53 protein-coding genes (1 of these 53 only partly in view) are annotated in these 57,671 nt (G+C 62.9%); 25 read left to right on the top strand and 28 right to left on the bottom strand.

The window, feature by feature from the left end; all coding sequences use genetic code 11:
* Both QM609_RS00635 and QM609_RS00630 read left to right on the top strand, forming a co-directional pair.
* Nucleotides 1-824 carry the 3' portion of a CaiB/BaiF CoA transferase family protein gene (locus QM609_RS00635; RefSeq protein WP_007735210.1) on the top strand. 403 nt of this gene lie to the left of the window's left edge, so 824 of the gene's 1,227 nt are visible here — the last part of the coding sequence; the start codon falls outside the window, past its left edge; the stop codon is at nucleotides 822-824.
* On the top strand, nucleotides 821-2,332 hold the full coding sequence (locus QM609_RS00630) for a carboxyl transferase domain-containing protein (RefSeq protein WP_030537717.1): 1,512 nt from the start codon (nucleotides 821-823) through the stop codon (nucleotides 2,330-2,332). The genes QM609_RS00635 and QM609_RS00630 overlap by 4 nt, the downstream gene beginning before the upstream one ends.
* 87 nt (nucleotides 2,333-2,419) lie before the next feature.
* Here QM609_RS00630 and QM609_RS00625 read toward each other — a convergent pair whose 3' ends face one another.
* The 3 genes from QM609_RS00625 to QM609_RS00615 all read right to left on the bottom strand — a co-directional run bounded on the left by QM609_RS00625 (nucleotide 2,420) and on the right by QM609_RS00615 (nucleotide 6,863).
* Entirely contained in the window at nucleotides 2,420-3,853 is a 1,434-nt protein-coding gene (locus QM609_RS00625; RefSeq protein WP_003946008.1) for a uracil-xanthine permease family protein, read from the bottom strand.
* A gap of 148 nt (nucleotides 3,854-4,001) precedes the next feature.
* Nucleotides 4,002-5,645: a PucR family transcriptional regulator gene (locus QM609_RS00620; RefSeq protein ID WP_283336859.1), complete on the bottom strand. Its 1,644-nt coding sequence runs from the start codon at nucleotides 5,643-5,645 to the stop codon at nucleotides 4,002-4,004.
* Between the two features lie 102 nt (nucleotides 5,646-5,747).
* The gene (locus QM609_RS00615) at nucleotides 5,748-6,863 is read right to left on the bottom strand and encodes an XdhC family protein (protein WP_050655953.1); all 1,116 of its coding nucleotides are present in this window, start codon (nucleotides 6,861-6,863) and stop codon (nucleotides 5,748-5,750) included.
* A 282-nt stretch (nucleotides 6,864-7,145) separates the two neighbouring features.
* Here QM609_RS00615 and QM609_RS00610 point away from each other — a divergent pair, with 282 nt between their 5' ends.
* Genes QM609_RS00610 through QM609_RS00600 form a run of 3 tightly spaced genes read left to right on the top strand, consistent with a single transcriptional unit; the run spans nucleotide 7,146 to nucleotide 9,692 of the window.
* Nucleotides 7,146-8,333, top strand: a complete 1,188-nt coding sequence (locus tag QM609_RS00610; protein WP_003946016.1) for a CaiB/BaiF CoA transferase family protein — start codon at nucleotides 7,146-7,148, stop codon at nucleotides 8,331-8,333.
* A 43-nt stretch (nucleotides 8,334-8,376) separates the two neighbouring features.
* Entirely contained in the window at nucleotides 8,377-9,036 is a 660-nt protein-coding gene (locus tag QM609_RS00605; protein ID WP_003946066.1) for a TetR/AcrR family transcriptional regulator, read from the top strand.
* Nucleotides 9,033-9,692, top strand: coding sequence for an enoyl-CoA hydratase-related protein (locus QM609_RS00600; RefSeq protein ID WP_050655949.1), 660 nt, complete (start codon nucleotides 9,033-9,035; stop codon nucleotides 9,690-9,692). The genes QM609_RS00605 and QM609_RS00600 overlap by 4 nt, the downstream gene beginning before the upstream one ends.
* Here QM609_RS00600 and QM609_RS00595 read toward each other — a convergent pair.
* Complete coding sequence (locus QM609_RS00595) at nucleotides 9,660-10,205, bottom strand: ATP-binding protein (RefSeq protein WP_283336858.1); 546 nt, start codon at nucleotides 10,203-10,205, stop codon at nucleotides 9,660-9,662. The two genes, QM609_RS00600 and QM609_RS00595, sit on opposite strands and share 33 nt — an antisense overlap.
* A gap of 115 nt (nucleotides 10,206-10,320) precedes the next feature.
* Here QM609_RS00595 and QM609_RS00590 point away from each other — a divergent pair, with 115 nt between their 5' ends.
* Nucleotides 10,321-11,052, top strand: a complete 732-nt coding sequence (locus QM609_RS00590; protein ID WP_030537720.1) for an MBL fold metallo-hydrolase — start codon at nucleotides 10,321-10,323, stop codon at nucleotides 11,050-11,052.
* Here QM609_RS00590 and QM609_RS00585 read toward each other — a convergent pair.
* Together QM609_RS00585 and QM609_RS00580 are read right to left on the bottom strand one after the other, a co-directional pair.
* Entirely contained in the window at nucleotides 11,044-12,435 is a 1,392-nt protein-coding gene (locus tag QM609_RS00585; RefSeq protein WP_050655948.1) for an amidase, read from the bottom strand. The two genes, QM609_RS00590 and QM609_RS00585, sit on opposite strands and share 9 nt — an antisense overlap.
* Nucleotides 12,436-12,585: 150 nt before the next feature.
* Nucleotides 12,586-12,897, bottom strand: coding sequence for an ArsR/SmtB family transcription factor (locus QM609_RS00580; protein WP_007735219.1), 312 nt, complete (start codon nucleotides 12,895-12,897; stop codon nucleotides 12,586-12,588).
* A 91-nt stretch (nucleotides 12,898-12,988) separates the two neighbouring features.
* On the opposite strand from QM609_RS00580, the gene QM609_RS00575 reads away from it, so the two are divergent.
* Nucleotides 12,989-14,047: an SDR family oxidoreductase gene (locus QM609_RS00575; RefSeq protein WP_007735220.1), complete on the top strand. Its 1,059-nt coding sequence runs from the start codon at nucleotides 12,989-12,991 to the stop codon at nucleotides 14,045-14,047.
* A gap of 139 nt (nucleotides 14,048-14,186) precedes the next feature.
* Nucleotides 14,187-15,485 (top strand): T3SS (YopN, CesT) and YbjN peptide-binding chaperone 1, encoded by a 1,299-nt coding sequence (locus tag QM609_RS00570; RefSeq protein WP_003946055.1) that lies wholly within the window; start codon nucleotides 14,187-14,189, stop codon nucleotides 15,483-15,485.
* 24 nt (nucleotides 15,486-15,509) lie between these two features.
* On the opposite strand, the gene QM609_RS00565 is transcribed toward QM609_RS00570, so the two are convergent.
* The 6 genes from QM609_RS00565 to QM609_RS00540 all read right to left on the bottom strand — a co-directional run bounded on the left by QM609_RS00565 (nucleotide 15,510) and on the right by QM609_RS00540 (nucleotide 22,606).
* Complete coding sequence (locus QM609_RS00565) at nucleotides 15,510-17,699, bottom strand: transglycosylase domain-containing protein (protein ID WP_050655947.1); 2,190 nt, start codon at nucleotides 17,697-17,699, stop codon at nucleotides 15,510-15,512.
* A 112-nt stretch (nucleotides 17,700-17,811) separates the two neighbouring features.
* Entirely contained in the window at nucleotides 17,812-18,021 is a 210-nt protein-coding gene (locus QM609_RS00560) for a hypothetical protein (RefSeq protein ID WP_050655946.1), read from the bottom strand.
* Between the two features lie 22 nt (nucleotides 18,022-18,043).
* Nucleotides 18,044-18,880 (bottom strand): carbohydrate ABC transporter permease, encoded by an 837-nt coding sequence (locus tag QM609_RS00555; protein WP_019746113.1) that lies wholly within the window; start codon nucleotides 18,878-18,880, stop codon nucleotides 18,044-18,046.
* Nucleotides 18,877-20,052, bottom strand: coding sequence for a carbohydrate ABC transporter permease (locus QM609_RS00550; protein WP_007735224.1), 1,176 nt, complete (start codon nucleotides 20,050-20,052; stop codon nucleotides 18,877-18,879). Before QM609_RS00550 ends, QM609_RS00555 begins: the two co-directional genes overlap by 4 nt.
* Nucleotides 20,053-20,072: 20 nt before the next feature.
* Entirely contained in the window at nucleotides 20,073-21,362 is a 1,290-nt protein-coding gene (locus QM609_RS00545) for an ABC transporter substrate-binding protein (RefSeq protein WP_007735225.1), read from the bottom strand.
* A 170-nt stretch (nucleotides 21,363-21,532) separates the two neighbouring features.
* Nucleotides 21,533-22,606, bottom strand: a complete 1,074-nt coding sequence (locus tag QM609_RS00540) for an ABC transporter ATP-binding protein (RefSeq protein WP_003946073.1) — start codon at nucleotides 22,604-22,606, stop codon at nucleotides 21,533-21,535.
* Between the two features lie 114 nt (nucleotides 22,607-22,720).
* On the opposite strand from QM609_RS00540, the gene QM609_RS00535 reads away from it, so the two are divergent.
* The 3 genes from QM609_RS00535 to QM609_RS00525 are packed head-to-tail and all read left to right on the top strand — an operon-like array spanning nucleotide 22,721 to nucleotide 24,466.
* Nucleotides 22,721-23,545: a DUF2786 domain-containing protein gene (locus tag QM609_RS00535; RefSeq protein WP_030537724.1), complete on the top strand. Its 825-nt coding sequence runs from the start codon at nucleotides 22,721-22,723 to the stop codon at nucleotides 23,543-23,545.
* Nucleotides 23,542-24,039: a TIGR04338 family metallohydrolase gene (locus QM609_RS00530; RefSeq protein ID WP_042450620.1), complete on the top strand. Its 498-nt coding sequence runs from the start codon at nucleotides 23,542-23,544 to the stop codon at nucleotides 24,037-24,039. Before QM609_RS00535 ends, QM609_RS00530 begins: the two co-directional genes overlap by 4 nt.
* A 58-nt stretch (nucleotides 24,040-24,097) precedes the next feature.
* Entirely contained in the window at nucleotides 24,098-24,466 is a 369-nt protein-coding gene (locus tag QM609_RS00525) for a helix-turn-helix domain-containing protein (RefSeq protein ID WP_042450622.1), read from the top strand.
* Here QM609_RS00525 and QM609_RS00520 read toward each other — a convergent pair whose 3' ends face one another.
* Together QM609_RS00520 and QM609_RS00515 are read right to left on the bottom strand one after the other, a co-directional pair.
* Complete coding sequence (locus tag QM609_RS00520; RefSeq protein WP_050655945.1) at nucleotides 24,467-25,054, bottom strand: ATP-dependent Clp protease proteolytic subunit; 588 nt, start codon at nucleotides 25,052-25,054, stop codon at nucleotides 24,467-24,469. It abuts the gene before it with no gap.
* Between the two features lie 4 nt (nucleotides 25,055-25,058).
* Nucleotides 25,059-25,667 carry a ClpP family protease gene (locus tag QM609_RS00515; RefSeq protein WP_007735229.1) on the bottom strand — a complete coding sequence of 203 codons (609 nt, stop codon included), beginning with the start codon at nucleotides 25,665-25,667 and terminating at the stop codon, nucleotides 25,059-25,061.
* 283 nt (nucleotides 25,668-25,950) lie between these two features.
* Here QM609_RS00515 and QM609_RS00510 point away from each other — a divergent pair, with 283 nt between their 5' ends.
* Nucleotides 25,951-26,745, top strand: a complete 795-nt coding sequence (locus tag QM609_RS00510) for an LLM class F420-dependent oxidoreductase (RefSeq protein WP_030537640.1) — start codon at nucleotides 25,951-25,953, stop codon at nucleotides 26,743-26,745.
* Here QM609_RS00510 and QM609_RS00505 read toward each other — a convergent pair.
* Genes QM609_RS00505 through QM609_RS00495 form a run of 3 tightly spaced genes read right to left on the bottom strand, consistent with a single transcriptional unit; the run spans nucleotide 26,667 to nucleotide 30,978 of the window.
* Nucleotides 26,667-27,896, bottom strand: coding sequence for a CaiB/BaiF CoA transferase family protein (locus tag QM609_RS00505; RefSeq protein ID WP_050655944.1), 1,230 nt, complete (start codon nucleotides 27,894-27,896; stop codon nucleotides 26,667-26,669). The genes QM609_RS00510 and QM609_RS00505 overlap by 79 nt on opposite strands.
* A complete protein-coding gene (locus QM609_RS00500; protein WP_050655943.1) occupies nucleotides 27,893-29,608 on the bottom strand; it encodes an acyl-CoA dehydrogenase family protein in 1,716 nt (571 codons plus the stop codon). The genes QM609_RS00505 and QM609_RS00500 overlap by 4 nt, the downstream gene beginning before the upstream one ends.
* Nucleotides 29,608-30,978, bottom strand: coding sequence for an MFS transporter (locus QM609_RS00495; RefSeq protein WP_050655942.1), 1,371 nt, complete (start codon nucleotides 30,976-30,978; stop codon nucleotides 29,608-29,610). The genes QM609_RS00500 and QM609_RS00495 overlap by 1 nt, the downstream gene beginning before the upstream one ends.
* Before the next feature lie 146 nt (nucleotides 30,979-31,124).
* Between QM609_RS00495 and QM609_RS00490 the strand changes: the two genes are divergently transcribed.
* On the top strand, nucleotides 31,125-32,003 hold the full coding sequence (locus QM609_RS00490) for a LysR family transcriptional regulator (protein WP_030537644.1): 879 nt from the start codon (nucleotides 31,125-31,127) through the stop codon (nucleotides 32,001-32,003).
* Here QM609_RS00490 and QM609_RS00485 read toward each other — a convergent pair.
* Genes QM609_RS00485 through QM609_RS00475 form a run of 3 tightly spaced genes read right to left on the bottom strand, consistent with a single transcriptional unit; the run spans nucleotide 32,000 to nucleotide 35,879 of the window.
* Complete coding sequence (locus tag QM609_RS00485; RefSeq protein WP_050655941.1) at nucleotides 32,000-33,691, bottom strand: acyl-CoA dehydrogenase family protein; 1,692 nt, start codon at nucleotides 33,689-33,691, stop codon at nucleotides 32,000-32,002. The two genes, QM609_RS00490 and QM609_RS00485, sit on opposite strands and share 4 nt — an antisense overlap.
* A 10-nt stretch (nucleotides 33,692-33,701) precedes the next feature.
* Nucleotides 33,702-35,207 carry a class I adenylate-forming enzyme family protein gene (locus tag QM609_RS00480; protein ID WP_050655940.1) on the bottom strand — a complete coding sequence of 502 codons (1,506 nt, stop codon included), beginning with the start codon at nucleotides 35,205-35,207 and terminating at the stop codon, nucleotides 33,702-33,704.
* A gap of 36 nt (nucleotides 35,208-35,243) precedes the next feature.
* On the bottom strand, nucleotides 35,244-35,879 hold the full coding sequence (locus tag QM609_RS00475) for a TetR/AcrR family transcriptional regulator C-terminal domain-containing protein (RefSeq protein ID WP_030537647.1): 636 nt from the start codon (nucleotides 35,877-35,879) through the stop codon (nucleotides 35,244-35,246).
* 176 nt (nucleotides 35,880-36,055) lie between these two features.
* Between QM609_RS00475 and QM609_RS00470 the strand changes: the two genes are divergently transcribed.
* The 11 genes from QM609_RS00470 (at nucleotide 36,056) to QM609_RS00420 (ending at nucleotide 48,242) form a co-directional block, all read left to right on the top strand.
* Nucleotides 36,056-37,036: a helix-turn-helix domain-containing protein gene (locus QM609_RS00470; protein ID WP_047270147.1), complete on the top strand. Its 981-nt coding sequence runs from the start codon at nucleotides 36,056-36,058 to the stop codon at nucleotides 37,034-37,036.
* A gap of 204 nt (nucleotides 37,037-37,240) precedes the next feature.
* A complete protein-coding gene (oxdA, locus tag QM609_RS00465; protein WP_050655939.1) occupies nucleotides 37,241-38,302 on the top strand; it encodes an aliphatic aldoxime dehydratase in 1,062 nt (353 codons plus the stop codon).
* Between the two features lie 115 nt (nucleotides 38,303-38,417).
* Entirely contained in the window at nucleotides 38,418-38,786 is a 369-nt protein-coding gene (locus QM609_RS00460) for an ArsR/SmtB family transcription factor (protein WP_007735244.1), read from the top strand.
* 44 nt (nucleotides 38,787-38,830) lie between these two features.
* Nucleotides 38,831-40,237 (top strand): substrate-binding protein, encoded by a 1,407-nt coding sequence (locus QM609_RS00455; RefSeq protein ID WP_050655937.1) that lies wholly within the window; start codon nucleotides 38,831-38,833, stop codon nucleotides 40,235-40,237.
* Nucleotides 40,238-40,351: 114 nt separating this feature from the next.
* Entirely contained in the window at nucleotides 40,352-41,917 is a 1,566-nt protein-coding gene (locus QM609_RS00450) for an amidase (protein ID WP_050655936.1), read from the top strand.
* Between the two features lie 73 nt (nucleotides 41,918-41,990).
* Nucleotides 41,991-42,614: a nitrile hydratase subunit alpha gene (nthA, locus tag QM609_RS00445; protein WP_042450854.1), complete on the top strand. Its 624-nt coding sequence runs from the start codon at nucleotides 41,991-41,993 to the stop codon at nucleotides 42,612-42,614.
* A gap of 26 nt (nucleotides 42,615-42,640) precedes the next feature.
* Entirely contained in the window at nucleotides 42,641-43,279 is a 639-nt protein-coding gene (nthB, locus tag QM609_RS00440) for a nitrile hydratase subunit beta (protein WP_042450645.1), read from the top strand.
* 98 nt (nucleotides 43,280-43,377) lie between these two features.
* Entirely contained in the window at nucleotides 43,378-44,577 is a 1,200-nt protein-coding gene (gene zigA / locus QM609_RS00435) for a zinc metallochaperone GTPase ZigA (RefSeq protein ID WP_050655935.1), read from the top strand.
* A gap of 24 nt (nucleotides 44,578-44,601) precedes the next feature.
* Nucleotides 44,602-45,522 (top strand): SMP-30/gluconolactonase/LRE family protein, encoded by a 921-nt coding sequence (locus QM609_RS00430; protein WP_050655934.1) that lies wholly within the window; start codon nucleotides 44,602-44,604, stop codon nucleotides 45,520-45,522.
* 151 nt (nucleotides 45,523-45,673) lie between these two features.
* Nucleotides 45,674-47,491: an ABC transporter substrate-binding protein/permease gene (locus QM609_RS00425; protein WP_003946057.1), complete on the top strand. Its 1,818-nt coding sequence runs from the start codon at nucleotides 45,674-45,676 to the stop codon at nucleotides 47,489-47,491.
* Nucleotides 47,492-47,495: 4 nt separating this feature from the next.
* On the top strand, nucleotides 47,496-48,242 hold the full coding sequence (locus QM609_RS00420) for an amino acid ABC transporter ATP-binding protein (protein ID WP_003946070.1): 747 nt from the start codon (nucleotides 47,496-47,498) through the stop codon (nucleotides 48,240-48,242).
* On the opposite strand, the gene QM609_RS00415 is transcribed toward QM609_RS00420, so the two are convergent.
* The 7 genes from QM609_RS00415 to QM609_RS00385 all read right to left on the bottom strand — a co-directional run bounded on the left by QM609_RS00415 (nucleotide 48,228) and on the right by QM609_RS00385 (nucleotide 53,712).
* A complete protein-coding gene (locus QM609_RS00415) occupies nucleotides 48,228-49,409 on the bottom strand; it encodes an RNA polymerase sigma factor (protein ID WP_007735260.1) in 1,182 nt (393 codons plus the stop codon). The genes QM609_RS00420 and QM609_RS00415 overlap by 15 nt on opposite strands.
* Before the next feature lie 8 nt (nucleotides 49,410-49,417).
* The gene (locus tag QM609_RS00410; protein ID WP_003945999.1) at nucleotides 49,418-49,825 is read right to left on the bottom strand and encodes a YciI family protein; all 408 of its coding nucleotides are present in this window, start codon (nucleotides 49,823-49,825) and stop codon (nucleotides 49,418-49,420) included.
* A 152-nt stretch (nucleotides 49,826-49,977) separates the two neighbouring features.
* Entirely contained in the window at nucleotides 49,978-50,592 is a 615-nt protein-coding gene (locus tag QM609_RS00405; protein ID WP_003946002.1) for a response regulator transcription factor, read from the bottom strand.
* On the bottom strand, nucleotides 50,589-51,731 hold the full coding sequence (locus tag QM609_RS00400; protein ID WP_007735262.1) for a sensor histidine kinase: 1,143 nt from the start codon (nucleotides 51,729-51,731) through the stop codon (nucleotides 50,589-50,591). The genes QM609_RS00405 and QM609_RS00400 overlap by 4 nt, the downstream gene beginning before the upstream one ends.
* 21 nt (nucleotides 51,732-51,752) lie before the next feature.
* Nucleotides 51,753-52,544: an ABC transporter permease gene (locus QM609_RS00395; RefSeq protein WP_003946064.1), complete on the bottom strand. Its 792-nt coding sequence runs from the start codon at nucleotides 52,542-52,544 to the stop codon at nucleotides 51,753-51,755.
* Complete coding sequence (locus QM609_RS00390) at nucleotides 52,541-53,479, bottom strand: ABC transporter ATP-binding protein (RefSeq protein WP_003945975.1); 939 nt, start codon at nucleotides 53,477-53,479, stop codon at nucleotides 52,541-52,543. The genes QM609_RS00395 and QM609_RS00390 overlap by 4 nt, the downstream gene beginning before the upstream one ends.
* Entirely contained in the window at nucleotides 53,476-53,712 is a 237-nt protein-coding gene (locus QM609_RS00385) for a hypothetical protein (RefSeq protein WP_223304396.1), read from the bottom strand. Before QM609_RS00385 ends, QM609_RS00390 begins: the two co-directional genes overlap by 4 nt.
* Before the next feature lie 234 nt (nucleotides 53,713-53,946).
* Between QM609_RS00385 and QM609_RS00380 the strand changes: the two genes are divergently transcribed.
* Nucleotides 53,947-56,028, top strand: a complete 2,082-nt coding sequence (locus QM609_RS00380) for a PhoX family protein (protein WP_050655933.1) — start codon at nucleotides 53,947-53,949, stop codon at nucleotides 56,026-56,028.
* Between the two features lie 78 nt (nucleotides 56,029-56,106).
* On the opposite strand, the gene QM609_RS00375 is transcribed toward QM609_RS00380, so the two are convergent.
* Nucleotides 56,107-57,671 (bottom strand): isopeptide-forming domain-containing fimbrial protein (locus tag QM609_RS00375; protein WP_283336852.1); only part of this gene is annotated, 1,565 nt, incomplete at its 5' end.

Below are 57,671 nucleotides of genomic sequence, written 5' to 3'. Positions count from 1 at the left end.
AACTCAATCCTCGACTGATCGTTCTGTCCATCAGCGGTTTCGGCCACGACGGCCCGGAAGGCGGTCGCGCCGGCTACGACCAGATCGCCCAGGGGGAAGCCGGACTCATGTCGCTGACCGGCTCGAGTCCGGACGACGTTCAACGAGTCGGAGTTCCGATCGCCGATCTTCTCGCCGGAATGTACGGGGCGTTCGGTGTCGTCGCGGCTTTGAAGGAACGCGAACAGACGGGGAAAGGCCGCGTTGTCCGAACGTCGCTCTTGGCCAGCGTGGTCGGTGTTCACGCGTTTCAAGGAACGAAGTGGACCGTCGCCGGTGAGGTAGGCACAGCGCAGGGCAACCACCATCCCTCCATCGCACCGTACGGGCTCTTTCGTACCGGCGATGGCGCAGTGCAGATCTCGGTCGGCAGCGAAAGCCTGTGGAGAAGATTCTGCGAAGGATTCGACCTCGACCCTGACGCCCCGGGTATGGCAACAAACGCCGAACGCGTCGAAAATCATTTCCAGGTCGTCGAATTGATCGAACGTACCTTCAAGCCGTACTCGCGTGACGAGCTTCTGACCGAACTCGACCGCATCGGAGTACCGGCAGGACGGGTTCGGACGATCTCCGAAGTGTACGAATGGGAGCAGACCCGATCACAGGGATTGCTCGTCGACGTCGACCACAGCACGCTCGGAAACATCACACTGCCCGGTCCACCGCTACGATTTTTCGATCCGGACGGAACCGAGGTGACGGAGACCCGCCACACTGCACCTCCGGTTCTCGGTGAAGACACTGACGAAATCATGTCATGGCTACAAGGATTCACCCGATGAACCGCCTGACGGCTCGCGACTTGCTCGACCTGGTAATCGATGCCGGCACCTGGGAGTCGTGGGATACCCCTCCGATTCCCGTCGCGACCGACTCCGACTACGCCGAAGCACTTCTGCGGGCCCAGGAGAAGACCGGGCTCGACGAGTCCGTCCTGACCGGAAGCGCCTCCGTCCGAGGCCGCCGTGTGGCAATCATCGTCTGCGAGTTCGGTTTTCTCGGTGGTTCGATCGGCGTGGCGGCGGGAGAACGCCTCGTCGTCGCCATCCGTCGAGCCACTCAAGAGCAGCTGCCCCTTCTTGCGCTTCCCACGTCCGGGGGAACGCGTATGCAGGAGGGGACGACGGCGTTTTTGCAGATGGTCAAGATCACCGCGGCGCTCATCAAGCACAAAGAAGCGCACCTGCCCTACATCGTCTATCTCCGAAACCCCACCACCGGAGGCGTATTCGCGTCCTGGGGATCACTCGGTCACGTGACGATCGCGGAACCGGGGGCCCTCGTCGGATTCCTCGGCCCTCGAGTGTTCGAGGCCTTGTACAACTCACCTTTCCCCGCCGGTGTCCAGACAGCGGAGAACCTTCACGAGCACGGACTCATCGATGCAGTGAGGCCGCCAGACCAGCTCGCCGAAATCGTCGAACGCGCATTGCGCATCATCACCGGGGCGCATCGTGGGTACTTATTGCCCAGTGACCCGTGCTCGTACGATTGCCCACCCGATACGTCGGCGTGGGAATCCGTCGTCGCATCCCGGCGCGAAGACCGACCGGGGATACGGGAAGTGTTGCTCAATTCCGCCTCGGACATGCTCCCGCTCAACGGAACCGGCCAAGGCGAGAACGATCCCGGCATCATGCTCGCGCTCGTTCGCTTCGGCGACATGCCCTGCGTCCTTCTCGGACAGGACCGGCGCGGACAGACTGCTCACTCCCCACTCGGCCCCGGCGCTCTGCGGGAGGCTCGGCGAGGTATGCGGCTGGCCGCAGAACTCGACCTGCCGCTGGTGACGATCATCGACACAGCGGGCGCGGCACTGTCGAAGGAGGCCGAAGAAGGTGGACTGGCGGGCGAGATCGCTCGGTGCATAGCCGACATGATTTCACTCGAGGTCCCCACCATTTCCCTCCTGCTCGGGCAGGGCACGGGCGGCGGCGCCCTGGCACTGATTCCGGCCGATCGAGTGCTGGCGGCCCGCCACGGTTGGCTCTCGCCCTTACCTCCCGAAGGTGCGAGCGCGATCATGTTCCACGACGTCACGCACGCGCCGGACATGGCAGCCAGTCAAGGGATCAGGTCCTTCGATCTGCTCGCGGGCGGCATCGTCGATCGGGTCATCCCCGAATTTCCCGATGCCGCGGACGAATCCGCCGCCTTCTGCACTCGCGTCGGAGCGGTACTGCACTACGAGCTGAGCGTGCTCAGTACTACCGATGCGACTGAACGGCTCAACACCCGCACCGAACGCATCGACCGTATCGGCCTGGTCGAAGCCAGTACCTCCGTCTGATCGATCAGTACCCAGAACACCGGAAAGGCCGGACATCCTCCGCGGAGGATGTCCGGCCTTCGTCGATCGAGCACACTCAGCCAAGCGTCACGTGAGTTGCTTGGCGGGTTCCTCCCGATCGCCGCCGGGAGTCTTCGAATCCGGCTTGTTCGGTTCCGGATTCTTCGCATTCAGTTCCGGGTTCTTCGAACCGATGAACTGGCACAGGTGGTACATCCCGATCACGACGATGGTGCCGAGCGCGATGCCGCTGAGCGAGAACGTGTCACTGAACTTCAGAGCCGTGTCGCCGATACCGATGATGAGGCCGGCCGCGATCGGCATGAGGTTGAGCGGATTGCCGAAGTCGACGCCGTTCTCCTTCCAGATCTTGGCGCCGAGCAGACCGATCATGCCGTAGAGCACCACGGTGATTCCGCCGAGAACACCGCCGGGCGTCGCCGAGATGACGGCACCGAACTTGGGGGAGAAGCCGAGCATCATGGCGACGATGCCGGCAACCGCGTAGGCGGCGGTGGAGTACACACGGGTCGCTGCCATGACACCGATGTTCTCGGCGTACGTCGTGGTGGGCGAACCGCCGACGCTGCTGGCGATAGCGGTGGCGAAACCGTCACCGGCGAGCGCACGTCCCATGTACGGGTCGAGGTCGTCCCCGGTCATCTCGGCCACGGCCTTGACGTGGCCCGCGTTCTCCGCGATCAACGCGATGACACCCGGAAGGACCAGGATGATGAACGTGAGGCTGAACGACGGAGCGTGGATGCCGACGATTCCGTTGGCCTCGTCCGAGAACGGAGGAAGCCCGAACCACGACGCCGACTGCACCGAATCCCAGTTGACGCGGAAGTGCTCGGTGATCTGACCGGTGCCTGCGTCGTAGGAGGTGATCGTCCCCGAGACCCGGTCGAGGATCCAGGAGAGGACGTAGCCGAAGATCAGCGCCAGGAAGATGGCGATGCGCGCCATGAAGCCGCGTAACGCGATACTCATGACGATCAGGGCCACCATGACGATCAGGGCCACCCACTGGTCCTGCGGCCAGTACAGCCCCGCGACGACGGGTGCCAGGTTGAATCCGATCAACATCACCACCGCGCCGGTCACCACCGGGGGAAGAACCTTGAATACGACCCGGCCACCGAGGAAGTGGATCGCGATACCGATGGCCGCCAGGACGAGTCCGGACACCAGGATCGCGCCGGTCACCTCGGCGGACGTTCCGCCCTGGGCGCGAATGGCGGCGATACCACCGACAAAGGCCGCCGACGTTCCGAGGTAGCTGGGAATGCGTCCCTTGACCACCAGCAGGAAGAAGAGCGTACAGAAACCCGACATCATCACGGCAAGTTGAGGATTGAGCCCCATGATGATCGGGAAGACGAACGTCGCGCCGAACATCGACACCACGTGCTGGCTGCCCAGCCCGATGGTTCTTCCCCAGCTGAGCCGCTCGCCGGGAGCGACCACTTCACCCGGTTTGATGTTCTTTCCATCTCCGTGCAACGTCCAAATCGGCATGATGGGACCTTTCGTGCAGAGGAAGGTGTCCGAACGCTGAGTGTGCTCCAGCTCACAAAACACCGTGACTGGAGTGAAACGCTATTACAGCGCAGGGGTATCGACGTGATGACAATCTGCCAGAACCCACGGACTCGGATTGGCAATATTAGTGATTGATGCCGCGCATCGCGGTTATCTTCAGTGCTAGAGACAGATCCAGCCGTAGCTCGGGTTGCGCCGTGAAGGGTCCCAGCATTTTCTCCAGCTTAACGACCCTGTAACGCAGTGTGTTGTAATGGAAGTGGAGCTTGCGCGCTGTCTCGGCGATGTTGATGTTGGTCGCGAGCAAGACTTCCAATGTCTTGCGCATGTCCTGCGCTTCGGCAGTTTCCTCCGTCAGTTCCCGCAGTGTCTCCCGCGCGAACGTCTCCAGCTCGTTTTCGTCCTCGACCAGACTGAGCAGTCTGTACACACCGAGATCGTCGAACTGAGTCACCGTCCACGGACCGGAGATCCGTCGCCCGACGGTCAGTGCGGTGCGCGCCTGACTGTAGAGCGCGGGGACTGCGTCGATCGCCGCTGTCGGCCGGGACACCCCGACACTGAACGGCCTTCTCCCGCCGCCACCTTCACCGCGAACGACCGTGACGAGGTCCCGCACCAATGCCATCGTGTCGGTGCCGACGCCCATGACGATCACCGTCTCGCCCGTCAGCGCGGTCACCGCCGCACCGGGATCGCGGTGGGCGATCGCCCCGGAGAACGCCATCGCCTGGCGATCGACAACAGGCAGCCGAGCGGGCGCCGCAGAGGCCGGTTCGTCGATCGGGTCAGGCTCGATCGAGACGATCACCAGCGGGCGGTCGAAGTCCCAACCGAATGTCTTGGCATGGGAGACAACGTGATCGTGGTCCCCGGCCCGACCGAGGAGCAGGTCGTGAACGAAGTTGGCGCGATGGCGTTCCTCCACCGACGCCACGGCTTGTTCGCGGGTGATGACCAACGCACACACCGACGCGGCCCGCTCGACCAGGTACTGGTCGTAACTCGTCATCACGCGCTCACCGGTGAACAACGCGAGACGCCCGTGGTCGATGTGATTGGCGGAAATCGCGGACACCGCGATGAATTGACCGTCGAACTCGTGCAGACCCAATCCGCCCGCGACGGTGTCGGTCCGCAGACGACCGGTGGAATCGACGGCGGGACAGGCAGACAGATGCTTGCGCTCCGCGGCGTCCCCGGCGCGGCAGATCTCGCGTCCGTCCGAGGTGGTGATCAGGGCGGCGCCCTTCATCTCCCGTGCGATGACTTCGGTCAATTGCGGGAGGCCGCCGCCGCCCATCACGACGTCGACCAGCAGCCGTCGCAAGCGCTCGGCCCCGAACATGGCGTCGATCTGGGCCGACTCCGTCTGCTCACGGTCTCTCGCCGCAGGGTGATCACACGCACCGTGAAAAACCAGGAGCGGGAAGCCGGCGCTTTCGGCCGCGTCGACCAGCTCCGGCGCGAGAGTGTCCCCGTCTGCGCCGAATTGGACGGCAAGTGCCGCAACACCTCGCGTCGACAACCGTCCGACAAATGCTTTGAAGGTTTCGGTGACCCTGGCGAGGGTTTCCGGCGTGGTGATCAGCAACTGTCCGTGCCGCAGCCACGGTCCGATGTCCGGAACCGCCATGAATCCCACCCGGGCTACCGTCGGGTCTTCGCAGCCGCCGGCGACCTTTCGAACACCAGGAAGGAGCTGGGTTCGAAGAACTTCGGAGAGAACAGCATTCACCTCGGATGCCGGTACGGCCGGGTTTGCCACTTGGCAGGCACCTCGATTTCATTCGGATCACGGAAGATGGTTCACGAAAGAAACGATCCTATCCCCACCGAACACAAGATGTCCGAATTCAGCGCAGTCGACTCAGGCCGTTCGATGCAGGGCGGTCGGATTCTCCTGAGGTGGCGGGTGGATCGGCCCCTGCAGATCCCGCAGTTCCAAACCGGAGGCATTGCGAAGGGTCTTGGTCATCTCGGCGAGGATCGACACTGCAGTCTCCTCCGGTGTCCTCGCGCCGAGATCCAACCCGATCGGTGAGTGCAGACGCCCCAACTCGGCGTCGGTGACGCCTCGCTCCTTCAACAGCGCCACCCGACGCTCATGCGTCGCACGACTTCCCATCGCGCCGACGTACGCAGCCGGCGAACGCAGCGCGATCTCGAGCAGGGGGATGTCGAACTTCTCGTCGTGCGTGAGCACGGCCAGGACGGTTTTGTTGTCGATCGGTGCGGTTTCGAGGAACTTGTGTGGCCACATGACGACCAGATCGTGGGCGTCGGGGAAGCGCGCCCGTGTCGCGAAGACCGGCCGTGCGTCCACGACGGTCACTCGGTAACCCGCAAAGGCGCCCAACGTACACATCGATGCCGCGAAGTCGATGGCCCCGAACACGTACATCCTCGGTAGTGGCGCGAAGATCTCGACCAGCAGGTCGTGCTGCGAATCGATGAGGGTTCCCGCCGGCGCGACAAAAGCGACGGACTCACCGGTGTCCATCGTGCGCAACAGGATGGAGACCTCGTCCTCCGTGGCATCCAGATCCCCGCTGCGTCGGCCGTGCTCGACGACGAGATGCCGCGCCGGCGCTCCCGGACGCACTTCGGTGACCACGACGACGGGCGTATCGGCCTCGATTCGTTCACAGACCTGACCGAACTCGGCGAAATCGGCTCCGACGGCCTGGACCAACACTTCGATGGTTCCGCCGCAGGTCAGACCTACTCCGATGGCGTCGTCGTCGGAGACGCTGAAGACCTCGATGCGGCTGGTGCCGTCGGCGAGAACCTCCTGGGCGATCTCGTACAGTGCACTCTCGATACACCCGCCCGAGACGCTGCCGACCACCTCGCCGGAGCGTGAGACGGCCATCGAAGCACCGGGCATGCGCGGTGAGGATCGCCAGGTACGGACAACCGTCGCCAGTGCAAAATCCTCGCCGCGGGCGTGCCACTGCGCCAGCTGAGTGGAAATGTCGCGCATCGCCTCGCCTCCCGCTTGCATCGCCGTCCGTAGAGAGTTCACGGTATCGGCCCACCGCAATCCTGCCTGTCACACAATGCGCCTAAATCCGGGCCCTGCAGTTGTGCAATGTCGCCGTCGCATCACCGTGCGCTCTCGACCAGTGTTGTCACCGAGCCCAGCCGAAAGCAGGCCTGACCTTCATTCTTCCCCTCTCCGACGATCACTGCAGCGGCAATTCACGCAGATGGTGCGACGGATCGAGTGGGCGACGTTGCACACCACAGAACCGAGGTTTCTCCCATGGACCAATTGCTCAGCGGTATCAAAGTTCTCGACCTCACCCGTGCTCTCGCGGGGCCTCTGTGCACGTCGCTGCTCTCGGACTTCGGCGCCGACGTGGTCAAGGTCGAAACCCGTGGCTCCGGCGACAGTTCGCGTCAGTGGCCGCCGTTCGACGGCGATCGAAGCCTCTACTTCGCTTCCGTGAACCGCGGCAAACGGTCGATCGCCATCGACATGCGCAGTGACCGCGGGCGGAAACTGCTTCGCAGCCTGGCCCTCGACGCAGATGTGCTGGTCGAGAACTTCCGTCCGGGAGTACTGGCCGACATGGGGCTCGATCCCGACTCGCTCGAGCAGGAGAATCCAGGGCTCGTCGTGATGAGCATCAGTGGTTTCGGCCCGGTGGGCCCGGACCAGTTCGCGCCCGGACTCGATCAGGTGGCCCAGGGTATGTCCGGGCTGATGTCGGTCACCGGTGCCGGGGAACAGACCCCGATGCGGGTCGGTATCCCCATCATCGACACGGTCTCGGGCATCTACGCAGCGCTGGGCATCACGGCGGCGCTTGCCTCTCGCGGTCGCGATGGTCGTGGGCACCGCGTGCAGACCTCGTTGCTGGAATCCGCGATCTCGATCATGACCTTCCAGGCGCAGGACTACCTGAGCACCGGGCGGGTTTCGACGCCGAACGGCAATACGCACCCGACGATCACGCCGTACGGCGCTTTCGACACTGCCGACTTCCCGATCAACATTGCCACCGGCTCGGACAAGCACTGGATCGCACTGTGCTCGGTACTCGGCGACCCCGAGCTCGCCTTCCGTACCGAATATGCCACGGGTAAAGAACGTTTGGCGCACCGAGACCAACTGACCAAAGAACTCGAGGACCTACTGACCACGAAGGGCGCGGCGCAATGGATCTCCGAGATCCGCGGTGCCGGAATCCCCTGCGGCCCCATCCATTCGATCGATCAGGTGTTCTCCGACCCGCAGGTCGAGGCATTGCAGATGGTCGAGCAGACCCAGAGCGCCGACGGAACGTCGATTCCCGTTGTCCGCGGACCGTTCTGGGTGGACGGCAAGACCCTTCCCGTCAGGAATGCGCCACCCATGACTCTCGGCGGTGACGCCGACGACGTACTCACCGACTTCGGCCTGCGCCCGGAGGAGATCGAGGATCTTCGCGCAAATTCGGTGATCTGACCGCACACTAGTAACAGAGCAGACGCTCTGTTACTGTGCGTTCATGCCTCGGCCACGCGTCCACGACCTCGACACCCTGCTCGACGCTGCCGAAAAACTTGCCGCCACCGCCGGGCCGAGCGCTGTCACGGTCCGGGCAGTCTCCGACGCCACCGGTGTATCCAACGGGGCGATCTATCACGCATTCGGCTCTCGCAGTGGACTGGTCGGTAGCGCGTGGCTGCGTGCTGCACGACGATTTCTCGCGCTTCAACAATCTAGAGTGGACGACGCTCTCGCGGACCCGTCGCCGACTTCGGCGGTTTCCGCCGTCGTCGCAGCCGCCGAAGTTCCGGCTGTCTTCGCGCTCGACTACCCACAATCCGCGTTGCTGCTGTTGACGATCCAGCGCGACGAACTGCTCGGCACCGACGTCCCTGCCGACATCGCCGAGCAACTCACACAACTCGACCGGTCTCTGGTCGAGTTGTTCATCCGGTTGTCGACCGCGCTCTGGGGCCGCAAGGACGGCAGAGCCGTCGAGGCAATCGAGGCCTGTGTTGTCGGCTTGCCTACCGGATTACTCATTCATCCCGCCAAACGCGCCGACGGTTGGCGAGTCCCCGACGCCGCAGCACGCGCGCGGTTGGATGCCGCCGTTCGAGCGGTTCTGCATCTCGACCCACCACTGCCCAAGCCACGCAACAGGAAAGGCCAATCATGACCGCAACTCTGCGCTTCGAAGACAAGATCGCCGTTCTCGATCTCGGCGAGGACGAGAATCGTTTCTCGCCGGATTGGCTCGGTTCCGTCGACAAGCTACTCGACCAGGCTTTGAGCGAAGGCGCACATGCCCTGGTCACCACGGCGACGGGCAAGTTCTACTCCAACGGACTCGACCTCGACTGGCTGGGCGCGAACGGCGACAAGGCGAAGTGGTATGTGCAGCAGGTGCAGTCGCTGTTCGCCCGGATGCTGACGTTCCCCATGCCCACCGTCGCTGCGATCAACGGCCACGCCTTCGGAGCCGGCGCCATGCTCGGCATCGCGCATGATTACCGCGTCATGCGCGATGATCGCGGCTACTACTGCTTCCCGGAGGTGGACATCAACATCCCCTTCACCGAAGGAATGGCAGCTCTCATCCAGGCCAAACTCAGCCCGGCGTCGGCAATCGTCGCCATGACCACGGGGCGGCGATACGGCGGAAGTGACGCATTCGCAGCCGGTTTGGTGGACTTCACCGCATCCGTCGATGCTTTGACCGCCAAGGCCATCGAAATGGTTGCACCGATCGGCCCGAAGAATGCGGGCACACTGGGGGCAATCAAGTCGACGATGTTCGCTTCAGTGGTCACCGCTCTGAACACCGACGGCTAGAAGCGACGGACTGTGTTCTCGCAGAGCCGCTTCCAGATCGTCGGCAACACTTTCGGGATCGCGGCCTTCGGTGCTCAGAACCACGTCGACTCCACTGAGCGTCGGCATCGAACCGGCCAGCAGTTGTGACGCCTCCACCAACTCGTCCAACCCGGCCCAGCCGGCCGGTTCACGTTCGATGATTCTGGTACGCAACGTATCCGGATCGGCCTCGAGGCGCGCCAGCAGGTGCCCCTCGGCGCCGGTCGCGGCCAGCAGGGCGCGCCCGTAGTCGTCGTCTTCGACGGTCGCCGTGAGAAACAGGAGTCCGTACCCCGCGTCCCGGTACGACGCGGACAGCATCCCGACGTGTGAGATTGCCCGTTCGGCCCCCAGCGGCGGATAGCACCGCTCGAGTTCGTCCACCTCGATCATCGCGTTGCTCACCCCGGCCTCGCCGAGTCGATCGTGAAGCGCGGTCAGCACGGAACTCTTCCCCGCGCCCGGCGGGCCTGTCAGCAGCAGTACGAACACGTCCTCCACTATTGCAGAGCCGTAAGCACGTCCAGAACCTTGTGCATGCGCGGGGCGGCGAGAAGGCTGGAGAAGACAGCTCGACATGTACAACAGCCCTGATCGGAGCACCGCGATGACCACCACGATCACCGAAATCGCGCCGGACATCTACCGACTGTCGACCTTCGTGGACGAAGCGAACCTCACGATGAACCAGTTTCTCGTCGACGGCGAGGAACCCTTACTCTTCCACACCGGGCAGCGAGCGTTGTTCACCTCGGCTTCCGACGCACTCTCCACGCTGATCGACATCGACCGTCTGAAATGGATCACGTTCGGTCACGTCGAGGCCGACGAATGCGGGTCCATGAACTCCTGGCTTGCGGCGGCCCCCGAAGCGCAAGTTGCACACGGTGCGATGGGGTGCTTCGTCCAGGTCAACGATCTGGCCGATCGGGCGCCACTTCCCTTGCAGGACGGCGACGTACTCGAAACCGGCAGCCGCCGAGTCCGGCACATCGACACCCCACACGTCCCACACGGTTGGGACGCGGGCCTGATGTTCGAGGAGACGACGTCGACGCTGTTCTGCGGAGATCTGTTCACCGCGTTCGGGCACCACCCCGCGACCACCGAGCACGAAATCGTCGGCCCCGCTTTGGAAGCCGAGGACTTGGGCCACGCCACCTGCCTCACCCCGGATCTCGAACCCACGATCCGTGCCCTGGCCGACCTCGAGCCGCGGATTCTGGCGACCATGCATGCACCGACGTACTACGGCGATTGCGTCACCACTCTTCACGACCTTGCCGACTCGTACGCAACACGTTTCGCAGCCGAAACCGAAAAATGGAAGTCAGACTAGAGCTTGCGCCTTCGACGTGATTCGCGCCGCCACGGACAGCGCAACGTGCTCGCGGAACGGTCTCGCCACCACCTGCACCCCGATCGGTAAACCGTGGCGGGAGAGTCCTACCGGAACCACGACCGACGGAAGACCGAGCACACTGATCGCCCGGCAACTCGCGAGCGCATCCATCCATGTGAGTTTGCGACCGTCCACCTCGAAGCTCTCCACACCGAGTGGCGGAGCGAGCACCGACGCAACCGGCAGGATCAGTGCGTCTCCCATCTCGCCGAGGAATTCGCTGATCAACACCGCGCGATCCGCCCACAGCGCTTCCACCTCGGCGGAACTGCGATCACGGCCTGCCGCAAGCATGGCGGTGATGTCCGCGTCGAAAGCGTGCGCTGAACCTGCTGCGAGAGAGTAGATGTCCGCGTGGGTCTCGACCGATCGCAACGCACCGAAAAGCGCGTTGGCCCGCGGCAGAGCCAGACCGTCGCACTCGCTCGCGTCCAGGCTGATCGCCACCGTCCGAACCGCTGACCGGATTTCTTCGTCGACGGGAATCGTTCCCTCGCCGGTGGCCCAGCGGATGTCGAGGTCGTCGACGTCGACCGAATCAGGCTCGGTCCACGAGAAATGCGGCTTCGACAGGACGCGCAACGCAAGCGCCGCATCACCGAGGTTGCGGGCCAGTGGGCCGATGGTCTGGATCGTGCCGTGCATCGTCGCAGGGTTGGCGAGTACCCGTCCATCCGAAAGCACGCCTGGATACTGACCTTCCGGATCGACACGTCCGAGCGTCGGGCGAACCGAAGTGAGGCCGGTGCAGTGGGCGGGCCAACGCACCGAGCCACCAAAATCCGTACCGAGTCCGAGCACGCTCATCCCGGCAGCAACCGACGCGGACTCGCCGCCACTCGACCCGCCGGGGGACCGGACGACGCCGTCCGGTCGCACCGGACTGGCCGTGGTTCCGAACAGTTCGTTTCGAGTCAGGCCGCACGCGCCGAATTCCGGGGTGTTGGTCTTGCCGATCAGAATCGCACCGGCAGCCTTGAATGCCGCGACGGCCGGGGCGTCGACGGCCGGGACGTTGTCCGCCAGAGTGCGAGAACCGGCAGTGGTGCGCACGCCGGCAGTGGCGATCAGGTCCTTGACCGTGAACGGAACCCCGGCAAGGGGGCCGAGTGTCTCACCGAGAAGGCGTCGCTCGTCCAGGGCATCCGCGGCCGTGCGAGCCTCCTCGGCGCACACGGTGACCAGTGCGTTGAGTTCGACATTGCATTCGTCGACCCGTGCGAGATGTTCTTCGACGACGGTCCGCGCCGACACCTGACCCGACCGCACGGCCTCGGCGATGGATCGGGCATCACGGCCCACCCAGCTCTCACGACTCATCGCACGCCTCTCCTTGCCAGTACCCTCTGCCGAGCGTAAGGACAACGAGCAACCCGAGAAACGACCACAATGCACATACCGACGGCGCCGGCGATGTGAGGTTTTGCCACAACGTTGGCGGCCCCGGAGGGATCGGTCAGGTGCTGGTACCTACAAACCCTGCCTGATGAATGCAGCAAGCTTCTCGATCTGTTGCTCGTTTCGTTTGTAATGCCGCCACTGACCGATTCGTGTGGTGGTCACCAGATCCGCGGCCTGGAGTGCGGCCATGTACTGAGACGCCGTCGATTGCGACACCTTCGCCCTCGCTTGAATGTGCTTGAGGCACACTCCGACCTCCTCGGCAGGCTCGAGCTGAGGGGGAAAGCTCCCGGGGTCTTTCAACCACTGCAGGATTTGCACACGCATCGGGTTGGCCAGCGCCTTGAACGCCGTTTCCCACTCGGTTGTTGCGTCTTCCATGTTCGTGAGCATACCGCTAGATCGCGAAATGCCGATATGTGTGGTTCACTCCCTATATCGCAACATCGCGATATACCAATGGGAGGCTGAAATGGTGCAGCACGACAAAGTGGCACTCGTGGTCGGAGCCCGAGGCGTGATCGGTGGGAACTTGATCGATCACCTCGAGTCGACCGGAGAATGGAAGATCATCGGACTCTCGCGGCGAGGCGGTACGGACACCGACCGGGTCGAACACATCGCAGTCGACCTGCTCGATCCTTACCGGACTGCAGCGGCACTGAGCGGACTGGGCGACGTCACTCACGTCTTCTACGCCGCCTATCAAGACCGCCCGACATGGGCCGAGCTGGTTCCGCCCAACTTGGCGATGCTGGTCAACACTCTCGACGCCATCGAGCCCGTTGCGGGCGGACTCGAGCACGTCAGCCTGATGCAGGGCTACAAGGTTTACGGGGCACACCTCGGACCGTTCAAAACTCCGGCCCGCGAGAGCGATCCACCGCACATGCCACCCGAGTTCAACGTCGACCAACAGCAGTTCCTCGAACGCAGGCAGCTCGGCAAGTCGTGGACATGGTCGGCGATCAGACCCTCGGTCGTCTCCGGATTCGCACTGGGTAACCCGATGAACCTCGCGATGGTCATCGCCGTCTACGCGACCATCTCGAAGAAACTGGGTGTCCCACTCCGATTCCCCGGCAAACCCGGCGCGTACACCAGCTTGATCGAGATGACCGACGCCGGACTCCTGGCCGAAGCGACGGTCTGGGCCGCGACCAACCCCGAGTGCGCAAATCAGGCGTTCAACATCAACAACGGCGACCTGTTCCGCTGGCAGGAGATGTGGCCGAAGATCGCAGCCTTCTTCGACATGGACGTCGCACCTCCGCTCCCGATGTCCCTCGATGTCGCAATGGCGGACAAGGAGTCGGTGTGGGATGAACTCGTCGAGGAACACCACCTTGCTCGGACCCCGTATTCCGATGTCTCGTCCTGGGGGTTCGGTGACTTCGTATTCGGATGGGACTACGACTTTTTCGCTGACGGATCGAAAGCTCGTCGGTTCGGATTTCACCGCCACGTCGACACCGAAGCGATGTTCCTCGACATCTTCGCCAATCTGCAGGCTCGGAAGATAATCCCCTGACTGAAACACGGTCACCCGGATCCTACGAACACTGTCACTGTCGGACCCCACGACTAACGTCGTAGGCGGGGTTTGAAAAGCAGGGGTTTCGGCGAGTCGTCGGTAGGGCCCCATGCGCCCCCGGACCAGAGGAGCGACGATGTCGGACAATACTTTCGATCTGGAAATCCTGAGTGCCTGGACTACTTTCGAGACTCATCTCGCTCGCTACATCTCCGTGATGGAGGACGACGACACCCTCGTGGTGGAGTCGCATTACGACAGCATGGACGAACTGGCCGACGCGCCCGCGTGCATCCAGTTCTTCGCATGGAACCAGACCTCCGTGCGCTGTGAAGTTCCTTCCAACAGGTTTCTGCATCCACTGCGGATGCTCGAACCGGAAGACCATTCAGCGCTGCTCGACATGGGGTTCAACGCTCCCGATCTGTGCGAGCACGAACCCGAGGGCAATGGGTCCATGTCCTTCTACATCGACGTCGACCGCGCTCGTCCCGAGGAACTGGTGACAAAGGTGTTGCGCGTCTTCCGTGAAATGTGGAGCATTGCGCACCCGTCGTTCCTGCGTGCCAGCACCAGTGGGCGCGAGTCGACGCCGGCGTTCGCCACGACGCCGTCTCACGCTCCCTCGGGTTCGGGCGACATGCTGCGGATCCTGGTCGACGGGGCCGTCGAGCGCCTTCTCGGTCATCCGCCCAAGCGTGACGACGACGGCGACATCCCGCTGGTCCGCGGTGAGCAGGTCACCTATGTTCGTGTCCTCGAGGACGACGAGTACGTAGAGGTGTTCTCGCGGGTCGTGCATTCGGTGGAGAACCTCGAGAACGCTGCTGTAATTCTTGCTCAGCTCAATCGGCAATGGCCGACCATCAAGCTCATTCTCGTCGAGCAGAGTGTGCTGGGCGTGGTCCGCGTGGACGGCGCACCCTTCGTCGCCGAGCACCTGCTGCGGGCTCTGCGCTCGTTCGCCGAACTGGCCGAAGCATCCGACGAACTCGCCGAAGAACTGGGCGGGCAACCCATCCGCGCAACCGGAGACACCGCCTTCAACGACGGCATGGCCTCCGAGCACGAAGATCCCGGTGCCGAATACGAGTCACACGAGTGCCACGAATTTCCGCCGGCTCTCATGGCGCTCCTCGAACTCGACGCAGACGGAACGGGCGAGCTCAGCGCCGAAGAGGTTGCCGTGATCTGTGAGCACGACCGCGACACCATTCTCGACTACCTGCGGATCAGCCAGGAGCAGGAGACTGCCTGGCACGAGGCGTTGACCGAGTCCATCCGCCGCAAGGACGACGACACCGACCTGTGTGCGGGTGAGAAGCGCGCGTGGACGCACGCGATCCGCAACCTCAGGCGCGGACTGCGCGTCGTCGTACTGCCCGCCAAGGATGCAGCGCCCACCCAACTCGGTCTCTTCGACGATCAGGCCTGAGAACCGGAAATCGAGCGCTGCTTGTCAGCCCGGTAGTGGGATGACGATGCCCGGCAGGATCTCGATCTGACGCGGCAACTGGGGGAGCGGCGGTACTTCGATCGGCGGTAGGCCGGGCACCTCGATGGGCGCCGGGGGAGCGACCGCGCCCGTCGTGGGCGTGCCCGTCCCGTCCCCCGAGGTCACGCCGGAGTTCGCGGGAACGCCGGCCTGCCCGCCGATGGGGTCCGGCCACGGGAAGCTCTCCCAGTCGGATCCCTTCAGCGCGCCGTCCATCGTGCTCTTCCAGATGTCCGCAGGCACTCCGGAGCCGTAGATCAAACCACCGTAGGAGTTGGTGATGGCCTGCGCGTCGGAAGTTCCGATCCACACCGCGGTGGACAGCGACGGCGTGTAACCGACCATCCACGCATCCTTGTTCTGGCCCGTGTCACCCAACTGCGCGGTACCGGTCTTGGCTGCAGACGGGCGTCCACCGGCAAGCGCGTGACCGTTCGAGTACGACGCGATCGGGAGCATTGCCTGCGTGACGTTGTCGGCAACGGCAGCATCGAGACGACGCTCACCGGGAGAGACCGGGCGATCGAGCAGGACTTCACCTTCGGCCGTCACGACCTTCTGGATGAAGTGCGGCTGCTGGTACACACCGGAATTGGCGAGCGTCGCGTAAGCGGACGCCATGTCGATAACGCGAGACTGATACTGGCCGAGCACGATTCCGTTCTCCGGCGGACCACCCTCCTGTGTGAGCGTCGGGTAGTCGAGTCCGGGAATGTGCTCGGGGATGCCGGCCAGGTGGGCGGCGTCGGCGATCTTCTGGGGACCGTTCTCCATCGAGAGCATCAACCGGTAGAAGCTGGTGTTCAGCGAACGCTTGAGTGCCTCGGCGATGGTGCATCGACCACAGGATTCGCCGCCGACGTTTCCGATGGTCACGCCGTTGATCGTGAGCGGTGAACTGTCGAACCGTGCGGACAGCGGAATGTCTTCCATCAATGCTGCGACCAGACCGAAGACCTTGAACGCTGAACCGGTCTGCAGCGGCGCCTGGGCGTAGTCGAAGCCGGCTCCGTCGTCACCGCCGTAATAGGCGTCGACGCCACCGGTCTTGGGGTCGATGGACACTACTGCGGTCCGCAGGTCTTCCGGCTCGCCCTCGAGATTCCGCCTGACGGCGTTCAGCGCAGCTTCCTGCGCAACCGGGTCGATGGTCGTCGTGATCTGCAGACCAGCGGTGTTCAGCGTCTGATCGCTGATACCGGCCTCGGCCAGTTCCTTGAGTACCTGGGTCTTGATGTGGCCTTCGGGTCCTGGCGCCTGGTTCAGATCGGTCGGCCGATTCGCGGGGGCGACGACCGGGAACTGCATCGCGTCGCGATCCGTCTTGGTCAGGCTGCCCAGTTCCACCATGCCGTTGAGAACGTAGTCCCAGCGCGCTTGCAGCGCGGACAGATTGGTCTCGGGGTCCAGGAACGACGGGCTCTGGATGACGGACGCGAGAACTGCGCCTTCCTCGACACTCAGCTCACTGACCGGCTTGTCGAAGTACGCGTTCGACGCGGCGGCGATGCCGTACGCACCGCGACCGAAGTAGATGGTGTTGAGATACGCGGCAAGAATGTCGTCCTTGGACCATTCGCGCGCCATCTTGGCGGAGATGACGAGCTCACGCAGCTTCCTGTCGATACTGCGCTTGTCACCGACCAAGACGTTCTTCACGTATTGCTGAGTGATCGTCGAACCACCGCCGGCGCTTTCCTTGCCCATCACGTTGTCGCGGGCAGCGCGAGCAAATCCGGAGATCGAGAATCCGGGGTTGGTGTAGAAGTTACGATCCTCCGCCGAGAGCACCGAATCGCGGACGTGAATCGGGATGGCCGACAACGCGACCTCGGTGCGGTTTCCCTCCGCCGGCACTACCTTGCCGAGCACGGTCGTGCCGTCGGCCATGTAGATGGTGGACACCTGATTGGTCTGCATGTCAGAGGGGCGCGGGACGTCGGTCCGGCTGTACGCGACAGCAAAAACCGACGCGGGCACGATGACCATCAGGAGCACGAGAACGTAGATGGTCCGCCGGACGTACCGCCACTTCGAGCGCTGCTTTTTCGCGGGCTTGGCCGACTTGTTCGACCGGGGCGAATTAGCCGACTTGCCCGATCGAGCCGACGACTGATCGCCACCCGTCGCACTCGATCTGTTCGATGGACTCACTCAACACTCCCGGTCGTGGATCCGGACTTACCGGCACCATTCCACCAGGGTGATATCTCGATCAGATAACTCCCGGCAACTGCGATACCGAAATGTCACCCTACCGGGCTGGCTACTCGCGACGTTCTGCTCGGACCGCGTTCCGATATCCGCGGAACGCCAGCCCGAGAGCGACGACGCAACCGAGCAGCACCAATGACGGCGTCACGCCGGGGTCGCCCTTGGCGATCGCGACCACAGCGCCGATCAACGCCATGAGGGCGAAGACCGAGATGAAGCCGGCGATCAGCTCCATGCGCTGGGCGCGCGAAGCCCGCCTCATCGAAACCGCGCGCAGGCGCGCATCACGACTTGACGCCGCCTGCGGTCAGACCGGCGATGATGCGTCGCTGGAAGATGAGAACCATGATGACCAGCGGGATCATCACAAGGGTTCCGCCGGCCATGATCGAGGTGTACGGCGTGACGAATGGGTCGGTTCCGGAGAATTTGGCCATCGCCACCGTGACGGGCGCGGTTTTGTCACTCGAGAGTTGCAGCGAAAGCAGGTACTCGTTGACCGTTGCGATGAAAGCCAAAATCGCGGTGGTGAACAGGGCCGGCGCGGCGAGCGGCAGCATGATCAGGCGGAAAGCCTGGCCACGGGTGGCGCCGTCGATACGCGCCGCTTCTTCGAGCTCCCACGGAAGTTCGGAGAAGAACGACGTCAGCGTGTAGACCGTCAGCGGCAGCACGAACGAGATGTTCGGGATGATCAGCGCTTTGTAGCTGCCGATCCAGCCGATGTCGGTGAACAACTGGAACAGCGGGGTCACGAGGGCGACGACCGGAAACATGGACGCGCCGAGGATGATTCCGGTGACGAAGTATTTGCCACGGAAATCGAAACGCGAGAGCGCGTACGCCGTGAACACGCCGATGACCAAGGCGATCAGCGTGGTCGCGCCCGCGATGATGAGGCTGTTCATCAGTGCACGGGTGAAGTTCACCTTGGCATCGGGATCGAGCGCCGCGGTGAAGTTGGAGAGCGTGAGATTGGTGGGCCACAGCGACGTCGAGAACGTGTCCGCCGGGTCGCGCAGCGCCGTCACGATCATCCAGTAGCAGGGCGCGAGTCCCCACACGATGATCAGTACGACGCCGATGTAGGTGCCGATCTTGCCGCGTAGTGCCTTGTTCATACCGGCTCCCCCTTCCGCTGCTTTTCCTGCGTGCTGACCGCATTGGCTCCGAGGAATCGGACCAGGATGAAGGCCACAGCGAAGATGATGAGGAACGTGATGGTGGACAGTGCCGACGCCGAATTGGCGCCGACGCGCATCTGATCGACCACCAGAACCGAGATGGTCGAGGTGGCCGGGTTGGATCCCATCATGATCGCGGGCAGGTCGTACATCCGCAGCGCGTCCATCGTGCGGAAGAGCACCGCCACCATGAGTGCGGGCTTGACCAGCGGAAGCGTGATCATGCGGAACCGCTGCCACGCCGTCGCACCGTCGACCTTGGCGGCCTCGTAGACGTCGGCGGGAATCATCTGAAGACCCGCGAGGATCAGCAACGCCATGAACGGCGCGGTCTTCCAGACGTCGGCGACGACGATCGCGAATCGCGCCGGCCAGGGGTCCGCCGTCCACAGGATGTTGGTGCCGAGGATCTTGTTGGCAATGCCGTCGTTGGCGAAGATGAAGAACCAGAGCTTCGCGGTGACGGCGGTGGGGATGGCCCAGGGAATCAGCACGGAAGCGCGGAGCAAACCGCGTCCGCGGAACGTCTTGGCCATGATCAACGCCATCGACAGACCGATCACCGTCTCGAGCAGGACGGTGACGACGGTGAAGCCGAACGTATTTCCGATCGACTGCCAGAACTGCGATCCGAGTGTGCCGGGCGGGCAGGGAATCGAGCCGTTGGCGGTGTTGCAGGACTGGGTGATCCAGTTCTTGTAGTTGTCGAACCACGTGAACTGACCGGTGACGAACATGCCGGTCTCGGGATCGAGCTTCTTGCCGTCGCTGTGCATCGACATCCAGATCGCTCGTCCGAGCGGATACAGAATGATGACGGCGAGAACGATCAGCGACGGTGCGACGAACGCCCACACCGGAACTCGTCGACGCTTCTTCGGCTTGTCCGCCGACGCAGGCGGGGGCGAGGTCGGCGGGGGTGGAGTAGCTGCAAGGTCAGGCAGAACCTTGGTCAGGGATGTCCCTGCTGCCTCGGATGCCGACGGCTCTTCTAGCGGTTCCGGTGCACGGTGTCTCCCACCAACGCCCGAACGGTCGGGACCGGTTGAACCGGCCCCGACCGTGGGGTTGGTAGGCACAGCCGCGGAAGGATCCTGCGGTTCTGCCATTGCTTATTGCTCCTGGTAGATCAGTTACCGGCGGTTTCGATGCCGGCCTTGGTGTCCGCCAAAGCCTGCTCGACGGTCTTCTCGCCGCGAATAGCAGCGTAGGTGTTGTCGGAGATCGACTTCGACACCTGCGTGTAGTACGGCGTGACGGGGCGCGGCTGAGCGGTGGCGAGTGCTTCCTTCAGGGTCGCGAAGTACGGGAACTGAGCGAGCACTGCCGGATCGTCGTAGACAGCCGAGAGGACGGGTGCGCCGCCGACCTCGGTGAAGTACGTCTGCGACTTCTTGGTCTGCATGAACTCGAGGAAGTCACGAGCCGTGGCGGGTGCGTCCGAGTACGCGCTGATGCCGACGTTGTAGCCGCCGACGGTCGAAGCGCCCGGTCCGTCGACACCCGGAAGAACGGTGTAGCCGTACTTGCCGGCAACCGAGGTCTTCTCACCGTCGACCGAGAAGCCGGACCACGTGCGCATGAAGAGTGCCTTGCCGTCGCCGAACGCGGTCTGCGACTCGCCCTCGGAGTAGGTCAGCGCTTCCTGCGGGATCGTGTTGTCGGCGAAGTTGTCGACGATCGACTGAACGCCTGCCTTCGTCTTGTCGTCGATGGCAGGGGTGAGCCCGTCCGGGCCGACCCACGGGCCGTCGAAGGCGTTGGTGATCTCGGTGGTGTTGACCGTCAGGCCCTCGTAGTTCTTGAACTGACCGATGTAGCAGGAGATGCCGGCTTCGACAGCCTTCGGGCAGTTTTCCTTGAGCTCGGCCCACGTGGTGGGAGCCTTCTCGACGAGGTCCTTGCGGTAGTACAGGAATGCGGCGTTGGTGTTCTTCGGCGCTGCGTAGAGCTTGCCGTTGTAGGTGCCCGAAGCGACGGTCGACGGCAGGAGGCCGGACTCGTCGATCGCGAGGTCACCCTCGAGCGGCAGCAGCCAACCGTTTGCGGCGAACTGAGCGGTGTTGACGACGTCGACGCCGATGAGGTCGTACTCGTCGCTCTTGGCCTGCATGCGCTGGGTGATGTCGTCGACCTGCGCGTTGGCTTCCTTCGCCAGCGGCTTGAGCGTGACCTTCTCGTCCGGATGCTCCGCATTCCAGTCGGAGATGATGTTTTCGAGCGCCTCGTTCAGGGCATCCTGCCCCTCGACGATCGTGATGGGTCCGCGGCCTTCGCTCGAGGACGATCCCCCGGATGCGGCCGTGGTGCTGGTTCCGCTGTCCTTGTCCGAATCGGACGAACAGCCTGCCAGTACCAGCATGGACGCTGCCGTGGCTGCAATTGCAGCGCGGCGCATCGCCTTCGAGTTCAGAACCATGGATTCGCTCCCCGTATGTGTATGACAAATAGACGGTCACCGAGAGCCTGCTCACGGCATGCGCCATGAGTGCCGGCTCCCGGCATCGGCCCCTACTGTGGCACGAGACACCCCTACTTGTGGGTATTACGCCGAACCTGAATCGGTCATGTGTCGTTTGACAGGTCCACCTAACCCAGGCGACGCCCGTCGGTGGTGGCAAAAATGTGCACCTTCTCAGGGTCGACGCGCAGGTTGACGCGCTCGCCCTTCTGCGGCGGATTGCGCCAGTCACCACGCGAAACGATCTGCTGCAACCGTCCGCCGATCGTGGTCCGGCCGTAGACGTAGGCGTCCGAGCCCAGTTCCTCGACGACGTCGACCTCCATCGGCAGGCCTTCGGCGGCGATCTCGAGGTGCTCGGGGCGAATACCCAGAACAACCTCGGTTTCGACGACACCGTTCATCGTCTCGCGCGGAACCGGAACGATCCCGTCACCGAATGCGACGCCGCCGTCGACGACGGGGAGGGTGAACAGGTTCATCGCGGGCGAACCCATGAAGCCGGCGACGAAGACGTTCTTCGGCTTGTTGTACAGCTCGCGCGGCGAGGCGCACTGCTGCAGGATTCCCTTTTCGAGGACGGCGACGCGGTCACCCATCGTCATGGCCTCGACCTGGTCGTGGGTCACGTAAACCATCGTCGTCGCGAGGCGTCGTTGCAGCTGAGCGATCTGCGTACGTGTCTGCACACGGAGTTTCGCGTCGAGGTTCGAGAGCGGCTCGTCCATCAGGAAGACCTGCGGCTGGCGGACGATGGCGCGGCCCATCGCCACTCGCTGACGCTGTCCACCGGACAGCGCTTTGGGCTTGCGATCGAGGTACGGCTCGAGATCGAGCATCTTCGCGACCTCTTCGACGCGGGCGCGGATCTCCGTCTTGTTGGTTCCGGCGAGCTTGAGCGCAAAACCCATGTTCTCGGCCACCGACATGTGCGGGTACAGCGCGTAGTTCTGGAAGACCATCGCGATGTCGCGCTCTTTCGGCTCCTGACCGGTGACGTCGCGGTCGCCGATGAGGATCCGTCCGCTGTGGACATCTTCGAGCCCGGCGAGCATGCGCAGGGTGGTCGACTTTCCGCAGCCGGAGGGTCCGACGAGGACGAGGAACTCGCCGTCCTCGATCTCGAGGTCGAGCTTGTCCACTGCCGGAGTGTTCGATCCGGGGAACAGGCAGGTGGTGCTCTCGAAAGTCACTGAAGCCATGACGGGGTTGATCCCTTCTACCGGCAGGAACGTGCCGGACGATCCAAGTCGAGGGTGAGCGTGTGCGCTAGCAGCATAAACGTCCGTGTCGGCGCGCGAGCGTAGTCTTTCACGGTGAGTTCGGAGAAGATGCTGACCCGCATCGGTGCGCTGCTTCGCCAAGCGGAGTCCACCGACAATCCACACGAAGGTGAAGCCTTCATGGCTGCCGCTCAGCGGTTGGCCACCAGTTCCGCGATCGACCTGGCGGTCGCGCGTGCGCACACCGCGTCTTCGGAAAAGCGTGCGACGCCCACTCAACGGCTCATCACCATCGGCGAACCGGGCAAGCGCGGACTGCGAACGTACGCCCAGTTGTTCATCGCCATCGCCGCTGCCAACGACGTGCAATGCGACATCGCGCAGACGTCGGCCGTAATCTACGCCTACGGCTTCGCCGGCGACATCGACGTGTGCGAGGCCCTGTATTCGAGCCTGCTCTTCCAGATGGTGCGTGACTCCGACGCGTACGTGCGTTCCGGGGCGTACCGCGGCGAAACGTCCGTGCGGACCGTCGTCGAAACTCGTGGACGACGACGCGTCAGCACGCAGGTCCGCAAGCCGGTCGCCGGAGTGACGGCGCGCCTGAACTTCCAGATGGCGTACGCGTCCCGCATCGGCGCTCGGTTGGCCGAGACGAAGCAGGAGACGGAGAAGACTGCGATCGCAGAATCTGCCACGTCGTCTTCCGAAACCGCACTCGTGCTGCGTAACAAGGAAATCGAGCTGAAGGACTACTACTCGTCCAACTCCAAAGCGCGTGGGACGTGGCGGGGCGGCGGCCGCGCAAGCGCCGGGCATTCCTCACATGCTCGACGAGCGGGTGATCGGGCGGCGCGCTCCGCACGTCTGGGGAACCTTCCGGAGATCGGCGGGGTGCGCGGGCAGCTGGACTCGTGAGGGATACGCAGCGGAGCGCCGTCTACGAGGCAGAGACGTTGGTGCGCACCATGTTCGATCGCGCCGACCAGCGTGGACTTCGGAGCGTCGAAGTCATGGGTTCCACCATCACCTTGCCGGTCGAGCGCAAATTCGGTTCCGTGGAGTCGGTCCAGGCGTACTGCGATCAGCTACTCGGGCTGAATTGGGTACGGGAGACCTGGACTCGCGCAACCATTCCGGTGTCCGTACGCTCCCGCGGCGGCAATGCCGCCGCTCACTACTCGAACGACGTCATCGCCGTCCCGGACGACCGTGACGGCCGGTGGGCGCTACGCGAATTCGTTGTCTTGCACGAACTTGCGCACCACCTCGGCGACCCCGCCTCCGACGAGGCTTCCCACGGGCCCGAGTTCGTCGACCGCTACACGAGCCTTGTCGGCGAGATCATCGGGCCCGAGGCGGCCTTCGTTCTTCGAGCGATGTTCCTTGCCGGTGGTGTTCGAACGGACTAGATGTCAGCCCTCGGCGAACCCGGTAGTGTCCGTACCGGTCGGCTGGAATACTCGGCCTATGGATGCGCCGCGCAGACTGGTCCTGGTCAAGGGTGAGTCGGAACTCCCCGATCCGGCTGTTGCCGTGCGCAAACCCCCACTGATTCGTGAAGCCTACGGACGAGTGCTGCGGGAGGTTCGACGCGATCAGGACCGAACTCTCGACGACGTAGCCGCAAAGGTCGGGATGTCGAAGCAATACCTCTCCGAGATCGAACGGGGCAAGAAGGAACCGTCGTCGGAAATTCTGCGCGCAATCTGCGAAGCGCTCGGGATGCCGCTCGAGCATCTACTGTTCCGAGCGGGCAACAGGATCGTTGCACTCAACTCCCTCACCTTCGGGCACTCTCCCTCACCGATCTCGGGTCCCGTCCTGATGGCGGCCTAGTCAGTTCCCTTCGATGAGGGTGTCGGCCAGCCCGTAGGAAATTGCGTCGTCGGCAGTGAAGATCCTGTCGCGATCGGTGTCCTTACGCAATCGCTCGACGCTCTGACCGGTGTGCTTACTCAGAATCGCCTCGGTCTGCTCCCGGATTCTCAGGATCTCGGCTGCTTGAAGTGCGAGGTCCGAGATGGTGCCGCTACCTTGCGTCGACGGTTGATGCAGCAGCACCCGCGAATGGGCGAGAACATGCCGATGGCCCGAAGTGCCGGCGGCGAGAAGCACCGCAGCAGCCGAAGCCGCTTGACCCATGCAGTACGTCGAAATCGTCGGCTTCAAGAACTGCATGGTGTCGTAGATCGCGAGCATCGCCGTGGTGGAACCGCCGGGAGAGTTTATGTACAAACCGATTTCGCGATCCGGGTTGTCGGCTTGCAGATGCAGCATCTGAGCCATCACGACGTTGGCGACGCCGTCGTCGATCTCTGTGCCGAGAAAGACGATGCGTTCGTTGAGCAGCCTGCTGAAGATGTCGAAAGATCGCTCACCCGTTGGTGTTCGCTCGATGACACTGGGAATCGTGTACTGGGACATGACGTCACAATCCGATCTTGGGGAAGGTGGCTTGCGGTGCTATCTCGGCGAAGGACGTCACGACGCGGTCGACGATTCCGTACTCGCGCGCCTGCTCGGCGGTGAACCAGCGATCCCGATCGCTGTCGGTCTCGATCTCTTCGACGGTCCGGCCCGTTTCGGCGGCGAGGATTTCCTGCGATTGACGCTTCATCAGCTCGAGGCTCTCGGCCTGGATCGCAATGTCCACCGCAGTGCCACCGATACCCGCCGAAGGTTGGTGCATCATGATGCGGCTGTGCGCCAGGCTGATTCGCTTGCCGTGGGTGCCGGAGCAGAGGAGCACCTGGCCCATGCTGGCGGCGAAGCCCATCGCGACCGTCACGACGTCGTTGGGGATGAGCTTCATAGTGTCGTAGATGGCCAGACCGGCAAACACCGATCCGCCAGGTGAATTGATGTAGAGCACGACGTCGCGCTTGGGGTCGGTGGTGGCGAGGAGCACCAGTTCCGAACACACACGTTCGGCCATGGCGTCGTTGACCTCGCCGGTGAGCAGAATGGTTCGCTGTCGGAAGAGCCTGTCTGTCAACAGGTCACGGTAGCCGGTATCGGTGGGCGCTTCAGTAGTCATGAATCCATTCCTACCGGCGCGGCAGTGCCGCGGCCCCGCCTGTCTGCTGTGGGCAGACCACCCCTGTTTTTACCCGCCCCCCTGTTGACTGCCGCCTTTTTTGCCTGCCCCCTTTCTGAGCGAACGGCACGTTCAGTCGATCTAAGGCTCCGAAAGTACCGTTCGCTCGAAAAGGGGTGGGCACAAGATCGGGCAAACCCGTCACCGACGGCGGCGGTAGCGGTACCGCGCACACCCGGCCATGATGGGAGAAGACAACCATTCCTCTCGTCAGGAGCGTGGCATGACTCGTCCGGTACGCATCGGTGTTCAACTCCAACCCCAGCACGCACCCGATTACGGGTTGATACGCGACGCCGTCTTGCGGTCCGAGGACGCCGGGGTGGACATCGTCTTCAACTGGGACCACTTCTACCCGTTGACCGGCGATCCCGACGGCGCCCACTTCGAATGCTGGACCATGCTCGGCGCCTGGGCCGAGCAAACCGAACGCGTCGAGATCGGCGCCCTGGTCACCGGTGGTGGCTACCGCAATCCGGATCTACTCGCCGACATGGCGCGAACCGTCGACCACATCAGCGGCGGGCGCCTGATCCTCGGTATCGGTGCCGGCTGGTTCGAGAAGGACTACGACCAGTTCGGATACGACTTCGGCACTCCCGGTTCACGGCTGAAACTGCTGGGCGAATACCTCCCCCGCATCACGGGCCGCCTGGCGAAGGGCAACCCGCCGCCGACGCGCAACATCCCGGTCCTCATCGGCGGTGGCGGCGAGAAGAAGACCCTGCGCTTGGTCGCCGAGTACGCCGACGTCTGGCACAGCTTCGGCGACCGTGAGACACACCTGCGCAAGTCAGACATCCTCTCCGACCACTGCGCCGACGTGGGCCGGAACCCGCTGGAAGTAGAGCACTCGGTTCCGTGGCCTGGGCTCGAAAATGCAGCCGACCTGGTCGCCGACGGTGTCTCACTCTTCACCGTCGGCGTCAGCGGACCGGACTACGACCTCACGACGCTTGCCGAGGCCATCGGTTGGCGCGACGACAACACGCCGCCTGCGTTGAGCGGGCTGGCCTGAGCGGTACCAAGGACTTCGTCGTTGTCGGCGCCGAGAACGGGCGGCGCCGACGTCAGACGTGGCCTCTGGCCGGAGAAGTTGACCGGAAAGGCCACTTGCTTCAACGGTCCGAGCGTCGGATGGTCGACGGTTCCGACCATGCCGAGCGCGGCGGTGTGGGGATCGGAGTAGATCTCGTCGAGATGCCGGATCGGTGAGACCGGTAGGGCGCGTTGGGCGAGAAGAGCGCACCAGTGTTCGACGGTCTCCGATGCGAAGGCGCTGGTGAGTTCTCGTTCCAGACTCTCGCGGTTCTCCACTCTGTCGCGGTTGTGGGCAAAACGCGAATCGGTGACCAGTTCACTCCTTCCGATGGCCTCGGCCAGCGACGCCCACATCGCGTCGTTGCCGACAGCGACGACGAAGTACCCGTCGCTGGCAGGAAATGCTTGATACGGAGCAAGATTCGGATGACCGGAGCCCAACGCAGTCGGGCGCTCACCGGTGGCGAAGTAACTGGTCGCCCAGTTCACGTGCATCGCGAGTTGGCACTCGTACAGCGACGTGGTCACGTACTGTCCGCGCCCGGTCCGGCCTCGCTCGACCAATGCAGCCAGGACACCGACCAGTCCGAAAAGCGCTGCGCCCAAGTCTCCCAACGCAAACCCGGATTTCATCGGAGCACCACCCGGTTCACCGGTGAGCGACATGAGCCCACCCGCGGCCTGCGCGATCATGTCGTACCCCGGTTCGTCGCGCAGCGGTCCTTCTTCACCGAAGGCAGAGATGTGCAGGGTGATCAGATGCGGGTATCGCTCGGACAGTGCCTGGTAGTCGAAGATCTTCTGTAATCCGCTGCCCGGCTTGAAGTTCTCCACGACCACATCGGTCTCTTCGAGCATGCGGTGGATGATCTCCTGTCCTTCGGTGGACTTGAGGTCGATCGTGACCGACTTCTTGCCGCGGTTGATCGCGAGGTAGTAGGCGGCATCTACGCCGACGAAGGGAGGCCCCCACGAACGCGTGGGGTCGCCGCCTTCAGGGTGTTCGATCTTGGTGACGTCGGCTCCGAGATCGGCAAGCGACATGGTTGCGTACGGCCCGGCAAGGATCTTCGACAGATCGAGCACGCGGACACCAGCCAAGGGTGTGGGGCCTGTTGGAGAATTCACTGGTGAACCCCTGCTACGGAGAGGAACTCGGCTACGACGTCACGTGCATCATCCAGCTCGACGTCACCGCCGTCGGTGATCACGTCGAGATTGCCGAGTGCAGCCGACGGCACCTTCCCCACAAGACCGGCCAGGTAGGAATTCGCCACCAGCAGTGACCGGTACCCATTACCGTGTCGGATGCCGTGGTCTGCAAGGTCGAAGAGCAGGGTCGCCATGACGGTACGAGCCAACTCGTCGGAGTACCTTGCACTCGCAGCCTGCGCGGCATCGTCAGATCCGGAGATCAGACGATCTCCTTCATCGACCAGTTCCTCCCAGCGCCGCAACAGAACTCCGGACCCAGCTTCGCAGTCCGGTCCGACCGTGGACAGGATGTCCGTCATCGCTCCCGCGACGGTGCGGTGCGAGCCGAATTTGCGCAGGCACCGAAGTACGTCCAGCGCAATGACATTGCTCGACCCTTCCCAGATCGATCCGAGGTGAGCGTCCCGGACGAGCCGCGCGTTGACCCATTCCTCGATGTAGCCGTTTCCTCCGCGGACCTCCATTGCCTCGCCGGTGACCACCCGCGCGCGTTTGCAGACAAAGTGTTTGGCGATCGGCGTCAGTACCCTGATCAGCGCGCGCGCCTGTTCGTCCCCTCCGTCTGCAGCCTGAAGACACTGTGCGCTGTAGGCGACGAGAGCCAGCGAAGCCTCGGCATCGAGCGCAAGGGGGAGAAGTGTCGCACGCATCAGCGGCTGGTCGAAGATCCTCTTACCGAACACGACTCGGCTCTTCGAATGTTCGACGGCTTCACGGACTGCTCGGCGCATGAGAGCGCTCGAACGCATCGCATTGGAGAGGCGAGACGTGTTGACCATCTCCGCCATCTGGCGGAACCCTCGATCGAGTTCACCGACCTGGAGTGCGTGCGCGCGGTTCAGCGTCACCTCGCCGCTCGGCATTGAACGCGTACCCAGCTTGTCCTTGAGACGATCGATCGTGAGGTTGTTGCGCTCGCCGGATCCCAAGGTCTTGGGCACCATGAACATTCCGACTCCACGCGTCGAACCATCCTGTCCGCCCGGGAATCTTGCGAGGGTGATGATCACATCGGCATCCGGGTTGGAGGCGAACCACTTCTTGCCCGTCAGAACCCATCCGTCACCGTCGCGCTCGGCGCGTGTTTCGGTGCAGGCGATGTCGGTGCCTGCCTGAATCTCGGTCATGAACATCGCACCCGTCTTCGCCTGCTCGGGGTCCGTCGACGTCAACGCGTCGATCCAGGGCGAGAACACGGCCGGATCACCGAACATACGCAGGGTCCGCGCAGCAGCATCTGTCATCGACACCGGGCAGGCCAGCCCGAACTCTGCCTGCACGAAGATGTACGACGCGAGGTACTTCGCGAGTGGCGGATGCACGGAGTCCCATCCGTGCAACCCTTTTCGGTGCGACATGGCGGACAGGCCGTACTCGTTGTACGCCGCCCGGCACAGTTCCAGGTAGGCCGGGTGATAGGAAATCCGGTCGACGCGGTCACCGGCCTTGTCGAATTGCTGCAGCACCGGCGGGTTCTTGTCTGCGATGTCGGCAAGCTCGGACAAACGGCCGGCTGCATCTCGGCCCAGTCGGTCGAGCAATCCGTTCAACGTCTCTCGGTCCGCCCCGGCGGTCCATCTGTCCACTACCGCTGTCAGAGCGGGGTCGGTGTGTGCAAAGTTCATCAGTGGTCAACGCCTTTCAGGGTGAAAGCATCGGTCATGTTCGAGGAGCTCGTCGACTCCAGCCCTTGCCCGTGCAGCGCACTCCTGCGCAACAATGCAGTCATACAGACAAGGGAGAGAACGACATACACGAGCCCTAGAGCTACGACCGGCCAGATCGAGTTGGTTCGCGTCAGCAGATACTGGCTGACCATCGGGGCCGTTCCGGCAAAAATGGCGGTCGACAATTGGTACGACAGAGAGATGCCGGTATACCGAACATTGGTGGGGAAAACCTGCGCCAGGATGCCGGCCAACGCGGCGTAATACATTGCGTGAGGCGCCGTCGCGAGGACCATCCCCAGAATCGCCAAGGGCACGGAGCCCGTCTGAACCAGCACGAACATCAGTGGTAGGAGCACGATCTCCGGAAGCAGCATCCAACGGACCGCTTTCGACGGATCGATCCGCGTGGCCAGCACAGCGCCGAAAGGCTGTACGAGCGCCTGGGCTACCAGTGCCACGGTGATCACGAGGAGGAAGTCACTACGCTCGAAGCCGAGATCCGTTGTCGCCCAGGAGAGCGCAAAGGTTGTCTTGACGTACGTGATGGCAACACCGGCAACCACAGCGCCGACGCCGAGGGCAAGTTCGACGGGATGCGACCGCAACACTTCGACCAGCGGCATCCGTGTAGGCTCCTGTGCCGCAACAGCCTTCTTCATCTCGGGCGTCTCGGAGATGTGCAGACGGATGTAGAGAGCGACGATCACCAAAGCTGCGGATCCGAGGAACGGCAGACGCCAACCCCACGACTCGAACACGGAATCCGACATCAACGTCAGGCCGAGGAAGGCCAGCGTCGCGAGCAGGTTGCCGACCGGTGAACCCTGCTGCGCAAACGCGCCGTAGAGCACCTTTTTCTTCGGGGGAGCGAACTCGGTGGCGATCAATACGGCGCCACCCCATTCGCCGCCCATGGCGATGCCCTGGAGAACACGCAGTGCCACAAGCAGTATCGGCGCCCAGATCCCGATCTGGGAGTACGTAGGGAGGAGGCCGACACCGACAGTTCCCAAGCCCATGAGCGCGAGGGTGATGATCACGGCGTTCTTGCGACCGAACTTGTCTCCGAAATGACCGAACACCACTCCGCCGACCGGACGAGCCACGAATCCCACGGCAAAAGTCGCGAAGGCTGCGAGTGTCCCCACCGCCGGCGACGCATCCGGGAAGAACAGCGGGCCGAGCACCAAGGCGGATGCGGTTCCGTAGATGTAGAAGTCGAACCATTCGATGGTCGTTCCGACAAACGCCGTGATTCCGGCCTTGCGTGCCTGTTTGGTGTTGTATTCAGGCGGATTGGTGTCTTGACCTGGGTGTTGATCCACGGTTCTCCCTGATTCTCGCGTCGGGCATCACCAAGGGATGCAATGTGAGGCGTGAATCACTATCGTCCGAAATCCATGTAGAGTCCAAGACTTAGTTCGACTTATTTATGTGGGAGAACCACATAATAAAACCCGGGAGGAGCGACGTGGAACTGCGTCAACTGCGCGCGTTTCTCGCAGTCGCCGACGAACTTCATTTCGGCCGGGCCGCCGAGCGACTCCACATCGGGCAGTCCCCGCTCAGCCAGACCATTCGGGCGCTCGAGCGTGAACTGGGCACCGACCTGTTCGTCCGGACCACCAGATCAGTGCAACTGACAGCCGCCGGCGAAGCCTTGGTCACGCCCGCACGGATCATCGAAGCGCAGATCGCCGTGGTACGAGAAATCGCATCGGCCGCGTCGACTGGCGAGACGGGCCGTGTCACAGTGGGTTTCGGTGGAACAGGCGGCTACACCGTCCTGTCGGCCCTCACACGGTCCTTGGCCGACTCCCATCCGGGAATCGAACTGGAACTACGGCCGCAGATGTACTCGGGTGAGGTGCTCGACGCTCTCCGACGCGGAGCACTGGACATGGGCATAGTCGGCCTGCCCATTCCGCGCGGATTCGAGACTCACACTGTGCGGGAGGAAACCTTGATGGTCGCGGTTCCGGCCAGGCATCACCTCGGTACGCATGACTCGGTGTCACCGGAAGACCTGGCAACCGAGCGATTCGTGATGTATCCCGCCGAGCACGGCTCGGTGGTGCGCGATGCAACGTTGTCCGTTTGCGCCACAGCAGGTTTCACGCCCACCATCGCACACGAAGCCCCCGATCCGTACAGCCTGTTGGCCATGGTCGGAGCGGGGGTCGGGATCGCCGTCGTCGTGGAGTCGACGGCGCATCTGTCCATGGACGGGGTCGTGTACCTGCCGATCGCCGGGGCCACGCCCACGCTGAAAATCGCGATGGCATGGCGACCCAACAATCCGACGCCGGCAGTACACACCGTCACCAGGGTACTGAGGGAGCAGCCTTAGGCTCTCGCGAGAACTCCGGCGAAATCTGTTCCCACAGGCAGAGTTCCGTACTCGTGACCACGGTCGGCGCCGAGGCGAGCGGCAATGAACGCATCGGACGAGGCGGCCGGGGAGTGGCGCACCATGAGCGAAGCCTGCAGCGCCAACGCCATAGCCTCGACGACGGTCCGAGCGCGGAGCTGGGCGTCGGCGGGTGCCATCGTGGCGAGCTCACCGAGTTGGCGTCGTACCCGATCGAGGTGCTGATCGAGGACCGGGTTGTTGCCGCGGGCGAGGTTGATCTCGTGGTCGAAGGCGGCAACGGAGTCGGGTTCACGGGTCATCGCGCGCAGGACGTCGAGCGCGATGACGTTGCCCGACCCCTCCCACACGGCCATGACGGGCTGCTCACGGTAGCGACGGGCAAGCGGGAAGTCCTCGGTGTAACCGTTGCCGCCCAGGCACTCGAGGGCTTCGTAGGAGTGGTGCGGGCCGCGCTTGCAGATCCAGTACTTCGCAACAGCCGTCGCGAGTCGGCGGAACGCCTTTTCCTGCTCATTCGCGTCCTCGTCCTGCGCACGAGCCAATCGCAGTGCGGTGATGGTCGCGGCTTCGGATTCGAGAGCCAGATCGGCAAGCACCGAGGTCATCGCCGGCTGATCTGCCAGGACGGCACCGAAAGCGCTGCGGTGCCGTGCGTGCCACACCGCTTCGGCGACCGACTGACGCATACCTGCCGTGCTGCCGAGGATGCAGTCGAGTCGCGTCTGGGACACCATTTCGATGATGGTCCGCACGCCACGTCCCGGTTCGCCGATCATGGTGCCGACGGTGCCGTCGAGCTCGATCTCGGACGACGCGTTGGACTTGTTGCCCAGCTTGTTCTTCAGACGCTGGATGCGGAAGACGTTGCGTGTGCCGTCGGGCAGGATGCGGGGGAGAAGGAAGCAGGAAAGTCCCTCGCCGGCAGCACCTTCGGCCTGAGCGAGAACCAGGAAGGCGTCGGACATCGGCGCGGAGCAGAACCACTTGTGTCCGGTGAGGAGGTAGTCCGCACCCGGGCCGCCACGTCCGGCCGGCTTGGCGATGGTCGTGTTGGCTCGCACGTCGGAGCCACCCTGCTTTTCCGTCATCGACATTCCGAAGATCGCGGATGCCTTTCCGGGAGCATCCAACTCGGGGGTGTAACTCCGAGAAAGGGCACGCGGGGTCCAGATGGCGGCTACATCGGGTTGCAGCTCGAGCGAGGGGATCACAGCGTGCGTCATGGAGATCGGGCACGCGTGGCCCGGTTCGACCTGGGAGAACAGCATGAATGCCGCGGCCCGAGCCACGTTGGCACCCGGCTTGGGGTCAGCCCAGGCAGAGGTGTGAGCACCGTGCGCAACGGCGGCAGAGATGATCCGGTGATACGACGGATGGTATTCGACCTCGTCGATGCGGTTTCCCCAGCGATCGAAGGTCTTCAATTCGGGGATCACCGTGTTGGCCAGCTCGGCGTCGTGCTGGAACCCGGCACTGCCGACCAGTTCACCGATATCGGTGAGTTCACTGGTGGCCCAATCGGCGTCGTGACGCGCGACGCCTTCGGCCAGGACCGTATCGAGCAGGAACTCGTTGACGTCCGTGCGCGGTACCGACTGGTTGAGCACTGCATGGGTGCGATGCGGAGCCGGGTGGGTGACGGTCTTCTCGGAAATATCAGTCATGACAGGCCTTTCAGCTCGCTGCGCGGATGAGGTGCTTCTGGATCTTGCCGGTCGGTGTACGCGGAAGAATCGTCGCGAACACCACTTCACGCGGAATCTTGTAGCGCGCCAACTTGTCCGAGAGGTAGTCCTTGATGTCGTCGGCGCTGATGACATCCGGTTCACGCCAGACGACGTGCGCGACGACGGTCTCGCCCCATTCTTCGTTGGGTTTTCCGACAACGGCGACGTCGACGACGTCCGGGTGGCCGGAGATCACGTCCTCGACCTCCTTGGAGTAGACGTTCTCACCGCCCGTGATGATCATGTCCTTCGCGCGGTCGACGATGAAGAGGTAACCGTCCGCATCCTTGCGCGCCAGATCGCCGGTGCGATACCAACCGCCGTCGGCAAATGCAGCCTTCGTGGCAGCGGGGTCGTCGAGGTACCCCTGCATGACGGTGTCGGCGCGCAGCCAGATCTCACCGATCTGATCGGGCTCCGCGTCGGTGCCGTCATCGGCAACCAGGCGCAGGTCGACGCCGGCCAGCGCGACGCGGCCGATCGAGCCCGCCTTGCTCAACTGCTCTTCGGGGTACAGCACGGTGCCCACTGGCCCGGTCTCGGTCATGCCGTAGACCTGCCGGAATTCGGTGGTGCCGTACGACTCCACCAGTCGCCGAGCGACATCCGCGCCGATCGGTCCCCCGCCGTACAACCACGCACGAACGCTTCCGAGGTTGTAGTCGGCAAAGTTCGGCACGAGGTTGAGTGCAGTGGTGTAGATGACCGGCGGGCCGAAGCAGAGGGTAATGCGTTGTTCCTGAACTGTTTCCAGGAATTTGACGGGATGGTACTCGCGCAGCAGCACGACGGTTCCGCCCATGTAGAGCGTGGACATGAACCAGTTGTTGAGCGGGGAAGCGTGCCAGATCGGGACGGCCATGAGCAGTCGCTCGTCCCGAGTCGTCGACACGGCGAGGGCCGCGGTGACGGCAACACCGACGACGTTGCGGTGGCTGTGGACGCAGCCCTTGGGCGAGCCGGTAGTCCCCGAGGTGTAGAGGATTTCGGCCGGATCGTTCTCGTCGATGTCGATACCGTCAACGCCGTCCTGGCGGGTGATGGCGTCGTCGAAGAAGTCGAAACCGTCTGCGACAGAGTCCGTGCTGATCAGCTTGGCCGTTGTCTCCAGTCGACCGACAACCGGCGCCAACTCACCGTCGAAGACGCACACCGACACCTTCGCGTGTCCCAGCACGCAGGCAACTTCCGGAGTCTGCATCTTGTGGTTGATGGGGACCACGACGGCGCCCAAGCGCCAGGCACCGAGCATCGCGTACACGAATCCCGGAGTGTTGTAACACATCAGCGCGACGCGGTCGCCCGGCTGCACGCCCAGCGACTGCAAATAGCCTGCGGCGCGTCGACTTCCGTCCTGAACCTGGGAGTACGTGTGATCGTGACCGTCGAATATCAGGAAGGGTTTGTCCGGGGTCTTGGTGACGTTGCTGTCGAATACGCGAACGATATTCATCGAAGTCCTTGTCGGAGAATCACGCTCGAAGAGAGTTCATTCCATCGAGCTGTTGAGTACGGCGTCGGGTATCTGGAGGGTGGCGAAGATGACGGCAACCGCCTCCTCGAGGGAGTAGCCGAAGCTCTCGCCGGTGGCAGTCTTCTGGATGACGAGGCCGAAGATCGCAGACCAGAAGGCCTTGGACTCGACGTCGATGCCCGCGCGCAGCTGCCAGCCGGTGCGGATCAAGGTACGGAGGAGGGCGGTTTCGCCCGAGGAGTGCAGAGTGCGAAGCGTTTCGGAGATCAGGTCGCGGAGTTCACCACGACGACCCGTCATCATCATCGCTTCCACGAAGAGTTCGACGCTGGGAGCGCCCGAGCCCAGGAGGGATCCGACCAGCTTCTCGGTGTAATCGCCGACCGTGTCGGCGTCGGCGGCATCGACCTCGGCACGCTTGCCTGCGCGCAGAACGGCCGCGCACGCCACCTCGACGAAGAGCTTTTCTTTGGAGCCGTAGTAGTAGGTCACCTGGTTGGGATGGGCGCCGGCGGCCGTGCAGATCTGCGCGATGGAGACGCTGTCGCCGTGCTCGAGGAACAGCTCGGTTGCGGCGTTGAACAGCGCCATGCGCGTCTGCTTGCCCGACTCACGCGTCGCGCGCGCTGCGGGAACTGCCTCGGTGGCCATCACGAACTCCTACTTGTTTGTACGACAAACAATAACTCGGCGTTGTTTGTATGGCAAACAATTTCTTCCCGACGCGATGACATGTCGACTTCTATCGACATGTCTGATGTGCGGGATTACTCTCTGAACATCGAGCACCCGAGAACTTCGGCTTTTCTGCGAGGAGGCGCCCTGCAATGCTCGCGCGATCCGGCTTCTCCCTGCCCACACGCACGACTCTCACGGGCGACTGGGCAGATTTGTTGCGCGAGCATTTTGTCGCGCTCGACGTATCCGATATCGGAGACGGCGATCGATTCAGCGGGGCCGTCCACTCGGCCCAACTCGCACACGTTCGGGTATCCGCAGTTCAATCGATGGAACAACGAATAGTCCGTAGCAACAGCCTCATCAAAAGCGACGGCGCGGACTATCTGCAGATCGGGATGATCCGCCGCGGTAGCGCGGTAGTGCGCCAAGACGACCGCGAATGCGTCCTGCGACGTGGCGACTACGTCCTGTACGACACCACGCGCCCCTTCGATTGGCAGATCGAGGGACACGCACACGACGGCATCTGGGGACTCGAGGTGTTCACCTGGCCACGGTCGTACCTGTCGCTCAGCGACGCGGAGGTCACGAGCCTGACCGCCATCGCCTTCGACGGACACGCGGGCCTGAGTGGCCTGCTCGGTCGCTTTCTTCACGATCTTGCCTCCGTCCGCATGACGTCCGACGCAAGCGGAGACGAAGAGGAAGTCGTCAACGAGATCGGCAACCTGGTCAAGTCCGTTCTTCACACAACTGCGCGACCGATCACCTCGCGGCGAACCAGCCTCTACGAATCCGCCCTGTCGGTCATAGACGCCCGCATCGCAGACCCGGCCCTGTCTCCGGTGGACATCGCGGGATCGGTCAAAGTCTCCATTCGGCAGTTGCACCGAGCCTTCGCCGAACACGGCACGACGGTGTCACGGTCGATTCGCAGCCGTCGACTCGACGGTTGCCGTCGTGAGATCGTGCAACGACACGGAGTAGAGCGGTCGCTGACCCAGATTTCTCACCGCTGGGGATTCACCGACCTGGCCGCCTTCAGTCGAGCCTTCAAGGCGGAATTCGGGATCAGCCCGCGGCGGTACCGGTCGCAAGCAGCGGCCCCCACAAGTACTACCCGCTGATCTGTAACATCTTCGGACACTTACCCATTGAACATGGTGTTCAAAATTTTCTGTCGCCGAAGCGTATCCACAATTCTTGGCACGGTAGGCCAAGCATCGGGCGCTGACGGCCAAGTTTGCTCGGCTGAGCGGGCGTAGATTTTCGGCACGGCGTTGCCAAGTGCCAGGCACCCGATTCGACCACCTACATCACAGGGAGCACTCATGGAATCTGCAATCGGCGAACACCTTCAATGCCCGCGCACTCTGACCAGGCGGGTCCCGGATACCTATACGCCACCGTTTCCCATGTGGGTCGGGCGCGCAGACGACACATTGCACCAGGTCGTGATGGGCTATCTCGGCGTGCAGTTCCGCGGCGAGGATCAGCGCCCGGCAGCACTGCGGGCGATGCGGGATATCGTCGCCGGCTTCGACTTGCCGGACGGACCGGCACACCACGATCTCACCCATCACATCGACAACCAGGGCTACGAGAACCTGATCGTGGTCGGTTACTGGAAAGATGTTTCTTCCCAACATCGTTGGAGCACATCACCTCCAGTGTCCTCCTGGTGGGAGTCCGAAGACCGCCTGTCGGACGGATTGGGGTTCTTCCGCGAGATCGTGGCACCGAGAGCCGAACAATTCGAAACGCTCTACGCGTTCCAAGACGACCTCCCCGGGGTGGGAGCTGTCATGGACGGTGTCAGCGGCGAAATCAACGAGCACGGCTACTGGGGTTCGATGCGCGAGCGGTTTCCGATCTCCCAAACCGACTGGATGCAGGCCTCGGGCGAACTGCGGGTCGTCGCCGGTGACCCCGCCGTAGGTGGACGCGTAGTAGTGCGGGGACACGACAACATCGCACTGATCAGGTCCGGGCAGGACTGGGCCGACGCGGAAGCAGACGAGCGCAGCCTCTACCTGGACGAAATCCTGCCCACTCTTCAATCGGGCATGGACTTCCTCCGCGACAACGGCTCGGCCGTCGGGTGCTACAGCAACCGATTCGTACGCAATATCGACATCGACGGAAACTTCCTCGACTTGAGCTACAACATCGGCCACTGGGCCTCCCTCGACCAACTCGAACGGTGGTCGGAATCCCACCCGACCCATCTACGGATCTTCACGACGTTCTTCCGGGTGGCCGAGGGCCTGTCGAAATTGCGTCTCTACCATGAGGTCTCGGTATTCGATGCCGCCGATCAGCTCTACGAGTACATCAATTGCCATCCCGGGACCGGAATGCTGCGCGACGCGGTGATCACCGCCGAGCACTGACCGAAGTCGCCGGCAATCTTCGGCCACATTCTTTCCCTCGGAGGCAACTCGAGATATGTTGACGGGTGTCGACATATCTCAGTAGAGACCATCGAGGAAGCGCGGACAGCAGACAGTGACTACTCAACGAAACGAAGAGTTGGCGTTTGCTGTGCTGGCCGACCAAGTGCGTCGACAGATTCTCGACACGCTGGCTACCCACGGCGAGTGCAACGCGGGCTTCATCAGCGATCAAATTTCGACGGTCGGTCGCACCACGGTATCCACACATCTCAAGGCGCTGCGGTTGTCCGGCGTGATCGTCGAACGGCGTCAAGGACGTCATCGCCTGTTCTCGATAGATCCATCGGGGCCCGCCAACGATGCACTCCAGTTCCTGCGCGACGTCCTCGGGCGAGCGCTGGAAGCAGGTTCGAACGCCTCCGAGTTGCCGGCCACTGCGACTGAGGATTCAGACGTCGCATCGGTGCGTCGCCGAGCGTGAGGCCCTGTTGAGCCCCAGCACCTATTTCAGGCAGGAAGTAGAACGTGCCAGGTCTCTCCGTAACGGCACAGATCGTGACGACCGACCCACCAGGGTCAGCCTTCGAGCGCCTCGAAACGGGGCAACTGCTCGAACTCGAATGTGAGCAACTGACGGTCGGGGCCGCTGCCGCCATCTCCCTTCCCGTCGGCGACGGCGCACGCGCAGATCCAGTCGGAATGCCGATCACGCTGTTGGGATACGTCGCCGGCGTGAAGCGGGGCCGATCGGTCGTGATCGTGCACCACCAACCGTGGCGCGGCCGCCTGACGATCCGGTTCTTTCCCGACGGCGCCGGGACCCGGATCGTTCTCGAGTCCAGCCTCGATCAGGACGGCATTTCCTGGCTTGCCAACAAGCGCGGATTCGCTCCACCCGAACCTCCGCGTTCCGACCGACATCGGATCGGGCTGCTGGTCAGCAAATCCGGCCCGGCAGCTGTATTCGCCCAGGCGACAGAAACACTCGCAGCACTGGCCGTGGAAGAAATCAACGCCGACGGCGGCATCGGCGGCGTTCTCGTCGACTTGGTGATCGGCGATGACGCTTCCGACTCGGCGGCCGGAGCGGCGACCGCACTGCGATTGGTGAAAAGCGGATGTCGCGCCGTTTTCGCGTGCGTGACATCGTCGACCTTCAATGCCGCTGCATCTGCATTGCAGAACACCGGTGTGCTGTTGGTGCACACAGTTCTCAACGAGGGAGGTCGATCGCGTCCGGGAGTCCTTCGATTGGGTGAGCGCCCACTCGACCAGACGCGAGCGGGTATACCCGCAATGATGTCCGAGACCGGTTCTCGCACTTGGTTCCTGGTCGGCCAGCAGTATTCGTGGTCGTTCGGTGCGCATTGGGCGGCCCGGCGTGTGATCGCCGAATCCACAGGTTCGGTGGCCGGCGAAGTCTACGTACCGTTGGGGACAACCGACTTCTCACGCATCATCGAGTCGATAGCCAACTCCGGGGCCGAACTGATTCTTTCCACCCTGGTGGGCCATGACGAGGTCTTCTTCGAACGACAATGCGCCCAGCACGGACTGCGGGCCACCACGCGGACGTTTGCATTGGTCCTCGACGAGGCCACTCAGCAGCTCATCGGCAATTCCGATGCCGACGGAGTCTGGGCGGCATTCGGCTACTTTCAATCCGCAGCCGGCGATCACGACCTCGAAAAGCGATACAGCGCGAGCTCGAACGAACTCCTGCCTCCGCTCAGTTCCCTGTCGGAGACAACATACGAAGCGATCGTCGCTTACGCACGCGCAGTCGAACGAACGTCGGCAGGCGATCCGGAAACAGTACTTCGGCAGCTTGTCACGACATCGAAAAGCTCTACGAACAACGGCGTTCCACTGCATCGACCGATTCTGCTCGCTGAATCACGCCGTGGGCGCCTGTACCCCCGCTCTCTCTGAGCGCGCGTAACCCGAACTTAACGAGTCAATATGTCGATACCTATTGACGCAATTATGGATCCGGCCCTAGTCTGAAAGACAAGTGAAGCCGATCACATCAGGAGCACACTTCTCATGGCGACAATCCGACCTGACGACAATGCAATAGACACCGCCGCAAGGCATTACGGCATCACTCTCGACCAATCAGCCCGGCTCGAGTGGCCGGCACTGATCGACGGAGCACTGGGCTCCTACGACGTCGTCGACCAGTTGTACGCCGACGAGGCAACCCCGCCGACCACGTCACGTGAGCACACGGTGCTAACAGCGAGCGAAAATCCTTTGAGCGCTTGGTATGTGACCACAAGCATCCCGCCGACGTCGGACGGCGTCCTGACCGGCCGACGCGTGGCGATCAAGGACAACGTGACCGTGGCCGGAGTTCCGATGATGAACGGGTCTCGGACAGTAGAGGGGTTCACTCCGTCTCGCGACGCGACTGTGGTCACTCGACTACTGGCGGCCGGTGCAACCGTCGCGGGCAAAGCTGTGTGTGAGGACCTGTGTTTCTCCGGTTCGAGCTTCACACCGGCAAGCGGACCGGTCCGTAATCCGTGGGACCCACAGCGTGAAGCAGGTGGATCATCCGGTGGCAGTGCGGCTCTCGTCGCAAACGGTGACGTCGATTTTGCCATCGGCGGGGATCAGGGCGGGTCGATCCGGATCCCGGCGGCATTCTGCGGCGTCGTCGGACACAAGCCGACGTTCGGGCTCGTCCCGTATACCGGGGCATTTCCCATCGAGCGAACAATCGACCATCTCGGCCCGATCACACGCACGGTCCACGATGCCGCACTGATGCTCTCGGTCATCGCCGGTCGCGACGGTAACGACCCACGCCAAGCCGACAGCGTCGAAGCAGGTGACTATCTGTCCACCCTCGACTCCGATGTGGATGGTCTGCGAATCGGGATCGTTCGAGAAGGTTTCGGGCACGCGGTCTCACAGCCCGAGGTCGACGACGCAGTCCGCGCAGCGGCACACAGTCTGGCCGAAATCGGTTGCACGGTAGAGGAAGTAAACATCCCGTGGCACCTACATGCTTTCCACATCTGGAACGTGATCGCCACGGACGGTGGTGCCTACCAGATGTTGGACGGCAACGGATACGGCATGAACGCCGAAGGTTTGTACGATCCGGAACTGATGGCACACTTTGCTTCTCGACGCCTTCAGCACGCCGACGCTCTGTCCGAAACCGTCAAACTGGTGGCTCTGACCGGCCACCACGGCATCACCACCCTCGGCGGCGCGAGCTACGGCAAAGCCCGGAACCTCGTACCGCTCGCCCGCGCCGCCTACGACACTGCCTTGAGACAATTCGACGTCCTGGTGATGCCCACACTGCCCTACGTCGCATCCGAACTACCGGCGAAGGACGTGGATCGTGCAACCTTCATCACGAAGGCTCTCGGGATGATCGCCAACACAGCACCGTTCGACGTGACCGGACATCCGTCCCTGTCCGTTCCCGCCGGCCTGGTGAACGGGCTTCCGGTCGGAATGATGATCACCGGCAAGACCTTCGACGATGCGACGGTCCTCCGGGTCGGGCGCGCATTCGAAAAGCTTCGCGGCGCGTTTCCGACGCCTGCCGACCACATCTCCGACTCTGCACCACAACTCAGCCTCACCTAGTTCTGTATCCGCACTTGCACAACAAATTCCACCGATTCACACATGATCAGCCCGCATAGAAAAGGTGAACCAGATGTCAGTAACGATCGACCACACAACGGAGAACGCCGCACCGGCCCAGGCGCCGGTCTCCGACCGGGCGTGGGCACTGTTCCGCGCACTCGACGGTAAGGGATTGGTACCCGACGGTTACGTCGAAGGATGGAAGAAAACCTTCGAGGAGGACTTCAGTCCAAGGCGCGGAGCGGAATTGGTCGCGCGGGCGTGGACCGACCCCGAGTTCCGGCAGTTGCTTCTCACCGACGGTACCGCCGCGGTTGCCCAGTACGGATACCTGGGCCCCCAGGGCGAGTACATCGTGGCAGTCGAAGACACCCCGACCCTCAAGAACGTGATCGTGTGCTCGCTGTGTTCATGCACCGCGTGGCCCATTCTCGGCCTGCCCCCTACCTGGTACAAGAGTTTCGAATACCGTGCGCGAGTGGTGCGTGAGCCACGGAAGGTTCTCTCCGAGATGGGAACCGAGATCGCGTCGGACGTCGAGATCCGCGTCTACGACACCACCGCCGAAACTCGCTACATGGTTCTCCCGCAACGTCCCGCAGGCACCGAAGGCTGGAGCCAGGAACAGCTTCAAGAGATCGTCACCAAGGACTGCCTGATCGGCGTCGCAGTCCCGCAGGTCCCCACCGTCTGATCACCCCGACAAGAAAGAAGCACACCATGGATGGAGTACACGATCTTGCCGGAGTTCAAGGCTTCGGCAAAGTCCCGCATACCGTCAACGCCGACATCGGCCCCACCTTCCACGCCGAGTGGGAACACCTGCCGTACAGCCTGATGTTCGCCGGTGTCGCCGAACTCGGGGCATTCAGCGTCGACGAAGTTCGATACGTCGTCGAGCGGATGGAACCACGCCACTACATGATGACCCCGTACTACGAGAGGTACGTCATCGGCGTCGCGACACTGATGGTCGAAAAGGGAATCCTGACGCAGGAAGAACTCGAAAGCCTTGCAGGGGGACCGTTCCCACTGTCGCGGCCCAGCGAATCCGAAGGGCGTCCGGCACCCGTCGAGACGACCACCTTCGAAATCGGTCAGCGAGTACGCGTGCGCGACGAGTACGTTCCGGGGCATATTCGAATGCCTGCGTACTGCCGCGGACGAGTGGGAACCATCTCTCATCGGACTAGCGAGAAGTGGCCGTTTCCCGACGCAATCGGCCACGGGCGCAACGACGCCGGCGAAGAACCGACGTACCACGTGAAGTTCGCCGCCGAGGAATTGTTCGGTAGCGACACCGACGGCGGCAGCGTCGTAGTCGACCTTTTCGAGGGTTACCTCGAGCCTGCGGCCTGATCGTCCAACATTCCGGGCGGCGGTCACGCGATCACAGCGTTTCGCGTGACCGCCGCCTGATCACAGCAATTCTCTCATTCGGAAGGACACTGGAAATCATGGTCGACACACGACTTCCGGTCACGGTGCTGTCAGGTTTCCTGGGCGCCGGGAAGACGACACTACTCAACGAGATCCTGCGAAATCGAGAGGGTCGGCGGGTCGCGGTGATCGTCAACGACATGAGCGAAATCAACATCGACAGTGCAGAAGTCGAGCGTGAGATCTCGCTCAGTCGCTCCGAGGAGAAACTGGTCGAGATGACCAACGGCTGCATCTGCTGCACTCTGCGAGAGGATCTTCTCTCCGAGATCAGTGCCTTGGCCGCCGATGGCCGATTCGACTACCTACTCATCGAATCTTCGGGCATCTCCGAACCGCTTCCCGTCGCAGAGACGTTCACATTCATCGATACCGACGGCCACGCCCTCGCCGACGTCGCCCGACTCGACACCATGGTCACCGTCGTCGACGGCCACAGTTTTCTGCGCGACTACACAGCTGGGGGCCGCGTCGAAGCCGATGCCCCGGAAGACGAACGAGACATCGCGGATCTGCTTGTCGATCAGATCGAATTTGCCGACGTCATCCTGGTGAGCAAGGCAGATCTCGTCTCGCACCAGCACCTGGTCGAATTGACCGCAGTCCTGCGCTCTTTGAACGCATCCGCTGCGATAGTTCCGATGACGCTCGGTCGCATCCCACTCGACACGATTCTCGACACCGGTTTGTTCTCACTCGAAAAGGCTGCACAGGCCCCCGGATGGTTACAAGAACTCCAAGGTGAACACATCCCCGAAACCGAAGAGTACGGAATCAGTTCGGTGGTGTACCGCGAGCGCGCACCCTTCCACCCCCAACGGCTGCATGATTTCCTCAGCAGCGAGTGGACCAACGGAAAGTTACTTCGGGCCAAGGGCTACTACTGGAATGCCGGCCGGTTCACCGAGATCGGGAGTATTTCTCAGGCCGGTCATCTCATTCGCCACGGATACGTCGGCCGTTGGTGGAAGTTTCTACCCCGTGACGAGTGGCCGGCCGACGATTACCGTCGTGACGGAATCCTCGACAAGTGGGAAGAACCCGTCGGAGACTGCCGACAAGAACTCGTCTTCATCGGCCAAGCCATCGACCCGTCTCGACTGCACCGAGAACTCGACGCGTGTCTACTCACCACAGCCGAGATCGAACTCGGGCCAGACGTGTGGACCACCTGGAGCGACCCCCTGGGCGTCGGCTATACCGACCAGACCGTTTGATATTGGTCCGGTTTGCCGTAAGTTGTGCGCAATGGGGTATCACGCAACCGAACTCGGGCGTTGTTGATCGTCGCGGCGATCGCAGCCGGGACCGTGGCGGCAGCTACGCCGGCGGGGGCCACCTGGACAGTCGCGCCGATGTGCGGCGAGTGGCGGGTCGAAACCGTAGCGCAAGGGTTGGAACAGCTCGAAAACCTCGAGCCCGATGACAACGGCGGGTTCTACCTCTCCGGCGAGTCGAAGATCTATCACGTCGACGCCGCAGGACAGGTACGAACTGTCCTCGACGACATGGCTGCCCCTGGCGGTTTGCAACTCGACGGTTCGAGGCTGTCCTTCCTCACCAGACAGGACGGCAAGCTGTGGCACCTGGACACCTCGACGGATCAGCTGTCCGCACCCGTCGACTTCGCGGGCAACGGCCTGCTCCGGCTTCCCGACGGCGATCTGCTGACCACGTGGGTCGGAACAGAAGGAGGTCCGCCAAAGGGCGTCTCGCGCTATCTGCACGACTCCGGAGCCGTCGTTCCCAATTGGTCGACAGTGCCGCGTTCGGAGGGACTCGCGCTCAGTCCGGATCATCGAGCCGTGTACACCGATGACCTGTTCACCGGTCAGATCATTCGAGTGCCCTTGGATACCCCTGACGCGTGGACAGTTGTAGCGACGGTCCCGAGCCTGATACCCGGACTCGACGATCTGACCATGTCGCAGGATGGAATGCTCTACGCCGCTGCTCACGTCGAAGGCTCGATCTATCGCGTACACCCTGAAACCGGCACTTCCTGCGTCGTCGCTTCGGGTCTGTCGAATGGGTGGAACGGGCCGAGTTCAGTGCGTATAGGACAGGACGGCGACGGCTGGGCGCTCTACGTCACCGGCTTCGACGGAACGCTGCGTCGCCTGGTACCTCCGTCGGGCGTCGAACTCGCACCCGTCCGCTGACGCCGATCTCTTCGGCACGAGATTCCCCGACCTGGCGATACTTAAAATCACGCTGATTTGAAGGCATGCCCGCAGCGCAACGGCCCCTTGTCCGAAAACTGTCAACAGTTCTACACGGAGAAATGGCTACCCTTAGGTTTACGCTGCACGCATGTTTTCTTCCGTCGCAGCGAAGATCCGCCTGGTGGTGGCACTGCTCCTCACTGCCCTTCTGGCGCTGACTCTGTCATCGTGCTCGAGTGGCTCGGATTCGTCGGCAGCCCCCACAGACCTGTGTGCACCTCCAGGAGTGGGAGCTGCAACCGCGGCGCCCACCAATCTGGACGCGGCAGCGGGTGCGGGCGCCGAAGACCGCTACACCACGGCCACCGTCACCCCGGTCGATCAGATCGACACCTCGAAGCTGAATCTGATCAAACCCGGGGTCATCACGGTCGGCACGCTCGGTGACGCGCCCCCGAGCATCTGCGTCAACTCCGAGAATCAGTACACCGGATACGACAACGAGCTGCTGAAGGCCGTCGCGGACAAGCTGGGCCTGAAGGTCGAGTTCGTCGGCACCGAGTTCGCCGGGCTTCTCGCCCAGGTTGCCGGTCGACGCTTCGACGTCGGCTCGTCGTCCATCACCACCACGGACGACCGTCGCAACACCGTCGGCTTCACCAACGGTTACGACTTCGGATACTTCTCCCTCGTCGTGCCTAACGGCAGCCCGATCACCGGCTTCGGAGACCTGGACGCATCAAAGCGCATCGGCGTCGTACAGGGAACCGTGCAGGACGACTACGTCGTGAACACGCTCAAGCTCGATCCCGTGAAGTTTCCCGACTACGCCACGGCGTACGCGAACCTCAAGTCCGGACAGATCGACGCCTGGGTAGCTCCGTCTCAGCAGGCCGAAGGTGCAATCGCTCCCGGTGATCCGACCTCGATCATCCAGAACACCTTCTCGGTCAACAACTTCGTCGGCTGGGCGGTGAACAAGGAAAACCAGCCCCTGATCGACGCCCTCAACTCCGGCCTCGACGCAGTCATCGACGACGGAACCTGGTCTCAGCTGTACGCCGACTGGGTACCGCGCCAACTCCCTGAAGGCTGGAAGCCCGGATCCAAGGCCGCGGCCACTCCGGAACTGCCCGACTTCGCAGCCATTGCCGCGGAAAACGCAGCAAACGGTGACGGTGGCGATACCGCGTCGTACCAACCGAAGTCGACGCTCGAACAGCTCAAGGACACGTTCTTCGACTGGGATCTGTACAAGAAGGCATTCCCCGATCTCCTCAAGACCGGTCTTCCCAACACCCTGATCCTTGCGCTCGCGTCCGGCATCATCGGCACGATCCTCGGCATGCTGCTCGCTGTCGCCGGTATCTCGCGCACCCGTTGGCTGCGCTGGCCGGCCCGCGTCTACACCGATATCTTCCGTGGCCTGCCCGCAGTCGTCATCATCTTGATCATCGGGCTCGGCGTCGGACCGATCGTCAAGGGAATCACCGGTAGCAATCCGTACTGGCTCGGTGTCGCGGCGCTGTCACTGCTCGCGTCGGCATACATCGGTGAGATCTTCAGATCCGGAATCCAGAGCGTCGAGTCCGGGCAGCTCGAGGCTTCACGTGCCCTCGGTTTCAGCTACCGAAAGTCCATGTCGCTGGTCGTCATCCCGCAGGGTGTACGACGCGTTCTGCCGGCGTTGATGAACCAGTTCATCTCGCTGATCAAGGACTCGTCGCTGATCTACTTCCTCGGTCTGCTCGTCACCCAGCGGGAACTCTTTGCCGTCGGACGTGATCTCAACGCCCAGACCGGCAGCCTGTCCCCGCTCGTTGCGGCAGGCTTGTTCTACCTTGCTCTGACCATCCCGCTGACGCACCTCGTCAACTACATCGACAACCGACTCCGGACCGGACGCGCCGACACTTCAGGCACGTTGGATCCGCTCGAGCAGGCCATCGTCGTGGAAAGGGGCTGAGGACATGACCACCAGCTCTGAACTGAAGTCCGTATCGCTCACCGGCAAGGACCTGCATCTGTCCTTCGGTACCAACAAGGTGCTTCGCGGCGTCAACCTGCACGTCGACGCCGGAAACACCGTCACCGTCATCGGGCCCTCCGGTTCGGGCAAGTCGACGCTCCTGCGCGTGCTGAACCGTCTGCACGAGCCCGAGCAGGGTGACGTGCTGCTCGACGGGAAGTCCGTCCTGAAGGACAACCCCGACGAGCTTCGCCAGCGAATAGGCATGGTGTTCCAGCACTTCAACCTGTTCCCGCACAAGACCGTCGCGGAGAACATCGCACTCGGGCCGAACAAGCTCAAGGGTTTGTCGAAGGAGCAAGCTCGGGCGCTCGCGCTCGAGCAGCTGGATCTGGTGGGGCTCAGGGAGAAGGCCGACTCGCGGCCCGGCAACCTTTCGGGAGGTCAGCAGCAGCGCGTCGCCATTGCCCGCGCCCTGGCGATGAAGCCCGAGGTCATGTTCTTCGACGAGGCGACGTCAGCTCTCGACCCCGAACTGGTCAAGGGTGTTCTGGCATTGATGGCCGATCTCGCGAAGTCCGGCATGACCATGGTCGTCGTGACGCACGAAATGGGTTTCGCGCGTTCCGTTTCCGACAAGGTGCTGTTCATGGATCGCGGCGCCGTCGTCGAAACCGGTACTCCGGAACAGCTTTTCGACGATCCCGAGACAGATCGACTGCAGGCGTTCCTGTCACAGGTTCTCTAACCCAGGACGCTTCAGAGATCGACGGGCGTTGATCCTCGACGCCTGAAGCATCAGATGGTCACGTTCGGCGAGGTTGGATGCCTTGTGCGCTGCATCGGCATACAACCTCGCCGCCGTCTCCAGGTCTCCGTCGCGTTCACGCAGATAGGCCTCGACTGCGGCATGGCGTGGAAGTGAATCGTCCAGCGCTGCAAGAGCTGCCAATCCGGCGCGTGGTCCGTCTGCCTCGCCGACGGCCACCGCTCGGTTGAGCCGGACGATCGGGCTGTCGGTCAAGGCTGCGAGTTCGTCGTACCACTCCACGATCTGCACCCAGTCGGTCTCGTCTGCTGTGAGAGCGTCGGCATGGAGTGCAGCAATGGCGGCCTGGGCCTGGAACTCACCGAGCCGGTCGCGGGCGAGAGCTGACTGGAGGATTGCGACTCCTTCGGCAATCGAATCGGTGTCCCACCGGCTGCGATCCTGCTCGGCTAGCGGAACCAGACGGCCGTCCGCGGCAGTTCGCGCGGCTCGACGAGCGTGATGGAGCAGCATCAGTGCGAGCAACCCTGCGACTTCGGGGTGATCGATCGCGGCCGCCAACTGCCGGGTGAGCCGGATGGCCTCGGCAGCCAGGTCGACGTCGCCGGAGTACCCCTCGTTGAAGACCAGATAGAGGACACGCAGGACGGTGGCGACATCGCCGGGTTGCTCGAACCGGACGCCGGAGACCGTGCGCTTGGCTCGGCTGATGCGCTGAGCCATAGTCGCCTCGGGCACCAGGTAGGCCTGCGCAATCTGGCGGGTGGTCAGCCCGCCGACAGCGCGCAGCGTGAGTGCGACGGCGGACGACGGCGTCAACGACGGGTGCGCGCACAAAAAGTAGAGCTGGAGTGTGTCGTCCACGCCCGGCACCGACCCGCTGACCGGCCGCTCGCCTGGCTGCTCGTCCGCCAGAAACTCCCGCTTGCGACGAGCCGCATCCGAACGGATCCCGTCGAGGAACCGCCGCCAGGCCACCGTGACCAGCCAGCCCTTCGGGTCCCGCGGCGGGTTGTCCGGCCAGACCCTGACCGCCTCGAGCAGAGCGTCCTGCACGGCGTCCTCGGCCGACGCGAAATTTGCTCCGCGGCGGACGAGGATGCCGAGCACACTCGGAGTCAGACTCCGAAGCAGGGCGTCGTCCATGACAGGTTTCAGTCCGTGATGGTCGGCGGCTCGGTCAGGAACGGGCGCAGTTCGAGCCATTCGTGAATCGGCTTCCCGCCTGCGCCGGGCGCGGCCGAGAGCTCGCCGGCCAATTGGACGGCACGGTCGTAGTTGTCGACGTCGATCACCATCCAGCCGGCAATGAGGTCCTTGGTTTCCGCGAACGGACCGTCGGTGACCGGCGGGCGACCCTCACCGTCGTACCGGACAAAGGTGCCCTCAGGAGCGAGAGCCTGACCGTCGACGAACTCGCCCGCCTTCTCGAGCCGATCCGCGAAGTCCTGCATGTACTTCACGTGGGCAGTGATCTCGTCCGGCGTCCACTGGTCCATCGGCACGTCGTTGACTGCAGCCGGAGCGCCGCGGTAGTGCTTGAGCAGCAAGTACTTGGCCATCGTGAATCTCCTCTGTGTCGGTGCCACCCATTCTGGTCGCACTTCACTACAGGGACGAAGCAAGTCGGGGATTCTCGACATCGCGGGGCCTTCGGCCCTGTGCGCCTTTTTGGTAGTGCCCGCAACCAGAAAGGCGCACGGGGCCGAGGGCCCTAAATCCACCCCTGCCGGCGGGCGATCACCGCTGCTTCGTGCCGGTTGGCTGCACCGAGTTTGGTGACAGCTGACGACAGATAGTTCCGGGTGGTTCCTGCCGAGAGGTGTGCCCGGGAAGCGATCTGCTCGATGGATGCTCCGTCGGCCGCGTACTCGAGTACGTCCGCTTCGCGCGGAGTAAGCGGTGAGTCGCCGGCGCCGATTGCCTCGGCAGCCAACGACGGATCGACGTACCGCCCGCCCGCGTGGACGCTGCGGACCACCTCGGCGAGCGTCGCCGCAGGCGTCGTCTTCGGCAGAAATCCTCGGACGCCTGCTGACAGTGCCTTCTTCAGATACCCGGGACGCCCGTGGCTCGTCACGATGATCGAGACGCACCCCGAGACCGTCTGCGCAATCTGTTGCGCCGTCTCGATGCCGTCGATACCTGCCATTTGAAGGTCGAGCACGGCTACGTCAGGTTGATGTTTTGCAGCAGCGACCACGGCATCCTCGCCGGATTCGGCTTCCGCGACGACAACTATGTCGTCCTCGAGCGACAACATCATGGCCAGAGCCGAGCGGATCAGGTTCTCGTCGTCGGCCAGCAGTACCTTGATCGGCTCGGTCACCGAGACTCCTTCGTTCGGGACGGAAAGTGGGCGGTGAGGGTGAAGCGATCTTCGTCCTGCACGGTTTCGACAATTCCTCCGACGGCGCCGACGCGCTCGCGCAATCCGTTCAGGCCGGTTCCGTTGTTCGGCTCTGCGATCCGTGCGCCGTCGTTGGCGATCACGACGCCGTCCGCGAACACTTCGATGCTGCAATTCTCGGCACTGGAGTGCCGGAGAATGTTGGTGACGCCTTCACGGACGACCCAGGCGGCAGCTTCGGCCAGTTCCACCGGCAGCTGATCTGCCGATCCACGTATCGCAGTGGAGATTCCGGCGGCCTCGAGCAGAGACTGCGCACCGGCCAGCTCGGACGCCAAGGCGATGGACCGGTATCCCCGAACCAACTCGCGCGCTTCGTCGAGTGAATCTTGCGCAAGTTCGCGTACTTCGTCCATCTGCGCGGCGGCACGATCGTCGCCGCGTCGTGAAAGAGTAGCTGCAAGTTCACTTTTCACCGCAATTGCAGACAGTGCCCGCCCGACGACGTCATGGAGATCGCGTGAAAATCGCAACCGTTCCTCGGCGACGGACAGAGCGGCAGCGGCTCCGCGTGCCTCATCCAATTCGGTGACCATCCGCAGCAGCCACACCGACATGTAGACGGTCAGCCCCATGAAGGCGGCGACGATTCCGACGGACACGCCGCTTTCCGGACCCGCAAGCAGTCCCAGTACAACCCCGGCGGCCACCGAGCCCACGATCAGCCAGCGCAACGACGTCAACCCCGCAAGGGGCACGACAAGGATTGCCGCCAGCCAGAAGTACGGGCCGTTCTCGCCATTGCTTCCCAAGGCAATTCCCGCCGAGCAGAACGCCGACAACGTCATCACGGCAAGAGGAATCTGGACGGGCTTGGCCACGACTCCGCCCAGATCAGGCATCCGAGACACGGCGATGACGCACGCAACGGCACTGATTCCGAGGAAGACACCCGACAGGTACCGATCCGCAACTATCTCGGTGACCGCACCGAAGCCACCGAAAACCACTGCGACCATGATGAACGATTGCCGCGTGTAGAGGCGAACCTTGTCGACGTTCGACGCGGTTCGCCACGTCCGTCTCGGATTCCAGCGTCCGAAGTTCTGCGCGATCATGCCCACTACCTTCTCAGAGTTCTACGAACGCGGTTCCCAGCGGAAGTGGACGTTCGCGATCAGAACCGAACCGACGATCCACGCCAGCATGACCAACAGCGGTTGCGCAGCCGAACCGAAGGTGTCGACAAATCCCGCTGCCGCACCGGGCGCATCGCCCAGATCAGCCAGTTCGCCAGTGGTCCGCCCCAGCCATCCGAGATTGAGAAGGTCCACTACTGCGGCCAGCGGAGTGAAATCGAGAATGCGAGCAACGTTGTCCGGCACGACATTCCTGATCGAGGACATACCTGCCGTCGCCAGAATCAGAATCGGCATGCAGGTGATCTGCGCCGCCTCTGCATTTCGCGTGACAGCCGAAGTGATCAACGCCAGCGCCGTGAAGAGCGCGGCGCCGCCGATCACCGCGACCAGCACCAGGACCGGATTGACCGGAGCACTACCGCCCAGAACCATCACGGCGATTCCGATCACCACCGTCAACAGGCCGGTGAGAACCCACGACGGCACTGCCGGGCCCGCGAGGATCTCGGCGTCGCTGCATTCCCCTGTCCGTAGTCGCTTGAGAACCAACTCGTCACGACGCGTCGCGTACACCGACAGGAGGTTGTAGAAGACCACGAACACGAGCAGGAAGAGTGCAAACACCTCGAGGCCTGCCGACACCGACTTGTCGGACAACCCGCCATCGCGCGACAGGTACAGCATCCCCACGGGAAAGATCAACGGGAGGACGATTGCGTTGAAGAGCAACAGTCGATTTCGTCCCAGGAGCGTGAACTCCGAACGAGACAGGGTTGCTATGCGGTTCATGCCGACGCTCCTTCGAGAGTTGCGTGATGATCGAATTGGTCTGCAATGGAGAGGAATACGGTCTCCAGGGATGCCGCGCGGGCATCCAGGCCGGTCAGCAGGATGTTGTTGTGCTGTGCCCACAGCAGCAGTTCCGTCAGCGTCTCCTGCACTGTGCGAGTGGTGATCACCACCAGATCGTTTTCGACGCGTACCTCGGCGCCGGCCAGGGCCGGGAGCGGAAGACCGGGACGGTGCAGTTTGATCTGGGCAGGATGATCCGCGACGACGTCCGCCACGGTTCCGCTGCGCACCACCGATCCTCGGTGCATGATCGCCAACTGGTCGCACAGGGACTCGGCTTCGTCCAGGTAATGCGTCGTCAACATGATGGTGACGCCCGACGCTTTCAAGTCAGCAATCAATTGCCAAGTGTTACGCCGACTTTCGGGGTCCAATCCAGTAGTCGGTTCGTCGAGGAACAGTACGAGTGGCCGGCCGATGATCGCGCACGCCAGATCCAGTCGCCGGGCCTCACCTCCCGAGAGGAACTTCACGCGGGTATCACCACGGTCACGCATGTCCACGCGCTCGAGCACCTCGTCCACGGGCAGCGGATTCGAGCAGGTTCCGGCCCACATCGCCAAACTCTCACGAGCAGTCAGGTCTTGGGGCAAGCCACCCTTCTGGAGCATGATGCCAAGCGACGGGCGAATCTGCTTGCGGTTGCGCACCGGATCCATGCCCAGAACGCGCACCGTTCCGGCACTGGCTCGCGAAAGGCCCTGAATCACTTCGAGAGTGGATGTCTTGCCGGCACCGTTTGTTCCGAGGAGGCCGAACAGCTCGCCTTCCTGAACACTCAGATCCAGATTGCGAACAGCATCGAACGCCTCCTTGCCGGAGCCGTAACGCCGCGACATTCCGACTACGTCGATCACGGGATCGCCCTTCATCGCTGCGCCTCCGCTCGGTTCCAGCCGCGCAGTCCGATCGCGAATCGAATACCCGCATAGACAGCGAGAGCGGCAACAAGGATCCAGAACACCGGATTGGAGCCGATGATCGCGAACACCACTCCGACGATCGCGATGTTCACCACGATCACTACAAGTTCGCGGCCCATCGTGGGTGCGGGTCCGATGTCCATCAGGTCCGTCAGGAGGCTTCCCTCATGTGGTTCTCTCATGCATCCAAGCTTCGCGGGAAGTCAGAGCCGAAAACAGTGCACAGCATCATCACCTGCGGTGACACCGTCACGGATCGGCGATGACAAATGTCATGCGACGTCCCCGCGGGGACGCGTCGTAAACCGCGGGTAAGGGTCACCTCGTTGTTTTGCCGTTCATTTTTACGTTCCTTTACCCTTGCTTCGAGCTTCTACGGTTCCCGAAGTCCGTACATCGAATCTCGGGAGTTCACGGTGGCTATCAAGCCTTTGGCCTTGTTCGTCAAACACGACGGCGTGTCTGCACGCGCGTCGATCACCTGCCAGTACAAGTGCGGAAACGCGTGCTCTCACGAGGTCCCCAACACCTCGGGCGGCGAGTACTTCCGCGACATCGCACGCACAGCGCTGAGTCGTCGCGGCTTGCTCCGGGGCAGCGGCATGGCAGTGCTCGCGGTGGGAGCGGGCAGCGCCCTCGTTGCCTGTTCGGACGAATCCGCAAGTGCCGAACCGGGAACCGGATCGACGAGCGGCAGCAGCAGCGGATCGACACCAGCGGGGACGAACTTCGGCGCCGTCGCGCCCAACAAGGAAGACAAGGTCACCGTCCCTGACGGATACGATCAAGCCGTCGTGATTCGCTGGGGTGACGCCGTTCTCGCCGGCGCCCCGGCTTTCGACTTCGACAAGCAGACTGCGGCAGCGCAGGAACTGCAGTTCGGATTCAACAACGACTTCGCCGGATTGCTCCCGGTCGACGGGCAGCCCAACACCTACCTACTCGTGGTCAATCACGAATACTCCACCGAGCCGGCGATGTTCCGCGGCTACGATGCGGAGAACCCGACCGAGGAGCAGTTCAAGATCGGCCTCGCCAGCCACGGACTGTCGGTCGTGCAGGTCAAGGGCGAATCCGACAACGGCAAGCTGGTACCGGAGATCGGATCGAACAACCGCCGCATCACCGGAACCACGGAATTTGTCGTGACCGGCCCCGCTGCAGGTAGCGACTTCCTCAAGACGAGTGCCGATCCCACGGGAACCAAAGTGCTCGGCACCCTCAACAATTGCGCCGGCGGCGTCACCCCCTGGGGCACAGTGCTTTCCGGCGAAGAGAACTTCAACCAGTACTTCGCGAACGCCGAGGGTGTCACCGATCCCACGGTCGCAGCGCGACTGAAGCGCTACGGTCTTGCCGGCGCCGCTTCCGAGCGCAAGTGGGAACGCTTCGACAAGCGGTTCGATCTGGTCGCAGAACCCAACGAGGTCAACCGATTCGGATACGTCGTCGAGATCGATCCCTGGGATCCGTCGTCGACTCCGATCAAGCACACAGCGCTCGGACGTTTCAAGCACGAAGCCGCCACCATTTACATCACGTCGGACGGCACCGTCGTCGCCTACAGCGGCGACGACGAGCGCTTCGACTACATGTACAAGTTCGTCTCCAGCCGAAAGATGCAGGACGGCAAGAGTCAAGCAGCCATGCGCCACAACATGACTCTGCTCGACGCCGGAACACTGTACGTCGCAAAGCTCAGCGGAAACTCCGCCGGCGAGATCGACGGCAGCGGCAAACTTCCGTCGGACGGCAAGTTCGACGGAACCGGCGAGTGGGTAGCCATCCTGCGCACCGGCGAAGACGGCAAGGGCGAATCGCTGGTAGACGGTATGAGCGCCGAAGAGGTCGCCGTCTTCACCCGCCAGGCCGGTGACAAGGTCGGGGCAACGAAGATGGATCGCCCCGAGGACTTCGAGGCAAACCCGAAGAGCGGCAAGGTTTACGTCGCACTGACCAACAACACCAAGCGCGGAGTCGACGGTGGCGCCGCGGCCGACGAGGCGAACCCGCGCAACAACAACAAGAACGGCCAGGTCCTCGAAATCACCGACGACCACGCCGGCACCACGTTCGGCTGGAATCTTCTTCTCGTCTGCGGAGATCCAGCCACAGCCGATACCTACTTCGGCGGTTTCGACAAGAACAAGGTCAGTCCCATCTCGTGCCCGGACAACCTTGCCTTCGACCCGCACGGAAACCTGTGGATCTCCACCGACGGCAACGCACTCAAGTCCAACGACGGGCTGTTCAGCGTTGTCCTCGAAGGCGAAAACCGCGGTGAGACAAAGCAGTTCCTCACCGTTCCCGTCGGCGCCGAAACCTGCGGCCCCATCGTGGACGAGAAGCGCGTCATCGTCTGCGTCCAGCACCCCGGCGAGACCGACGACGCCAGCATCGAAAGCCCCGCATCCCATTGGCCAGACGGTGGTTCTTCCCAGCCTCGCCCGTCGGTAGTTGCAGCCTGGAAGAAGGACGGATCTCGGCTCGGCTCGTAACACACATGAAAACGACGTGGGGCAGATCGCATACTCTGCGATCTGCCCCACGTCGTTTACCTCAGAGTCTCAAGAGAATCAGTTGTCACCGTCCGCGCGACGCTGACGCGTCCGGAGAACAACACCCGTTCCCAGCGCCAGCAGCAGAACCAATCCACCTGCTGCGAGCAACCCGGTGTTCACGCCACTCTCACCAGCGCCACCACCCGAGTTGATCGTCCCGCCCTGAGGAGCAGACGGCTTCGGCTGACCCGGCTGACCCGGGTTTGCTGTCGGCGGCTTCGGCTGTCCCGGAACCGTGCTCGGAACCGGCTGACCCGGAACCGTCGGCGGTACGACGATCGGAGGCACAACGACGATCGGGGGAATGATGATCGTCGGTGTAACCGGCACCGTCGTGTTCGGAACCGTCGTGGTCGGCGGAACTGTCGTGACCGGCGGCGTTGTCGTCGGCGGCGTCGTTGTCGTCACGCCACACGGATCCACAATCTCCTCCGCGACAACTTCTTCTGTCGTGGTCTCCTCTGTGGTGGTCTCCTCCGTGGTGGTGGATTCCTCCGTACCGGTCACATCAGCGTCACCGGCAGTGATCGCGCTAGCCGTCGTCGTCGCAACCGTTGTCGTCGGAACCATCCGCGTGGTCGTCGTCGGAGGAACACAGGGCTCCGTCGTGACCGGCGGCGTCGTGGTGGTCGTCGGCGGCACCGTAGTGGTGGTCTCCGGCGGGTCTATCGGGTGTTCGGTGCAGAGAGCGTCGCCCGGGACACAGTCCACTGGCGGGTTCTCGCCACCAACCACCAGGTAGTTGTTCAGGACACCCGGAGTGAATCCGGGACCTGACAACGTTCCGATCTCAGGATTGACCTTGACGGTGTACGTCACGGTCGCGCTCTCACCCTTGGCCAGCTTGCCGGTGACCGTGAAGACGTTGTCGACGACACCCGAAACAACCAGCGTGGAAGTGGTAGCCGGATCCTTCGTCATTACTGCATCGTCGAGAACGTCGGTGAGATCGTCGTAGAAACTGATCTCACCATCCGCGGTGCCCACATTCTTGAACGTGAGCGTGTACGTGATCTCCTGGCCGCCAACCACACGGTTCGTGGTGGACGGAACAGAGGACTTCAGTACCTCGATCGCGGGTGTGCCATCCACCGGATGCTCGGTCGTCACCGGCGGAGGAGTGATCTCCGGACCCGTCGGCGGCTTCGCAGTACCGGTGACCTTGTTGTTGATCAGAACCCCGCCGGCAACACCGTCGTTGATCTTCACCTGATAGGTCAGAACAACCGACTTACCGGCTTCCAACGCACCAGTCCACGAGAGCGTGGTGCCCGACAGGGTCGGAGCAGCACCGTCGACACTGTCGACAGTTGCCTTGAGCGAACCGTCCACCAACGTCGCGTTGTCGAGAACCTTCGACAGATCATCGGTCAACACCACCGGATCAAGAGTCGTGTTACCCGTGTTGGAACCGGTCACCGTATACGTGATCGTCTGACCCGCAGCAACATTGGTACCCGACACCGGATCCGCAGCCTTCGCGACCGTGAACCCCGGAACCTTCACCGGATGCGTCGTGCACAGTTGCGTCGCCGGATCACACACCTCCGGAGGATCAACCGGCGGAGTCGTACCCGGAA

Origin of the sequence: Rhodococcus sp. IEGM 1302 (assembly GCF_030056935.1) — a bacterium.
GTDB lineage: Bacteria > Actinomycetota > Actinomycetes > Mycobacteriales > Mycobacteriaceae > Rhodococcus_F > Rhodococcus_F qingshengii.
The sequence above is the reverse complement of the archived record's forward strand: the minus strand, read 5'-3'. Positions and strand labels throughout refer to the sequence as shown.

Excerpts from the sequence above, each read along its gene's own strand:
- QM609_RS00630 (WP_030537717.1), top strand. The coding sequence starts at position 821 with ATGAACCGCCTGACGGCTCGCGACTTGCTCGACCTGGTAATCGATGCC.
- QM609_RS00625 (WP_003946008.1), bottom strand. The coding sequence starts at position 3,853 with ATGCCGATTTGGACGTTGCACGGAGATGGAAAGAACATCAAACCGGGT.
- QM609_RS00615 (WP_050655953.1), bottom strand. The coding sequence starts at position 6,863 with ATGCGCGACATTTCCACTCAGCTGGCGCAGTGGCACGCCCGCGGCGAG.
- QM609_RS00610 (WP_003946016.1), top strand. The coding sequence starts at position 7,146 with ATGGACCAATTGCTCAGCGGTATCAAAGTTCTCGACCTCACCCGTGCT.
- QM609_RS00605 (WP_003946066.1), top strand. The coding sequence starts at position 8,377 with ATGCCTCGGCCACGCGTCCACGACCTCGACACCCTGCTCGACGCTGCC.
- QM609_RS00600 (WP_050655949.1), top strand. The coding sequence starts at position 9,033 with ATGACCGCAACTCTGCGCTTCGAAGACAAGATCGCCGTTCTCGATCTC.
- QM609_RS00590 (WP_030537720.1), top strand. The coding sequence starts at position 10,321 with ATGACCACCACGATCACCGAAATCGCGCCGGACATCTACCGACTGTCG.
- QM609_RS00585 (WP_050655948.1), bottom strand. The coding sequence starts at position 12,435 with ATGAGTCGTGAGAGCTGGGTGGGCCGTGATGCCCGATCCATCGCCGAG.
- QM609_RS00580 (WP_007735219.1), bottom strand. The coding sequence starts at position 12,897 with ATGGAAGACGCAACAACCGAGTGGGAAACGGCGTTCAAGGCGCTGGCC.
- QM609_RS00575 (WP_007735220.1), top strand. The coding sequence starts at position 12,989 with ATGGTGCAGCACGACAAAGTGGCACTCGTGGTCGGAGCCCGAGGCGTG.
- QM609_RS00570 (WP_003946055.1), top strand. The coding sequence starts at position 14,187 with ATGTCGGACAATACTTTCGATCTGGAAATCCTGAGTGCCTGGACTACT.
- QM609_RS00560 (WP_050655946.1), bottom strand. The coding sequence starts at position 18,021 with ATGAGGCGGGCTTCGCGCGCCCAGCGCATGGAGCTGATCGCCGGCTTC.
- QM609_RS00555 (WP_019746113.1), bottom strand. The coding sequence starts at position 18,880 with ATGAACAAGGCACTACGCGGCAAGATCGGCACCTACATCGGCGTCGTA.
- QM609_RS00550 (WP_007735224.1), bottom strand. The coding sequence starts at position 20,052 with ATGGCAGAACCGCAGGATCCTTCCGCGGCTGTGCCTACCAACCCCACG.
- QM609_RS00545 (WP_007735225.1), bottom strand. The coding sequence starts at position 21,362 with ATGGTTCTGAACTCGAAGGCGATGCGCCGCGCTGCAATTGCAGCCACG.
- QM609_RS00540 (WP_003946073.1), bottom strand. The coding sequence starts at position 22,606 with ATGGCTTCAGTGACTTTCGAGAGCACCACCTGCCTGTTCCCCGGATCG.
- QM609_RS00525 (WP_042450622.1), top strand. The coding sequence starts at position 24,098 with ATGGATGCGCCGCGCAGACTGGTCCTGGTCAAGGGTGAGTCGGAACTC.
- QM609_RS00520 (WP_050655945.1), bottom strand. The coding sequence starts at position 25,054 with ATGTCCCAGTACACGATTCCCAGTGTCATCGAGCGAACACCAACGGGT.
- QM609_RS00515 (WP_007735229.1), bottom strand. The coding sequence starts at position 25,667 with ATGACTACTGAAGCGCCCACCGATACCGGCTACCGTGACCTGTTGACA.
- QM609_RS00510 (WP_030537640.1), top strand. The coding sequence starts at position 25,951 with ATGACTCGTCCGGTACGCATCGGTGTTCAACTCCAACCCCAGCACGCA.
- QM609_RS00500 (WP_050655943.1), bottom strand. The coding sequence starts at position 29,608 with ATGAACTTTGCACACACCGACCCCGCTCTGACAGCGGTAGTGGACAGA.
- QM609_RS00485 (WP_050655941.1), bottom strand. The coding sequence starts at position 33,691 with ATGACTGATATTTCCGAGAAGACCGTCACCCACCCGGCTCCGCATCGC.
- QM609_RS00480 (WP_050655940.1), bottom strand. The coding sequence starts at position 35,207 with ATGAATATCGTTCGCGTATTCGACAGCAACGTCACCAAGACCCCGGAC.
- QM609_RS00475 (WP_030537647.1), bottom strand. The coding sequence starts at position 35,879 with ATGGCCACCGAGGCAGTTCCCGCAGCGCGCGCGACGCGTGAGTCGGGC.
- QM609_RS00470 (WP_047270147.1), top strand. The coding sequence starts at position 36,056 with ATGCTCGCGCGATCCGGCTTCTCCCTGCCCACACGCACGACTCTCACG.
- oxdA (WP_050655939.1), top strand. The coding sequence starts at position 37,241 with ATGGAATCTGCAATCGGCGAACACCTTCAATGCCCGCGCACTCTGACC.
- QM609_RS00450 (WP_050655936.1), top strand. The coding sequence starts at position 40,352 with ATGGCGACAATCCGACCTGACGACAATGCAATAGACACCGCCGCAAGG.
- nthA (WP_042450854.1), top strand. The coding sequence starts at position 41,991 with ATGTCAGTAACGATCGACCACACAACGGAGAACGCCGCACCGGCCCAG.
- nthB (WP_042450645.1), top strand. The coding sequence starts at position 42,641 with ATGGATGGAGTACACGATCTTGCCGGAGTTCAAGGCTTCGGCAAAGTC.
- zigA (WP_050655935.1), top strand. The coding sequence starts at position 43,378 with ATGGTCGACACACGACTTCCGGTCACGGTGCTGTCAGGTTTCCTGGGC.
- QM609_RS00425 (WP_003946057.1), top strand. The coding sequence starts at position 45,674 with ATGTTTTCTTCCGTCGCAGCGAAGATCCGCCTGGTGGTGGCACTGCTC.
- QM609_RS00420 (WP_003946070.1), top strand. The coding sequence starts at position 47,496 with ATGACCACCAGCTCTGAACTGAAGTCCGTATCGCTCACCGGCAAGGAC.
- QM609_RS00415 (WP_007735260.1), bottom strand. The coding sequence starts at position 49,409 with ATGGACGACGCCCTGCTTCGGAGTCTGACTCCGAGTGTGCTCGGCATC.
- QM609_RS00410 (WP_003945999.1), bottom strand. The coding sequence starts at position 49,825 with ATGGCCAAGTACTTGCTGCTCAAGCACTACCGCGGCGCTCCGGCTGCA.
- QM609_RS00400 (WP_007735262.1), bottom strand. The coding sequence starts at position 51,731 with ATGATCGCGCAGAACTTCGGACGCTGGAATCCGAGACGGACGTGGCGA.
- QM609_RS00395 (WP_003946064.1), bottom strand. The coding sequence starts at position 52,544 with ATGAACCGCATAGCAACCCTGTCTCGTTCGGAGTTCACGCTCCTGGGA.
- QM609_RS00390 (WP_003945975.1), bottom strand. The coding sequence starts at position 53,479 with ATGAAGGGCGATCCCGTGATCGACGTAGTCGGAATGTCGCGGCGTTAC.
- QM609_RS00385 (WP_223304396.1), bottom strand. The coding sequence starts at position 53,712 with ATGAGAGAACCACATGAGGGAAGCCTCCTGACGGACCTGATGGACATC.